The 57,671-nt window shown below is 69.0% G+C and carries 50 protein-coding genes (1 of these 50 running past the window's edge); 23 read left to right on the forward strand and 27 right to left on the reverse strand.

Features of this window, described 5'->3' with window-relative positions:
- Positions 1-146 precede the first annotated feature (146 nt).
- Positions 147-2,741, reverse strand: coding sequence for an alpha-glucan family phosphorylase (glgP, locus tag ACWGID_RS35975; RefSeq protein WP_452203817.1), 2,595 nt, complete (start codon positions 2,739-2,741; stop codon positions 147-149).
- A 202-nt stretch (positions 2,742-2,943) separates the two neighbouring features.
- Between glgP and ACWGID_RS35980 the strand changes: the two genes are divergently transcribed.
- Entirely contained in the window at positions 2,944-4,932 is a 1,989-nt protein-coding gene (locus ACWGID_RS35980) for an alpha-1,4-glucan--maltose-1-phosphate maltosyltransferase (RefSeq protein WP_452203818.1), read from the forward strand.
- A gap of 71 nt (positions 4,933-5,003) precedes the next feature.
- Here the strand turns inward: ACWGID_RS35980 and ACWGID_RS35985 are convergent, their stop codons facing one another.
- Together ACWGID_RS35985 and ACWGID_RS35990 are read right to left on the reverse strand one after the other, a co-directional pair.
- A complete protein-coding gene (locus ACWGID_RS35985) occupies positions 5,004-6,155 on the reverse strand; it encodes a threonine synthase (RefSeq protein ID WP_452203819.1) in 1,152 nt (383 codons plus the stop codon).
- A gap of 10 nt (positions 6,156-6,165) precedes the next feature.
- Positions 6,166-6,780, reverse strand: coding sequence for a winged helix-turn-helix domain-containing protein (locus ACWGID_RS35990; protein ID WP_452203820.1), 615 nt, complete (start codon positions 6,778-6,780; stop codon positions 6,166-6,168).
- A gap of 299 nt (positions 6,781-7,079) precedes the next feature.
- Between ACWGID_RS35990 and ACWGID_RS35995 the strand changes: the two genes are divergently transcribed.
- Both ACWGID_RS35995 and ACWGID_RS36000 read left to right on the forward strand, forming a co-directional pair.
- Positions 7,080-11,453, forward strand: coding sequence for a S8 family serine peptidase (locus tag ACWGID_RS35995; RefSeq protein WP_452203821.1), 4,374 nt, complete (start codon positions 7,080-7,082; stop codon positions 11,451-11,453).
- 179 nt (positions 11,454-11,632) lie between these two features.
- Positions 11,633-12,484, forward strand: a complete 852-nt coding sequence (locus ACWGID_RS36000; RefSeq protein WP_452203822.1) for a type IV toxin-antitoxin system AbiEi family antitoxin domain-containing protein — start codon at positions 11,633-11,635, stop codon at positions 12,482-12,484.
- A 43-nt stretch (positions 12,485-12,527) separates the two neighbouring features.
- On the opposite strand, the gene ACWGID_RS36005 is transcribed toward ACWGID_RS36000, so the two are convergent.
- Positions 12,528-13,145 carry a helix-turn-helix domain-containing protein gene (locus tag ACWGID_RS36005; RefSeq protein WP_452203823.1) on the reverse strand — a complete coding sequence of 206 codons (618 nt, stop codon included), beginning with the start codon at positions 13,143-13,145 and terminating at the stop codon, positions 12,528-12,530.
- A gap of 231 nt (positions 13,146-13,376) precedes the next feature.
- Between ACWGID_RS36005 and arfA the strand changes: the two genes are divergently transcribed.
- The 8 genes from arfA to ACWGID_RS36045 all read left to right on the forward strand — a co-directional run bounded on the left by arfA (position 13,377) and on the right by ACWGID_RS36045 (position 22,554).
- Complete coding sequence (gene arfA / locus ACWGID_RS36010; RefSeq protein ID WP_452203824.1) at positions 13,377-14,507, forward strand: channel-forming protein ArfA/OmpATb; 1,131 nt, start codon at positions 13,377-13,379, stop codon at positions 14,505-14,507.
- 278 nt (positions 14,508-14,785) lie between these two features.
- Complete coding sequence (locus ACWGID_RS36015; RefSeq protein WP_452203825.1) at positions 14,786-15,424, forward strand: sunset domain-containing protein; 639 nt, start codon at positions 14,786-14,788, stop codon at positions 15,422-15,424.
- Positions 15,425-15,439: 15 nt separating this feature from the next.
- Positions 15,440-15,649, forward strand: a complete 210-nt coding sequence (locus ACWGID_RS36020; RefSeq protein WP_452203826.1) for a hypothetical protein — start codon at positions 15,440-15,442, stop codon at positions 15,647-15,649.
- Between the two features lie 121 nt (positions 15,650-15,770).
- The gene (locus tag ACWGID_RS36025; RefSeq protein ID WP_452203827.1) at positions 15,771-15,992 is read left to right on the forward strand and encodes a hypothetical protein; all 222 of its coding nucleotides are present in this window, start codon (positions 15,771-15,773) and stop codon (positions 15,990-15,992) included.
- Positions 15,993-16,278: 286 nt separating this feature from the next.
- Positions 16,279-17,994, forward strand: a complete 1,716-nt coding sequence (gene treS, locus ACWGID_RS36030) for a maltose alpha-D-glucosyltransferase (RefSeq protein ID WP_452203828.1) — start codon at positions 16,279-16,281, stop codon at positions 17,992-17,994.
- A complete protein-coding gene (locus ACWGID_RS36035; protein WP_452203829.1) occupies positions 17,994-19,409 on the forward strand; it encodes a maltokinase N-terminal cap-like domain-containing protein in 1,416 nt (471 codons plus the stop codon). The genes treS and ACWGID_RS36035 overlap by 1 nt, the downstream gene beginning before the upstream one ends.
- 27 nt (positions 19,410-19,436) lie before the next feature.
- Positions 19,437-21,665 (forward strand): 1,4-alpha-glucan branching protein GlgB, encoded by a 2,229-nt coding sequence (gene glgB / locus ACWGID_RS36040; protein WP_452203830.1) that lies wholly within the window; start codon positions 19,437-19,439, stop codon positions 21,663-21,665.
- A 10-nt stretch (positions 21,666-21,675) separates the two neighbouring features.
- Positions 21,676-22,554: an NUDIX hydrolase gene (locus ACWGID_RS36045; protein WP_452203831.1), complete on the forward strand. Its 879-nt coding sequence runs from the start codon at positions 21,676-21,678 to the stop codon at positions 22,552-22,554.
- On the opposite strand, the gene ACWGID_RS36050 is transcribed toward ACWGID_RS36045, so the two are convergent.
- Together ACWGID_RS36050 and ACWGID_RS36055 are read right to left on the reverse strand one after the other, a co-directional pair.
- A complete protein-coding gene (locus tag ACWGID_RS36050) occupies positions 22,544-23,359 on the reverse strand; it encodes a phosphotransferase (RefSeq protein ID WP_452203833.1) in 816 nt (271 codons plus the stop codon). The two genes, ACWGID_RS36045 and ACWGID_RS36050, sit on opposite strands and share 11 nt — an antisense overlap.
- Positions 23,360-23,368: 9 nt before the next feature.
- Positions 23,369-23,767 (reverse strand): DUF4870 domain-containing protein, encoded by a 399-nt coding sequence (locus ACWGID_RS36055; protein WP_452203834.1) that lies wholly within the window; start codon positions 23,765-23,767, stop codon positions 23,369-23,371.
- 64 nt (positions 23,768-23,831) lie between these two features.
- On the opposite strand from ACWGID_RS36055, the gene ACWGID_RS36060 reads away from it, so the two are divergent.
- The gene (locus ACWGID_RS36060; protein WP_452203836.1) at positions 23,832-24,716 is read left to right on the forward strand and encodes an alpha/beta hydrolase; all 885 of its coding nucleotides are present in this window, start codon (positions 23,832-23,834) and stop codon (positions 24,714-24,716) included.
- Positions 24,713-25,675 carry an RNA polymerase subunit sigma-70 gene (locus ACWGID_RS36065; protein WP_452203837.1) on the forward strand — a complete coding sequence of 321 codons (963 nt, stop codon included), beginning with the start codon at positions 24,713-24,715 and terminating at the stop codon, positions 25,673-25,675. Before ACWGID_RS36060 ends, ACWGID_RS36065 begins: the two co-directional genes overlap by 4 nt.
- Here the strand turns inward: ACWGID_RS36065 and ACWGID_RS36070 are convergent.
- Positions 25,656-27,050 carry an MFS transporter gene (locus tag ACWGID_RS36070; RefSeq protein WP_452203838.1) on the reverse strand — a complete coding sequence of 465 codons (1,395 nt, stop codon included), beginning with the start codon at positions 27,048-27,050 and terminating at the stop codon, positions 25,656-25,658. The genes ACWGID_RS36065 and ACWGID_RS36070 overlap by 20 nt on opposite strands.
- A 24-nt stretch (positions 27,051-27,074) precedes the next feature.
- On the opposite strand from ACWGID_RS36070, the gene ACWGID_RS36075 reads away from it, so the two are divergent.
- On the forward strand, positions 27,075-27,491 hold the full coding sequence (locus ACWGID_RS36075; protein ID WP_452203840.1) for a MerR family transcriptional regulator: 417 nt from the start codon (positions 27,075-27,077) through the stop codon (positions 27,489-27,491).
- On the opposite strand, the gene ACWGID_RS36080 is transcribed toward ACWGID_RS36075, so the two are convergent.
- Positions 27,488-28,690, reverse strand: coding sequence for an RNA polymerase sigma factor (locus ACWGID_RS36080; protein ID WP_452203841.1), 1,203 nt, complete (start codon positions 28,688-28,690; stop codon positions 27,488-27,490). The two genes, ACWGID_RS36075 and ACWGID_RS36080, sit on opposite strands and share 4 nt — an antisense overlap.
- A 97-nt stretch (positions 28,691-28,787) precedes the next feature.
- On the reverse strand, positions 28,788-29,156 hold the full coding sequence (locus ACWGID_RS36085) for a YciI family protein (RefSeq protein ID WP_452203842.1): 369 nt from the start codon (positions 29,154-29,156) through the stop codon (positions 28,788-28,790).
- A 125-nt stretch (positions 29,157-29,281) separates the two neighbouring features.
- Between ACWGID_RS36085 and ACWGID_RS36090 the strand changes: the two genes are divergently transcribed.
- On the forward strand, positions 29,282-30,715 hold the full coding sequence (locus ACWGID_RS36090; protein WP_452203844.1) for a flavin-containing monooxygenase: 1,434 nt from the start codon (positions 29,282-29,284) through the stop codon (positions 30,713-30,715).
- 31 nt (positions 30,716-30,746) lie between these two features.
- On the opposite strand, the gene ACWGID_RS36095 is transcribed toward ACWGID_RS36090, so the two are convergent.
- Positions 30,747-31,886, reverse strand: a complete 1,140-nt coding sequence (locus ACWGID_RS36095) for a citrate/2-methylcitrate synthase (protein ID WP_452203846.1) — start codon at positions 31,884-31,886, stop codon at positions 30,747-30,749.
- A gap of 74 nt (positions 31,887-31,960) precedes the next feature.
- On the opposite strand from ACWGID_RS36095, the gene ACWGID_RS36100 reads away from it, so the two are divergent.
- The gene (locus tag ACWGID_RS36100) at positions 31,961-33,172 is read left to right on the forward strand and encodes a citrate synthase (RefSeq protein WP_452203848.1); all 1,212 of its coding nucleotides are present in this window, start codon (positions 31,961-31,963) and stop codon (positions 33,170-33,172) included.
- A 59-nt stretch (positions 33,173-33,231) separates the two neighbouring features.
- On the opposite strand, the gene ACWGID_RS36105 is transcribed toward ACWGID_RS36100, so the two are convergent.
- From ACWGID_RS36105 to ACWGID_RS36165, 13 genes are all read right to left on the reverse strand, one after another.
- Positions 33,232-34,641, reverse strand: coding sequence for a hypothetical protein (locus ACWGID_RS36105; protein ID WP_452203849.1), 1,410 nt, complete (start codon positions 34,639-34,641; stop codon positions 33,232-33,234).
- A gap of 71 nt (positions 34,642-34,712) precedes the next feature.
- Positions 34,713-35,594 carry a MurR/RpiR family transcriptional regulator gene (locus tag ACWGID_RS36110; protein WP_452203851.1) on the reverse strand — a complete coding sequence of 294 codons (882 nt, stop codon included), beginning with the start codon at positions 35,592-35,594 and terminating at the stop codon, positions 34,713-34,715.
- A 95-nt stretch (positions 35,595-35,689) separates the two neighbouring features.
- Positions 35,690-36,631, reverse strand: a complete 942-nt coding sequence (locus ACWGID_RS36115; protein ID WP_452203853.1) for a tetratricopeptide repeat protein — start codon at positions 36,629-36,631, stop codon at positions 35,690-35,692.
- A gap of 49 nt (positions 36,632-36,680) precedes the next feature.
- A complete protein-coding gene (locus ACWGID_RS36120) occupies positions 36,681-38,372 on the reverse strand; it encodes an NAD-binding protein (RefSeq protein ID WP_452203854.1) in 1,692 nt (563 codons plus the stop codon).
- Positions 38,373-38,403: 31 nt separating this feature from the next.
- Positions 38,404-40,077, reverse strand: a complete 1,674-nt coding sequence (locus tag ACWGID_RS36125) for an acyl-CoA mutase large subunit family protein (protein WP_452203855.1) — start codon at positions 40,075-40,077, stop codon at positions 38,404-38,406.
- A 71-nt stretch (positions 40,078-40,148) separates the two neighbouring features.
- Positions 40,149-41,780 carry a dipeptide ABC transporter ATP-binding protein gene (locus tag ACWGID_RS36130; protein ID WP_452203856.1) on the reverse strand — a complete coding sequence of 544 codons (1,632 nt, stop codon included), beginning with the start codon at positions 41,778-41,780 and terminating at the stop codon, positions 40,149-40,151.
- A complete protein-coding gene (locus ACWGID_RS36135; protein ID WP_452203857.1) occupies positions 41,777-42,295 on the reverse strand; it encodes a GbsR/MarR family transcriptional regulator in 519 nt (172 codons plus the stop codon). The genes ACWGID_RS36130 and ACWGID_RS36135 overlap by 4 nt, the downstream gene beginning before the upstream one ends.
- Entirely contained in the window at positions 42,295-43,740 is a 1,446-nt protein-coding gene (locus tag ACWGID_RS36140) for a serine hydrolase domain-containing protein (protein ID WP_452203858.1), read from the reverse strand. The genes ACWGID_RS36135 and ACWGID_RS36140 overlap by 1 nt, the downstream gene beginning before the upstream one ends.
- Positions 43,740-44,621: an ABC transporter permease gene (locus ACWGID_RS36145; protein ID WP_452203859.1), complete on the reverse strand. Its 882-nt coding sequence runs from the start codon at positions 44,619-44,621 to the stop codon at positions 43,740-43,742. Before ACWGID_RS36145 ends, ACWGID_RS36140 begins: the two co-directional genes overlap by 1 nt.
- Positions 44,614-45,540: an ABC transporter permease gene (locus ACWGID_RS36150; RefSeq protein ID WP_452203860.1), complete on the reverse strand. Its 927-nt coding sequence runs from the start codon at positions 45,538-45,540 to the stop codon at positions 44,614-44,616. The genes ACWGID_RS36145 and ACWGID_RS36150 overlap by 8 nt, the downstream gene beginning before the upstream one ends.
- Positions 45,540-46,913: a M14 family zinc carboxypeptidase gene (locus ACWGID_RS36155; protein WP_452203861.1), complete on the reverse strand. Its 1,374-nt coding sequence runs from the start codon at positions 46,911-46,913 to the stop codon at positions 45,540-45,542. The genes ACWGID_RS36150 and ACWGID_RS36155 overlap by 1 nt, the downstream gene beginning before the upstream one ends.
- Before the next feature lie 16 nt (positions 46,914-46,929).
- The gene (locus tag ACWGID_RS36160) at positions 46,930-48,519 is read right to left on the reverse strand and encodes a peptide ABC transporter substrate-binding protein (RefSeq protein WP_452203862.1); all 1,590 of its coding nucleotides are present in this window, start codon (positions 48,517-48,519) and stop codon (positions 46,930-46,932) included.
- Positions 48,520-48,714: 195 nt separating this feature from the next.
- Complete coding sequence (locus tag ACWGID_RS36165; protein ID WP_452203863.1) at positions 48,715-49,218, reverse strand: MarR family winged helix-turn-helix transcriptional regulator; 504 nt, start codon at positions 49,216-49,218, stop codon at positions 48,715-48,717.
- 31 nt (positions 49,219-49,249) lie between these two features.
- Between ACWGID_RS36165 and ACWGID_RS36170 the strand changes: the two genes are divergently transcribed.
- From ACWGID_RS36170 to ACWGID_RS36185, 4 genes are all read left to right on the forward strand, one after another.
- On the forward strand, positions 49,250-49,696 hold the full coding sequence (locus ACWGID_RS36170; protein ID WP_452203864.1) for a DUF4231 domain-containing protein: 447 nt from the start codon (positions 49,250-49,252) through the stop codon (positions 49,694-49,696).
- Between the two features lie 45 nt (positions 49,697-49,741).
- Complete coding sequence (locus ACWGID_RS36175; RefSeq protein WP_452203865.1) at positions 49,742-50,464, forward strand: maleylpyruvate isomerase family mycothiol-dependent enzyme; 723 nt, start codon at positions 49,742-49,744, stop codon at positions 50,462-50,464.
- Between the two features lie 85 nt (positions 50,465-50,549).
- Complete coding sequence (locus ACWGID_RS36180; protein ID WP_452203866.1) at positions 50,550-50,897, forward strand: YciI family protein; 348 nt, start codon at positions 50,550-50,552, stop codon at positions 50,895-50,897.
- A 24-nt stretch (positions 50,898-50,921) separates the two neighbouring features.
- A complete protein-coding gene (locus tag ACWGID_RS36185; protein ID WP_452203867.1) occupies positions 50,922-52,208 on the forward strand; it encodes an RNA polymerase sigma factor in 1,287 nt (428 codons plus the stop codon).
- On the opposite strand, the gene ACWGID_RS36190 is transcribed toward ACWGID_RS36185, so the two are convergent.
- From ACWGID_RS36190 to ACWGID_RS36205, 4 genes are all read right to left on the reverse strand, one after another.
- Complete coding sequence (locus tag ACWGID_RS36190) at positions 52,205-52,924, reverse strand: PH domain-containing protein (RefSeq protein WP_452203868.1); 720 nt, start codon at positions 52,922-52,924, stop codon at positions 52,205-52,207. The genes ACWGID_RS36185 and ACWGID_RS36190 overlap by 4 nt on opposite strands.
- An 87-nt stretch (positions 52,925-53,011) precedes the next feature.
- Entirely contained in the window at positions 53,012-53,170 is a 159-nt protein-coding gene (locus ACWGID_RS36195) for a hypothetical protein (RefSeq protein ID WP_165546737.1), read from the reverse strand.
- Between the two features lie 302 nt (positions 53,171-53,472).
- On the reverse strand, positions 53,473-54,429 hold the full coding sequence (gene meaB / locus ACWGID_RS36200; protein WP_452203869.1) for a methylmalonyl Co-A mutase-associated GTPase MeaB: 957 nt from the start codon (positions 54,427-54,429) through the stop codon (positions 53,473-53,475).
- The gene (locus tag ACWGID_RS36205) at positions 54,429-55,631 is read right to left on the reverse strand and encodes an acetyl-CoA C-acetyltransferase (RefSeq protein WP_452203870.1); all 1,203 of its coding nucleotides are present in this window, start codon (positions 55,629-55,631) and stop codon (positions 54,429-54,431) included. Before ACWGID_RS36205 ends, meaB begins: the two co-directional genes overlap by 1 nt.
- Before the next feature lie 148 nt (positions 55,632-55,779).
- On the opposite strand from ACWGID_RS36205, the gene mce reads away from it, so the two are divergent.
- The 3 genes from mce to ccrA form a co-directional block, all read left to right on the forward strand.
- Positions 55,780-56,199, forward strand: a complete 420-nt coding sequence (mce, locus tag ACWGID_RS36210) for a methylmalonyl-CoA epimerase (RefSeq protein ID WP_452203871.1) — start codon at positions 55,780-55,782, stop codon at positions 56,197-56,199.
- Between the two features lie 110 nt (positions 56,200-56,309).
- On the forward strand, positions 56,310-57,212 hold the full coding sequence (locus ACWGID_RS36215; protein WP_452203872.1) for an anti-sigma factor RsbA family regulatory protein: 903 nt from the start codon (positions 56,310-56,312) through the stop codon (positions 57,210-57,212).
- Positions 57,213-57,373: 161 nt separating this feature from the next.
- On the forward strand, positions 57,374-57,671 hold the beginning of the coding sequence (ccrA, locus tag ACWGID_RS36220) for a crotonyl-CoA carboxylase/reductase (RefSeq protein ID WP_452203873.1). Its footprint extends 1,034 nt past the window's final position; only the first 298 of its 1,332 coding nucleotides appear in the window; it begins with the start codon at positions 57,374-57,376; its stop codon lies beyond the right edge, outside the window.

A 57,671-nucleotide genomic window follows, 5' to 3' on the forward strand; every position in this document is an offset into this window, starting at 1 on the left:
GTGTTGGTGGATTGGGCGGGATCGGCGTGGCCGCTGAGCGTGGCGGGGTCGCCGTTCGGCGGACACCTCCTGTCGAGCTGCCGGTCGCACAAAAACACCCCCGCCTGGTGAGGCAGGCGGGGGCGTGTCTTTTCTGGGGGGGTGGCTCAGAACTCTGAGCCGGCGGGGAGGTCGGGGGAATCCGGGTCGTCGGGGTCGGACGGGCCGGCCGCGAGGCCGAGCTCGGCGACGCTGGCGAGGCCGGTGTGGTTGGGGACGACGCGGACGGTGTAACCGAACGGACCGGTGCGGTCCAGCTTCAGCTCGCCGTCGTAGCGGTGCCGGTTGCCCTCGTAGGTCTCCGCCAGCGCCAGCGACGCGCGGACCGGGTCCGTGATCTCGTCGTTGGTGTCGACGCGGCCGTGCAGGACCTCGACGCAGATGTCGGACGGCGCCAGGTCACCGAGCGCGGCGAACGCCCGGATCCCGACCGTCGTCCCCAACTGCGGGACGTCGCCGAGACCCTGGAGCTCCACGTGGTCGACCCGGATCTGCGGCCAGGCGGCGCGAACCTTCTGCTTCCACCCGGCCAGCTCGCGAGCACCTTCGTACGTCGAGTTCAGCGACCGCGACGACTGCGCCGCCGGCGCGTACAGCTGCTCGACGTAGTCCTTCACCATCCGGGTCGCGAGCACCTTCGGCCCGAGCTCCTTGATGGTGTGCCGGAGCATCTCGATCCAGCGGCCCGGGACCTCACCGTCGTAGAACCGCGGCGCGACCTGCTTCTCGATCAGGTCGTACATCGCGTGCGCCTCGAGGTCGTCACGCCGGTCGGTGTCCTCGATGCCTTCGGCCGACGGGATCGGCCAGCCGAACTCGTCGTCGTACCACTCGTCCCACCAGCCGTCGCGGATGGACAGGTTGAGCGCACCGTTCAGCGCGGCCTTCATGCCGGACGTGCCGCACGCCTCGTACGGACGCAGCGGGTTGTTCAGCCAGACGTCGCAGCCCGGGTACATCGGCTGCGCGAGCGCGATGTCGTAGTCGGGCACGAACACGATCCGGTGCCGGACCTCCGGGTCGTCGGCGAACCGGACCATCTCCTGGATGAGCTTCTTGCCACCCTCGTCGTGCGGGTGCGCCTTGCCGGCGATGACGATCTGCACCGGACGCTCCGGGTGCAGCAGCAGCGCCTTCAGCCGCTCCGGGTCGCGCAGCATCAGCGTCAGCCGCTTGTACGACGGAACGCGCCGGGCGAAGCCCATCGTCAGCACGTCCGGGTCCAGGATCGAGTCGACCCAGCCGAGCTCGGCGTCGCTGGCCCCGCGGTTCAGCCAGGACTGCCGGACCCGCGACCGGGTGTCGTCGATGAACCGCTGGCGGAGCAGCCGCTTCGTCTCCCAGATCTGCGCGTCCGTGGTCTTGTCCAGACCCTCGAACACGGAGTCGCCGTCGGCGGTGTAGTTCGCGTAGGTGAGGTCGTGGATCTCCCGCGCCACCCAGGTCGGCGCGTGCACGCCGTTGGTGATCGAGGTGATCGGGACGTCGATCGAGTCGAAGCTCGGCCACAGCCCGGCGAACATCCCGCGGCTGACCACACCGTGCAGCCTGGACACGCCGTTCGCGCGCTGCGCCAGCCGCAGACCCATGATCGCCATGTTGAACAGCGCCGGGTCGCCGCCCTCGAAGTCCTCGGCGCCGAGCTCGAGGATCCGCTCGATCGGGACCTCCGGGCCGAACACGTCCGGCGAGAAGTGCTGCTGGATCAGCTCGACCGGGAACCGGTCGATACCGGCCGGCACCGGGGTGTGCGTGGTGAACACGGTGCCACCACGGTTGACCTCGAGCGCGGTGTCGAAGTCCAGGTCCTTGTCGGTCGCCAGCTCGCGGATCCGCTCGATGCCGAGGAAGCCCGCGTGGCCCTCGTTGGTGTGGAACACCTCGGGCGCCGCGTGACCGGTGATCCGGCAGTACGTACGGACCGCGCGCACACCGCCGACGCCGAGCAGCAGCTCCTGGAGCAGACGGTGCTCGGTGGAACCGCCGTACAGCCGGTCGGTGACCTCGCGCTCGGAGGGCTCGTTCTCCTCGATGTCGGAGTCGAGCATCAGCAGCGGCACCCGGCCGACCTGGGCGACCCAGATCTGCGCGTGCAGCTGCCGGTTGCCGGGCAGCGTCAGGGTCACGGTCGCCGGTGCGTCACCATCCCGCAGCAGGCTGATCGGCAGCCCGTCCGGGTCCACCAGGGGGTAACGCTCCTGCTGCCAGCCCTCGCGGTTCAGGGACTGCGCGAAGTAGCCGTGCCGGTACAGCAGACCGACACCGATCAGCGGGACGCCGAGGTCGCTCGCGGCCTTCAGGTGGTCACCGGCGAGGATGCCGAGACCGCCGGAGTACTGCGGGAGCACATGGGTGATGCCGAATTCCGGGGAGAAGTAGGCGACCGCGTCGAGCGGCGAACCGCCCGCGGTCTGGAACCACCGGTCTTCGGTCACATAGCTGTCCAGGTCGGCTACTGCCAGTTCCAGCCGGCGCAGGAAAGCGTGGTCGTTGGCCAGCTCGTCGAGCCGGGCCGCCGGTACCTCGCCGAGCAGCTTGACCGGGTCACCGCCGGTGCTCCGCCACAGCTGCGGGTCCACGGCCTCGAAGACGTCCTGCGTCTCGGGGTGCCAGGCCCAACGGAGGTTGTTCACCAGGGTGCCCAGACCGGTCAGCGGCTCGGGCAGGACAGGGCGGACGGAGAATCGTCGTATCGCTCGCACCGGGACACCGTACCGGCCCGGGGGCCGGAGAACACCCTCGGCATGCATCGATCTTGCAACGCGAGCAAGATTTTGCAGTCCGGCATGTCACAGCGAGGTACTGGGAACCGATAACGTCAGGGCTGTAGACCTCGACCTACTCACCCGTCCGCCGGATCTGCACGTTTCGCAGATCACATCAGCCAGGGAGTTCATCCACGCCATGACTGGGCGCATCCCGATCACCGACGTCACCCCCACAGTCGACGCCGGAGCGTATCCGGCGAAGGCCGCGGTCGGCGAGACGTTCACCATCGCGGCCACGGTCTTCCGAGAAGGCCATGACGCGGTGAACGCGAACGTCGTACTGACCTCGCCGTCGGGACAGACCAGACGGATGCTGATGACGCCGGCCGGTCAGGGCTCCGACCGCTGGACCGTCGACGTGACCCTGCAGGAGCAGGGCGCGTGGACGTTCGCGGTCGAGGGCTGGAGCGACCCGTACGGGACCTGGCGGCACAACGCCGAGATCAAGGTGCCAGCCGGGCTCGACGTCGACCTGATGTTCGCCGAGGGCGCCGCGTTCTTCGATCGCGCCGCAGCCGGCGTACCGCCCGCCGTCCGCGCGGACCGTGGCACGCTGAGCGATGCCGCGCACGCGCTGGCGAACGGCGCGCTGCCGCCGGAGGCACGGCTGGCCGCGGGCATCTCGCCGCAGGTACGGTCGGCCCTCGGGCGCTACCCGGTGCGCGAGCTGATCACGTCGTCGGAGACCTACCCGGTGTGGGTCGACCGGACCCGCGCGCTGTACGGCAGCTGGTACGAGTTCTTCCCGCGCTCCGAGGGCGCGGAGTACGACGAGGAAGCCGGCGAGTGGAAGTCCGGCACGTTCCGGACCGCGGCGAACCGGCTCGAGGCCGTCGCGAAGATGGGCTTCGACATCCTCTACGTGCCGCCGATCCACCCGGTCGGCCACTCGTTCCGCAAGGGCCCGAACAACACCCTCGACCCGAAGCCGGGCGACCCGGGTTCGCCGTGGGCGATCGGCTCCGAGGACGGCGGGCACGACGCGATCCACCCCGAGCTCGGCACCTTCGAGGACTTCGAGTACTTCGTCGGCCGCGCCCGCGAGGTCGGTCTCGAGGTCGCCATCGACCTGGCGCTGCAGGCCTCGCCGGACCACCCGTGGGTGAAGGAACACCCGAAGTGGTTCTCGGTCCGCGCCGACGGCTCGATCGCGTACGCGGAGAACCCGCCGAAGAAGTACCAGGACATCTACCCGATCAACTTCGACAACGATCCCGAAGGCATCTACGCCGAGGTACTGCGGATCGTGAAGCTGTGGATCTCCAAGGGCGTCACGGTGTTCCGGGTCGACAACCCGCACACCAAGCCGGTGAACTTCTGGGAGTACCTGCTCGGCGAGATCCGCAAGACCGACCCGGACGTGGTGTTCCTGTCCGAGGCGTTCACCCGGCGGCCGATGATGCGCGAACTGGCGAAGGTCGGGTTCCACCAGTCGTACACCTACTTCACCTGGCGCAACGAGAAGTGGGAGCTCGAGGAGTACCTGCAGGAGCTCACCGAGGAGAGCGCGCACTACCTGCGGCCGAACTTCTTCGTGAACACCCCGGACATCCTCACGGCGTACCTGCAGTACGGCGGTCCGGGCGCGTTCAAGATCCGCGCGGCGATCGCCTCCACGTCCTCGCCGGCCTGGGGTGTCTACGCCGGGTACGAACTGTTCGAGCACGTTGCGCTGCGGCCCGGCTCGGAGGAGTACCTGGACACCGAGAAGTTCCAGCTCCGCCCGCGCGACTGGGCGGCCGCCGAGGCCGAGGGGCGCTCGCTGGCGCCGTACCTGACGCTGCTGAACAACGTCCGCCGCCGGCACCCGTCGCTGCAGCAGCTGCGCAACCTCACCCTGCACTCGGTCGACGACGAGGCGATCATGTGCTTCTCGAAGCGCTCGACCGCACCGGACGGCCACAGCGACACCGTGATCGTGGTCGTGAACACCGACCCGCACTCGGTCCGCGAGTCGATGGTCCACCTCGACATGGCCGCCCTCGGCATGCGCCCCGAGGACACCTTCACCGTGTACGACGAGATCAGCGGCGCGACGTGGCGCTGGGGCCAAAGCAACTACATCCGCCTCGACCCCAACGCCGAACCCGCCCACATCCTCGCCGTCCGCCGCGGCCAAGCCTGATCCGACCTGACGGTTGGGAAAGAAAACGTCACTGAGTGACCTCTTCTTTCCCAACCTCGGGGCCCAACCGCCTACAGAGGGACGGTTTCTGGGTATTTGAGGCCGGCGCCGGTGTTGAGGGCTACTACCTGGTCGTCGGGGTGGATCCAGCCGGTGGCGCGGAGGGATCGGATGGCGGCGAAGTTGGCGGCGCCTTCGGGGCAGATGTAGGTGCCTTCGAGGCGGGCCGCGGTGTGGAGTTCGGCGAGGATGTCGGCGTCGTCGACCGCGATCGCGCAGCCGCCGGTTTCCGCGAGCGCCTGGAGCACCAGGAAATCGCCGAGGGCCTTGGGGACGGTGATGCCGAAGGCAACGGTCTGTGCGTCCACCCAGGGCTCGCTCTCCGGCAGGCCCTTCTCCCACGCGCGGACGATCGGCGCGCAGCCGGTCGACTGCACCGCGACCAAACGCGGCAACGGACCCTCGATCCAGCCGAGTTCGAGCAGCTCGTTCAGCGCCTTCCAGATGCCGATGATCCCGACCCCGCCACCGGTCGGGTACACGATCACATCGGGCAGCTGCCAGTTCAGCTGCTCGGCGATCTCCAGGCCCATCGTCTTCTTGCCCTCGATCCGATAAGGCTCCTTCAGCGTCGACGCGTCGAAGTACCCCTCCTGGGTCCGCACATAAGCCGCCGCATCGCCGATCAGCCCGTCGATCAACTGCAGCCGCGCGCCGACCGCGGTCACTTCGCGCCGGCAGATCTCGGGGGCCGCGATCGGCATCGCGATCAGCGCCTCCATCCCGGCCCGCGCCGCGTACGCCGCCCACGCGGAGCCGGCGTTCCCGTTCGTCGGCATCGCGATCTTGCGGACGCCGACCTCGTACGCGCGAGACACCCCGACCGCCGCACCACGGGCCTTGAACGTCCCGGTCGGGATCAGCCCCTCGTCCTTCATGAGCAGACGGTCGACACCGAGCTCAGCGCCGTACCGCGGCATCGGCAGCAGCGGGGTCATCCCCTCCCCCAGCGTCACCACGTTGTCGGGCGACCGCACCGGCAGCAGCTCGTGATACCGCCACAGGTCCGGCGGCCGCGCGGCCAGGTCCTCCTTCTGCAGAGTCGGTACGCCGTACCTCGCGAGCAGCGGTGATCCGCACGGACACAGGCCGATGATCTGGTCGGCGTCGTGGGTGGCTCCACAACGAGGGCACTCGAGATGGCTCAGCGCAGAGAAGGTCACTCCCGAGAAACTACCCCGCGCGCAGATCGGTGATCGTCGGGCGCTGGTGATCGGTGAGCCGGAACCCGATCCCGCGAACGGCGTCGATGGTGACCGTCGTACCGAGCTCGTCGAGTTTGCGGCGCAGGCGTTTCACCACCGAGTGCACGTCGGCGGTACCGCGGATGTTCCGGTCCCGCCACACGGTGTGGTGCAGGGCGTCGTACGACCAGACGCGCAGCGGGACCGACATCAGCCGGGTGAGCAGATCGTGCTCGAGCTCGGTCAACGGGATCTCCCGGTCACGCCAGCGGGCGACCGACCGGCCCCGATCGATCGCGAGTACGTCGGCCTCGGGGTGGTCGCGGGCGCCGGCCGCCGCGACCGTGGTGGCCTCGACCGTGTCGGGCTCCGACGGATCGGGTTGCTCGGGCGCGGCCGGTGGTGGCGGGTGCGCGGGCACGAGCAGCTTGCGCAGTTCGTCGAGGCTGGAGACCAGCAGCAACGGGGCGACGTCGTCGACGAGCTCGGCCAGCTGGACGCGTTGCTCAGCCGAGGCCGCGACCGCGATCAGGAGCGGGAACGACTCACGTCCGGTGCTGGTCAGATCGACGTCCGCAGGGGCGGGGACACGGGCGGTGACCATCTGGTCACGATGTCAACATCTGCCTCGGATCGTCAACGGACTGCCAACGTTTGCCCACGTTGCCTCGATCGGCGCGACAGCTAGTCACATCTTGCTCACCAACTGTGCTTGTTACCACGTTGTTCTGACACATAGATTCCACGTCAGGCTTGCGGTGTCACATGCCGCAGCCCGGGGGGCACGCAGCGTGTCCGCGCCCTCCTGCAGCAGATGACTCGGGGGAGTCGACTCGGGGTCGTTTCAAGTGAGGGGCTGCAGAGATGTCACATCAACCACGAAGGGGACTCGCCAGATCGCTGGTGAGTGTCCTGGCGGCGGCAGCCGTCGTCGCGACCGGGATGGCCGCCGCCGGCCAGGCCCAGGCGACACCGCCCACCAAACCCGAAGCCACACCGTCACCGGCCGCCAAGATCAAGCCGGAGCTGATGTCCAAGCTCGACGGCAAGGACGCCAAGGCCGCGACGGACTACTGGGTCCGGTTCGGCACCAAGGCCGACCTGACCGCCGCGAGCAGGATCACGAACTGGAACGAGCGCGGTACGGCGGTCGCCGCCGCGCTGAAGAAGGCCGCCGCGGACAGCCAGGCGAAGATCCGTGCCGAGCTGGACGCGCAACACGTGAAGTACCAGTCGTTCTGGGGCACGAACGCGATCCGGATCGAGAGCGGATCGCTGGCGCTGGCGCAGAACCTGGCCACCCACAGCGAGGTCGAGGGCCTCTACGCGCCGGTCCAGATCGAGGTACCGAAGGTCACGCCCGGCCAGCAGGAGAAGGCGATCCAGTCGGTCGAGTGGGGCGTCGCGAACATCAAGGCGAACCAGGTCTGGTCGCAGTACGGCGACAAGGGCGAAGGCATCGTCGTCGCGAGTATCGACACCGGTGTGCAGTACGACCACCCGGCGCTGGTGCACCAGTACCGCGGGAACAACGGTGACGGCACCTTCGACCACAACTACAACTGGTTCGACGCGGCCGGCACCTCGCCGAACGCACCGTCCGACGGCAACGGCCACGGCACCCACACGATGGGCACCATGGTCGGCGACGACGGCGCGGGCAACCAGATCGGTGTCGCCCCGGGCGTGAAGTGGATCGCCGCGAACGGCTGCTGCCCGAGCGACGCCGCGCTGATCACGTCCGGCCAGTGGATGCTCGAGCCGACCGACCTCGCCGGGCAGAACCCGGACGCGAGCAAGCGGCCGAACGTCATCAACAACTCGTGGGGTTCGACGCTGCCGTCGAACGACCCGTTCATGGAGGACATCACCCTGGCCTGGACCGCGTCCGGGATCTTCGGTGCGTTCGCCAACGGCAACAGCGGCTCGGCCTGTCAGAGCTCCGGTTCGCCGGGCAGCCTGACCAGCAACTACTCGGCCGGCGCCTACGACATCAACAACAACATCGCGTCGTTCTCCGGCCGCGGTGCGGGCCAGAACGGCACCATCAAGCCGAACATCTCGGCCCCCGGTGTCAACGTCCGCTCCAGCCTGCCGGGCAACACCTACGGCGCGTTCAACGGTACGTCGATGGCGACGCCACACCTGACGGCCACCGTGGCCCTGCTGTGGTCCGCCTCGCCGACCCTCAAGGGTGACGTCGCCGCCACCCGCGCGCTGCTGAACCAGACCGCGATCGACACGCCGGACAGCCAGTGCGGCGGCACCGACGCGAACAACAACGTCTTCGGTCAGGGCCGCCTGGACGCGTTGGCGCTGGTCGGCGCCGCGCCGATCGGCGACACCGGCACGCTGTCCGGCACCGTCACCGCCGCCACCGGTGGCGCGGCGCTGGCCGGCGCGAGCGTGACGATCAAGACCGCCGGTCAGCCCGACAAGACGCTGACCACCAGCAGCAACGGCACGTTCTCGTCGGTCCTTCCGGCCGGTGACTACGACCTGACGGTCGCGTCCTTCGGGTACAAGACCGCTACGAGCACCGCGACCATCACGACCGGTCAGACCACCACCAAGAACTTCGCCCTGGAGAGCACTCCGCAGGTGAGTGTCGGTGGCACCGTCACGGACGGCTCCGGCCACGGCTGGCCGCTGTACGCGAAGGTGACGGTCGAGGGTCCGGGTGGCGTGTTCGACTACACCACCCCGAGCAACGGCCGGTACAGCCTGAAGGTGCCGTCCGGTGCGGCGTACTCGCTCAAGGTCGAGGCGAAGTACCCGGGCTACACCACCGTCAGCCAGCCGATCACGGTCGGCAGCGGCAACCTGACCAAGAACATCACCGTTCCGGCCGACTCGAACTCGTGCGCCACGGCGCCCGGCTACAAGTTCGGCTCGGACGGCGTCTACGAGACCTTCGACTCCGGTGCCGCGCCGAGCGGCTGGACCGTGGTCGACGGCAAGGGCAACGGTCAGGTCTGGAAGTTCGACGACCCGGGCAACCGGGGCAACCTGTCCGGCGGCAGCGGCAAGTTCGCGGTCGTGGACAGCGACAAGTACGGCGGTGGCGGGTCGCAGGACACGTCGCTGGTCAGCCCGGTCGTGGACCTGAGCTCGGTCACCGCTCCGGTGATCCGGTTCAACCAGGACCTGAACTACCTCAGCGGTGAGAAGGCCGACGTCGACCTGTCGATCGACGGTGGCGCCACCTGGAGCAACGTAGCCGCTCAGGCCGCCGACCTCCGCGGCGTCAAGGAGATCGCCATCCCGCAGGCGGCCGGCAAGTCCGCGGTCCAGGTGCGGTTCCACTACTACGACGCGTCGTACGAATGGTGGTGGCAGGTCGACAACGTCCTGATCGGCAGCCAGATCACCTGTGTGCCGACCGGCGGCGGCATCGTCGTCGGCAACGTCAAGGACGCCAACACCGGCGGTTTCGTGAACGGCGCGACCGTCACCCGGGACGGCAGCGGCGACAGTGCGACCACCGTGGCGACGCCCGAGGACACCGGCCTGGACGACGGCTTCTACTGGCTGTACTCGTCCGCGGACGGCAACCAGGGCTTCACCGCCAAGGCCGGCAACTACGTCAGCTCGACCGCGACCGTCGGGGTCGAGGCGGACTGGACCACGGCCGCCGACTACACGCTGAAGGCCGGTCAGCTGACCGTCACGCCGGGCAGCATCACCGGCAGCCTGAAGCTGCCGGCGGGCAAGGTCACCAAGTCGTTCACCGTCAAGAACACCGGCGGTGCCGACGTCGACGTGAAGTTCGGTGAGAAGGACAGCGGTTTCGTCCTGGAGAACGCGAACGGCTCCAAGACCACCAAGGCCGAGGTGGAGAACGGGGTCGGTGCTCCGCTGCAGCGGCTCGCCGTCAACACCTCGTTCGCCCGGATGCTGTCGGGCAAGACCGGCGCCGCGCCGGCCGTCGCGCAGCCGCAGGCGGCTCCGTGGACCGACATCGCCGACTACCCGGCCAGCGTGATGGACAACCGGGTGGTCAGCCTCGAGGGCAAGACCTACTCGATTGCCGGTGGCAACGGTAGTGCGTCGACCGGGAACAGCTACGTGTACGACCCGGCCACGCTCGCCTGGACCGCGATCGCCCCGCTGCCCGGCGCCCGCAACGCGATCACCGTGGGTGTCGTCGGCGGCAAGATCGTCGCCAGCTCCGGCTGGGGAGCCTCCGGCCCGGCGGCGGAGACCTGGGCCTACGACCCGGCCGCCAACGCCTGGTCCGCACTGGCCGCCAACCCGGCCCCGCGGGCCGCGGCCGGTCAGGCCGTGCTCGACGGCAAGCTGTACGCCGTCGGCGGCTGCACCAGCGCCAACTGCACCCCGATGAGCAACACGGTCGTCCGCTACGACCCGACGGCCAACGCGTGGGACACGCTGGCGAACTACCCGAAGTCGGTCGCGTTCGCGTCCTGCGGTGCCATCGACGGCAAGCTGTACTGCGCCGGCGGTAACGACGGCACCAACTCGCTGAAGAACGCGTACGTCTACGACCCGGGAGCCGACTCCTGGACCGCGATCGCGGACGCTCCGGCCGACCACTGGGCGGCGTCGTACGCCGTCGCGGGTGGGAAGCTGCTGGTCGTCGGCGGTGTCCAGGCCGGTGCGGTCACCAACGCCGGGTTCGCGTACGACCCGTCGGCGGAGGCCTGGTCCGCGCTGCCGAACGCCAACCTGCCGCGGTACCGCGGTGGTGCGGCGTGTGGCTTCTACAAGATCGGTGGCTCGTCCGGCAGCTTCAACGCGACCGCGGACAGTGAGGCCCTGCCGGGTCTCGAGGACTGCACCGAGTCGTCGGCCGACGTGAGCTGGCTGTCGCTCGACCAGACCGAGGTCACCCTGGCCCCGGGACAGTCGACGACCGTCAAGGTGACGCTGAACGCCAGCGTCGACCAGCCGGGTGCCTACAGCGGTGCCGTGACGATCGGCGAGAACACGCCGTACTCCGTCCCGGCCGTCGGCGTGACGATGAACGTCACTCCGCCGAACACCTGGAGCAAGCTGCTCGGCACCGTCACGGGCGTCAGCACGTCCGGCGCCTCCGCCCCGCTCCCGGGCGCGATCGTCGAGGTGGACTCGTGGGCGCAGTCCTACACGTTCATCACCGACAAGGACGGTAAGTACGCGTACTGGCTCGACCGTCGCAACAACCCGCTCACCCTGATCGCCGCGAAGGACGGCTACAAGCCCCAGACCCGCACCACCAAGCTGGTCGCCGGCACCCCCGTCACCGAAGACTTCGCCCTGAAGTCGATCAAGTAACCCCAGCCCCATCCCTCGGCCCCGGACCACCTCGGTCCGGGGCCGAGGCCTTGTGGGGAGGTTTGTGCACCTGGAACGACATGTAGAACTCCCCAGTCGCCCCGACGTTGTCCACAGGCGCGAAGTTGGCGCGAGGGAAGGGTGGCGAGGGGTGCATGTTCTGGGGTGTGGAAGGGAGCATGCGTGAAGTGCTTGAGGGACAGGAAGGAGCGTTCAGTCGGGGGCAGGCGCGGGCCTGGGGGATCTCGGATCGGTCGCTTGCCGTGCGATGCCGGGCTGGGCGGATCCAGCGGGTGTATCGGGGTGCGTACGTCGACTTCTCGGGGCCGGTGCCGTGGGAGACGCGGGTGTGGGCCGCGTGGCTCGCGTACGGGCCGGAGGCCGCGCTGGCCGGCGAGACCGCGCTCCGGCGCTACGGGATCTCTTCGGACCGAGACGACGGGGTTCGGGCTGTTGGGGTTCGGGGTGTTGGGGTTCGGGATGAGGTGGTTCGGCTGGAGGTGCCGCATGGGCGGAGGGTGCGTGGTGAGGATGGTGTTGTGATCAGCCGGGCGCGTGGTTTCGCGCAGCGGGTGGTCGAGTCGCGGGAGCCGCCGATCGTGCGGCTCGAGGTGGCGGTGTTGACGGTTGCGGGTCGGCGGGCGACTGCGGATGGTGCCGCTGCGCTGGTGCTTGACGTGTGCCGGCAGCGGCGTACGACTCCGGCGCGGCTGCTGAGTGAACTGGATCGGATGTGTCGCCTTCCGCGGCGTGGGCTTTTGGTGCAGGTACTGCGTGATGCTGCTGAGGGAGTCGAGTCGTTCCTGGAGCTCGTGTACTTGCGGAGGGTCGAGCGGGCGCACGGGCTTCCGACCGCGCGGCGTCAGGTTCGCGTGAACGGCGTACGTGGTGTTGTGTATCGCGATGCCGAGTACAACTACGACCTGATCGTCGAACTGGACGGGCGGGCCGGACACGAGGACGCTGGCCCGCCTCCCCTACCCCGTGCTCCCGCACGTGCCCGGTTGGTTTGGGGAGTGCTGTGCACCTGAATCGATCAGCAGGACTCCCCAGTCCGATCGGGCGGAGGGAGAGTTAGGCAGCCGGGAGGAGGTGGAAACCTACGCCTCGGACGGCGTGGATGGTGACGGTGGCGCCGAGGTGGGTGAGTTTTTGGCGGAGGCGTTTGACGACCGAGTGGATGTGCGAGCCGCGGCCGAGGTGCTCGTTGCCCCAGACGGCGTGGTGGAGGCGTTGGTAGGTCCAGACGCGGCCGGGTTCCGCGACCAAGCAGTGCAGGAAGTCGTGTTCCAGCGGAGTCAGTGGCATCTCGCGGTCCCTCCAGCGGACAACCCTGCGATCCACGTCCAACTGCAACTCCCCCACCGGCGCCGGCGCAGCTGCCGCGACCACGGCTGCCGAGTCTGCCGGTGCAGCAGCTGCTGACAGCGCGGCTGTCGAGACGGTGGTCGGCGAAGCTGCTGCGACCGCCTTGATCTTGGTGTGGCGGTCGATGGTTTGCGGCATGGTGACGGATGGACTCGGCGCCACGCTTACACCGGTCAGTTCCAGGAACGCGCGTGCCTGGTCGGCGCTCGACACCAGCAACAGGGCGTCGGCTTCGCCGAGCAGGCGAGCCAGGTGTACCCGTTCGGCCGTGGACGCAGCCACGCCGATGATCAATGACGAGTCGGACGACCTCTCCAGCGACATCACAGCAAGCCCCTCCCAGTCGAAACCCGCCCCGCCACAAGTACGGTTCACGGCACGAACTAAGTCAAGGGATTCCACGCGCACCCGGCTGGCACATATGCGTCCTGTCCGAGACACGACAGGAAATCCCCGACGAAGATCGCGACGCTCCCGCGCCGGGTGTGCGCCGAACCTGCGCAGCGGAGTAGTCTCCTCGCGCACGGCCACTCTGACCGCATTCACGGAGGAACAGTGCCCGGTCTGGTTCGGCGGCCGCTCGTCATCTGGTTGCTCGCTGCTCTCGCAGTCCCTGTGCTGCTGACCGCTGTGCTGGTTCCGGCCCGCGCCGGCACCACCGAGGACGATCTGCGCGACCGCACGCTCGCCGCCCTGCAGGCCCGCGGCATCGAGACCCGCTCGGTCGATTTCGACGGCCGCGACGCCAAGGTCGCGCTGCCGCCGGACGTCGATCCCGGCAAGGTCCGGGAGATTGTCGCGGGTGTCGACGGCGTCCGATCGGTCGAGATCATGAACGGCGCGTCCAGCGCGGCGACCGGCGGCACGCCTACAACACCGGCCACCACTCCGACGTCACCGCCGATCGCGCCGTCGACGGTGCCGGTCGAGGAGTCCGACGTACCGCCGTTCGAGGTCGGGCGGACGAACCAGGCGATCCGGGTGCAGGCGCCGGTGCGGAGCCAGGCGGTCAAGGAAGCCATCGCCGCCGAGGTCGACCAGGTGCGCGGCGAGGACCGTGAGTACGACGACCGCACGACGATCGATCCGGCCAACGGCATCGCCGACGCGTCGGCGGTGTCCGCGCTGCTCCGGGCGCTCGCGATCGGCACCGGTGACGCCTCGGTGCGGTACGACGGCGACACGATCACGCTGTCCGGCCAGGTGCCCGACCAGGCGACGAAGGCGACGGTCGGACGGGCCGCGGCGAAGGCCGTACCGGGCGCGGTGGTGGCGGACCAGCTCAAGCTGCCGGCGCCGGCGAAGCCTGCGGTGAGCGAGCCGTGCCGCACGTTCCCGACGCGTCTGGCCGAGTTCAGCCGGCAGTACAAGATCAACTTCCTGTCCGGTACGGCGATCGTCAACGACGCCTCGAAGCCGTCGGTGATCCGCGCCGCCGCCCTGCTGAAGTCCTGTACGACGGCGCGCGTCGAGCTCGCCGGTCACACCGACGACCTCGGTTCGCCGGCCACCAGCCTGCCGCTGTCCGAGCGCCGCGCGGCCGCGGTGAAGACCCAACTGGTCAAGCTCGGCGTCAACCCGAACCGGATCCTGGCGAACGGGTACGGCGAGTCCTTCCCGATCGCCTCCAACACCACCGGCACCGGCCGAATCGCCAACCGCCGCGTCGAGATCCGCCCCCGCTGACAACCCACCGGCCCAACCCGGTGAACCAACCGCGGCCAGTGCGTAGACGACGAACCGCCTGCTGCGTAAGGCATCGCGCGGTCCGGCGACCAGCACGCCGACGACGAACGCGACTCGCATTCCGTCGGGTTGGAGTGCGGGGACGGTGCAAGACGGAGTAGGGTCACGGACTGTCGAGATCGGTGGTCCACAGCTTTCGTAGGGGATTGCATGAGTTGGCTGATCGCACAGGTCTGGATCGTGTTGCTGGTCGCGTTCGTCCTCGGCAGCGCGGTCGCGTGGCTGGTGCACCGGCTCCGGCCGTCGGGCGGCGTCCGCTGATGGGCTGGCTGCTGCGGGACAACTGGCTGGGCGCGCTGCTCGCGTTCCTCCTCGGCGCGGCGATCACCTGGGTCCTGTTGGACCGACGTCGGCCCGCCACGTCTCTCGTCCCCGCCGCTGTGGTGGAGGAAGAGAAGAAGGAGCCCGTCCTCGTCGGCGCGGCGACCGTCGAGGAACGGCGCGCGGCGCCACCCGAACCGGTCTTCTCCCAGCCGATGGAGCCGACCCACCCACCAGAGTCGATGCACTCGATGCAGCCGACGGAACAGCAGCAGGAACAGCCGCAGTCGACGGAGCCGACGCTGTTCGACGTAGAGCCTGCTGCGACACCGCCGCGGATCCAGCCCGAGATCCCCGCCGCCGCGCCCCCCGGACGCTACGGTGAGGGGTCGGCCGACGCGGTACCGCACCAGGGTCCGCCGGACGGGTTCACCATCAAGGGCAACGCCCAGTCGATGTTGTTCCACACTCCCGACTCGCCGTACTACGGCCGGACCAAACCCGAGGTCTGGTTCCGTAGCGAGGCCGACGCCGAACGCGCCGGCTTCACGAAATACGTCCGCCGGCCGCGCAAGGCCGCCGACCCCCGCGACTGATCTCCAGGAGCCGCTGTGCGCCATCAGCTTCACATCCCGTACGTCGTCGAGGAAGACGAGAACGGCATCTGGATCGCCGAGGCGGCCCTGACGCCGGACGCGTTCCTGCACACCGACGGCCCGACCCGCGAAGCGGCGCTCGAGGATCTCCGGGACGCGGTCGTCGAAGCCGTCGCCGACTCGGGCCTGCCCGATCAACTGGTCGTCGACGTGGAGATTCCGTAGCCGTTCTGACCCCGCCGCGGACCTACGATCACGACAACAGCGTGGTAGGCGTGCAGTCCGCAAGGAGGGCCGAACAGGTGGGCGTTCCCGAACCGGTCGTCGTGACCGTCGAGGTGCCGTGATGGCGGGCGAGGATTCCGAACCCGCCGGTCCGTCGGAGCCGCTGGAACCGGATGCGATCATCCTGCCCGGCGAGCGACGCACCGGCGTCGATCCGCGGGTCGGCGTCGCGGACGCGCGCGGCGCCGTACGGAAGCGTCCGAACTCCTGGCGTGGCCGGGGCAAGGCGCGCAAACCACCGTCGGCCGAGCGTCACAACGACGGTCGCGGACCTCGCGGCTGAGCGACCTGACCCGGTCCGAAGCTGCTCGAGAACGCGGGTGCTGATCCATCCGCGAGCCCCATTTGCTTGTACTGGCAAAGGGCCGTCAGACTGTGCGGAACGCCTTGCGGAACCGTCCACCGACGGCGTCACCACAGCACCGGAATCGTCCGGATTCGTGCACTATGTCCCCTTTTAGGTACGCCGTAACGGGGTACGGGAAACACTGCACGCCTGGGCGGCTCCACACACAGCGTCGTCACGTCGTGGCGGCAAGCCGTAGTACCGCTAGGTTTGGAGACACCCGATGGAGGTGAGCGTGACCGACATGCTGCCGGAGCAGCACCACGGACTGACGAAGAGTGACCCGCTGTGGTTCAAGCGGGCCGTCTTCTACGAGGTCCTCGTGCGGTCCTTCAAGGACTCGAACGCCGACGGCATCGGCGACCTGCAGGGCCTGACCGAGAAACTCGACTATCTCGAGTGGCTCGGGGTCGACTGTCTCTGGTTACCGCCGTTCTATCCGTCGCCGCTGCGCGACGGCGGCTACGACATCTCGCACTACACCGAGGTGATGCCGGAGATCGGCACGGTCGCGGACTTCGCCCAGTTCCTGGAGCAGTCGCACGCCAGGGGCATCCGGGTGATCGTCGACTTCGTGATGAACCACACCTCGGACCAGCACCCCTGGTTCCAGGCGTCGCGGGAGGACCCCGAGGGTCCGTACGGCGACTTCTACGTGTGGTCCGACACCGACGACATGTACGCCGACGCGCGGATCATCTTCGTCGACACCGAGTCCTCGAACTGGACCTGGGATCCAGTGCGCGGACAGTACTTCTGGCACCGGTTCTACGCGAACCAGCCGGACCTGAACTTCGAGAACCCGGCCGTCGGGGACGCGATGATCGAGGCGCTGAAGTTCTGGCTCGACCTCGGCGTCGACGGTTTCCGCCTGGACGCGGTGCCGTACCTGTTCGAGACCGACGGCACGAACTGCGAGAACCTCCCCCGGACCCACGAGTTCCTGAAGCGGGTCCGCAAGGAGGTGGACGCGAACTACGAGGACCGCGTCCTGCTCTGCGAGGCGAACCAGTGGCCGGCCGACGTGGTCGAGTACTTCGGTGACCGCGACTCGGGCGGTGACGAGTGCCAGATGGCGTTCCACTTCCCGGTGATGCCGCGCATCTTCATGGGGGTACGCCGCGAGTCGCGCTTCCCGATCTCGGAGATCCTCGCGCAGACGCCGGAGATCCCGGACACCTGCCAGTGGGGCATCTTCCTGCGCAACCACGACGAGCTCACGCTCGAGATGGTCAGCGACGAGGACCGCGACTACATGTGGGGCGAGTACGCGCAGGACCCGCGGATGAAGGCGAACATCGGCATCCGCCGCCGGCTCGCACCGCTGCTGGACAACGACGTCAACAAGATGGAGTTGTTCACGGCGATGCTGCTCAGCCTGCCGGGTTCCCCGATCCTGTACTACGGCGACGAGATCGGCATGGGCGACAACATCTGGCTGGGTGATCGCGACGGCGTCCGGACGCCGATGCAGTGGTCGCCGGACCGGAACGCCTCGTTCTCCACCGCGACGCCGGGCAAGCTCAGCCTGCCGGTGATCATGGACCCGGTCTACGGCTACCAGGCGGTGAACGTCGAGGCCGAGATGGAGAACGCCTCCTCGCTGCTGCACTGGACCCGCCGGATGATCCAGACCCGCAAGCAGCACCCGTGTTTCGGCATGGGTACTTTTACGGATCTGGGGGGTTCCAACCCGAGCGTGCTGTCCTACGTGCGCGAGTTCGGCGACGACGTGGTGCTGTGCGTGAACAATTTGTCGAGGTTCCCGCAGCCGATCGAGCTGGATCTTCGGCAGTGGCAAGGAGTGGAGCCGATCGAGTTGCTCGGCGGTGTGCACTTCCCGACCATCGGGGAGTTGCCCTACCTTCTGACCCTCGGCGCCCACGGTTTCTACTGGTTCCGGCTGGCGAAGCCGGCTGACCACGAGGAGAGCATGTAGTGAGTTCGCATCTGGACCAGGTCCAGTCCTTCTGCGCGGGCCAGAGGTGGTTCGGCGAGAAGGGACACGACGTCCACGTCGAAGCGATGGCCGGATCTGTCTGGCTGTCGGACGAGGGCGCCTGGCCCGCGGTCCGGATCGGGTTCGTCTACTGTGCGGGTCCACCCGGGGCGGAGAACCCGATCCGGGTGTACCAGCTACCGCTCAGCTACCACCGTGCACCGGTCGAGAACCTCGGCCACGCGCTGGTCGGTGAGTGGGTGGAGCCGGATCTCGGCGACACCGAGGTCTGGGTGTACGACGCCCTCCACGACAAGGAGGCGACGCCGTACTGGCTGGACGGGCTCACGCACGGACGGCAGCTGGACGGGCTGGAGTTCCATCCCGTCCAGGCTCCGGATCACAACATCGTCGTACCGGAGAACGCGCAGTCGCTCGTCCTGACCGTCGAGCAGAGCAACACGTCGCTGGTGTTCGGCGACGTCGCGCTGCTGAAGGTGTTCCGCCGGCTCGAGCCCGGGAGCAACCCCGGGGTCGAGATCGAGTCGGCGCTCACCGAGGCCGGGTCCGAGCTGGTCCCGGAGGTGCTGGGGTCCGCACGCGGTCGGTGGCCGCGGGCGGGCGGCGGCACCGACTCCGGTGAGCTGGCGATGATGACGGCCTTCCAGAGCAACGCCACCGACGGCTGGTCGTTCGCGACGTCGTCGGTGCGGGACCTGTACGCCGAGGCCGATCTGCACGCCGAAGAGGTCGGCGGCGATTTCGCGCCCGAGTCGCACCGTCTCGGTGCGAGCACCGCGCAGGTGCACTCGGAGCTGGCCAAGGCGCTCGGCACCGACCTCTGGGAGCCGGCCAAGCTGGTCGAGCACGCGAACGCGATGCGCCGCCGGCTCGACACTGCGGCCGCTGCGATCCCCGAGCTCGCGCCGTACGCCGGTGGTCTGGCGCGAGCGTTCGACGCGCTGGCGGCGTACGGGCAGCCGGTGACGGTGCAACGGATCCACGGTGACTTCCACCTCGGCCAGGTGCTGCGCACGATCGACGGCTGGAAGCTGATCGACTTCGAGGGCGAGCCGGCCAAGTCGCTGATCGAGCGGCGCGCGCTGGACACCCCGGTGAAGGACATCGCCGGGATGCTGCGCTCGTTCGACTACGCGGCCCGGTCGCTGCTCGAGGATCACCGGGGCGACCAGCAGATCGCGTACCGCGCGGCCGAGTGGGCGACCCGCAACCAGCAGGCCTTCTGCGACGGGTACGCCGAGGTCGCGGGCACCGACCCGCGTCAGCAGCAGGTTCTGCTGAACGCTTTCCTGGCCGACAAGGTGATCTACGAGGTTCTCTACGAGGCCCGCAATCGCCCCACCTGGCTCCAGATCCCCCTCTCCGCCGCAGCCCACCTCGCCGAGCAGCAGTAGGCCGAGCAGTAGTAGGAGGTTTTCCTGATGGGAGAGCGTGAAGCTTTCGAGGAACCGCCGGCGTCGGCCGACCGGCCTGTGGTGACCGCGGTTCCGGTGGATCGGACCGTGCTGGAACAGCTCGTCGCCGGGACGTACCACGATCCGCATCAGGTGCTCGGCCCACACCTCGGCGACCACGGCGTCACGGTGCGCGCGCTGCGTCCGTACGCGAACAGCGTCACCGTGCTGTACGACGACCAGCGTCTCGAGCTCCGGCACGAGTACGAGGGGGTCTGGGTCGGCGTCCTGGACATCGACAAGGTCCCGGACTACCGCCTCGAGGTCACTTACACCGACGGGCCGGCCACCGAGATCGACGACCCGTACCGCTATCTCCCGTCGCTCGGCGAGGTCGACCTGCACCTGATCGGTGAGGGCCGGCACGAGGAACTGTGGACCGTCCTCGGCGCGCACGTCCGCCGCTACGACGGCCCGTCGGGTGCCATCACCGGTACGTCGTTCGCGGTCTGGGCCCCGAACGCGCAGGGCATCCGGCTGACCGCCGACTTCAACTTCTGGGACGGCCGCGCGCATCCGCTGCGTTCGCTCGGCGGCTCCGGCGTCTGGGAACTGTTCGTCCCGGGTGTCGGCCCAGGTACGCGGTACAAGTTCGACATCTGTGGCCGCGACGGCGTCTGGCGGCAGAAGGCCGACCCGATGGCCAACCTGGCCGAGACTCCCCCGGCGAACGCGTCCGTCGTCCACGAGTCGGCGTACGAGTGGGAGGACGCCGCCTGGCTGGAGCGGCGGGCCGCGACCGCGGCGTACGCCGAGCCGATGAGCGTCTACGAGGTGCACCTCGGCTCCTGGCGGAAGGGCAAGTCGTACCGCGAACTGGCCGACGAGCTCGTTGCCTATGTCAACGAGATGGGTTTCACCCATGTCGAGTTCATGCCGGTGATGGAGCACCCGTTCGGCGGTTCCTGGGGCTACCAGGTGACGTCGTACTTCGCTCCGACGTCGCGTTTCGGTGACCCGGACGACTTCCGGTTCCTGGTCGACAAGCTGCACCAGTCCGGCATCGGCGTGATCGTGGACTGGGTCCCGGCGCACTTCCCGAAGGACGCCTGGGCGCTGGCCCGCTTCGACGGGACGCCGCTCTACGAGCACCCGGACCCGCGGCGCGGCGAGCAGCCCGACTGGGGCACGCTGGTCTTCGACTTCGGCCGTCCCCAGGTGCGGAACTTCCTGGTGGCGAACGCGATCTACTGGGCCGAGGAGTTCCACATCGACGGCCTGCGGGTCGACGCGGTCGCCTCGATGCTGTACCTCGACTACTCGCGCGGCGAGGGCCAGTGGGTCCCGAACCAGTACGGCGGCCGCGAGAACCTGGAGGCCGTGTCGTTCCTGCAGGAGATGAACGCGACGCTCTACAAGCGGGTCCCGGGCGTGATCACGGTCGCCGAGGAGTCGACGTCCTGGCCGGGGGTCACCCGCGCGACGCACCTCGGCGGGCTCGGGTTCGGCTTCAAGTGGAACATGGGCTGGATGAACGACTCGCTCCACTACCTGGAGCACGAGCCGGTGCACCGGCAGTACCACCACAGCGAACTGACGTTCTCGATGATGTACGCGTACTCCGAGAACTTCGTCCTCCCGCTGTCGCACGACGAGGTCGTGCACGGCAAGGGCTCGCTGCTGCGCAAGATGCCCGGTGACCGCTGGCAGCAGCTGGCGAACCTGCGCGCGTACCTGGCGATGATGTGGGCGCACCCGGGCAAGCAGCTGTTGTTCATGGGCTGTGAGTTCGGCCAGGAGTCGGAGTGGTCGGAGAAGGGCGAGCTGGACTGGTGGCTGCTGGACCACAGTGACCACAAGGGCCTGCAGGACCTGATCCGCGACCTGAACCGGGTCTACAAGGACAACCCGGCGTTCTGGCGGACCGATCACGACGCCGAGAAGTTCAGCTGGATCGACGCCAACGACGCCGGCAACAACGTCTTCTCCTTCGTCCGGTACGGCGACGACGGCGAACCGGCCGTGGCGTGTATCGCGAACTTCTCCGCGGTGCCGCACCACGGCTACCGCCTCGGCCTCCCGTACGCCGGGCGCTGGGAGGAGGCCGTCAACACCGACGCCAACTCCTACGGCGGCTCCGGTGTGGGCAACTACGGCGCGGTGGAGGCGAACGGCCCGGAGTGGCACGGCATGTCCACCAGCGCGGAGCTGTCCGTACCACCCCTGGCAACCGTGTACCTGCGCTTCACCGGGTAGCGTTCACGGCGTGACCGCCGTACCGCCGTTGACTGATGGTGACCTGACCCTGCGACTGCTCCGCGAGGATCCACAGCTGGTCGCGTTCGACGTCGAGAACGGCGAACCGATCGGCACGATCGAGGTACGGCGGACCACGCCGGGCGTCGGCCTCGTGGTGTGGGCACTCGACGGCGGCTCGGACCTCGCGCAGCGTGCTGTCCGGTTGCTGTCCGAGTACGCGTTCGCGCAGCTCGGTCTGGAGCGGCTGCAGGTCGAGGTGGACGCGGAGCTGCACTCGTCGGCCCGGGTCGCGATCCGGTCCGGTTTCCGCCGCGAGGGCATCCTGCGGGGCGCCGCGCTGGTCGAGGGCGAGCGGCGGGACGTCGCGATCTACGGGCGCCGTGTCGACGACCCGCGTCCGGACACGGTGACCGGCTGGACCGCGTTGATGGACTCGGCGCTGCCGAAGAAGCGGGTGATCGCGCATGTCGTCGTCCGCGACACCGGCGGGCGGGTGCTGCTGTGCCAGGTCAGCTACAAGAAGGATCTGGAGCTCCCGGGCGGCGTGGTCGAGCCGGACGAGGACCCGGCGACCGGTGCGTCCCGCGAGATGCAGGAAGAACTCGGTACGGCGCTGCCCCTGCTCGGCATCCTCGCCATCGACTGGCTGCCGCGCTGGGAGGGCTGGGGCGACGCCGTCGAGATCCTGTACGACGGCGGCGTGCACGACCCGTCGCTGATCGACAGCCTGCACCCGGACGGGTTCGAGATCCGCAACGTCCAGTGGCACGCCCCGGAAGAGCTGGCCGGCCTGGTGTCGCCGCTGAACGCCCGGCGACTGCCGATGATCCTGGCCGCGCCGGACCAGCTCTACAACTTGAGCAACGGCGCGCCGATCACCTCGTGAGCTGGCTGACGCACCACGCGTAGTGCCCGTCGCCCGCGTTCTCGTCGTAGATCGTCGCGGTGACGATCGCGTACGCCTGCCGGTAGAGCCGCATCCGGTCGCGGTCGTGCCCGAGCTTCTCGAACCGGTCGACGAGCAGGTCGTCGAGGCGCCGGGCATCCGGGCCGTACATGTCGAAGAATCCGGCCGCCAGCGAGGCCTCGAACGTGCTGTCGCCTGCCGTGGAGAGGAAACCCCAGTCCAGCACCGCTGCGACCCGGGAACCGTCCATCAGCACGTTGGGCCGACAGATGTCCCCGTGTACGACGCTCAGCTCGTCGACCTGCAGTTTCTCGAGCTGTGTGGTGATGTGGTCGAGCCTGTCGTCGAAAGCGGGCACGTCACGCTCGAAGTGCGGGCGTGAGGCCGCTGCGCGACGGCGTACCAGTGCGGCAAGGCTCTGGCCCCAGGTGTCCTGCCAGAACGGCTGGCTGATCACGGGGAGCGCTTTGCTCGCCGGACCGGGGCCAACCGCTCGGAGCGCTTCGGCGACTGCGACGAACGCGTCCAGTGCGTGCTCCTCGGGCAGTCCGGCCTCGTGCAGAGGTACGCCGGTCAGTTTGTCCTCGACGCTGATCGCCAGGCCGTTCTCGCCCGTGCTGATCTCGCGGATCCGCGGCGTCCGGAACGGCAGCGGCGGCAGCTCGTCGAGGAACGCCTGCAACGGCCGCACGTCCTCCGGGCGGCGGTCGAACCAGACCTTGCGGACCGTCCCGTCGCCGAGGTCGTAGACCGCGCCTTCCATCCCCTGCCCGATGAGCTCCACCGGGCGAGGTTAGCGGACCAGCCGGAGCGTCAGGGGGTACCGGTACTCGCTGCCGTGTGAGGCGGCGACCGTCGCCAGGATGATGAACACCACCGCCGCGACCGCACCGATCACGATCAGCGGTACGACGATCAGCACCCCGAGACCGAGCGTGATCACGATCAGCACCACCGCGATCGCGGTGTAGATCAGCAGCGAGATCTGGAAGTTCAGCGACTCCACCGCGTGCCGGCGGACGAACTCCGAGCGCCCGCGGAGCACCAGCCAGATGATCAGCGGGCAGAGAAACCCCATCGCGATCCACGCCGCGACGAACACCCCGACGTGCGCGACCATCGCCCACGTGCGTTCTTCCGAGGCCGACAACGGTGGCCCGGAGTTCGGCGTACTCATACTCCAGTCAAGCACGCCGATTCCTTTTCGGGGGTTCGCCGGTCAATACCGGTGACAGAACAGCCACGGAAGGAATCTCATGGCAAGCACGGAGTCGGAAGCGGTACGACGGCACTGGGCAGCGGCGAAGGCGTCGTACGGGCAGGTCGATCGGGAACAGGCCGATCATCGCTGGGCCGAGCTGACGGCCGAGCCCTCAGATGTGGACTACTTAGCGGTACCCGGACGTTCCGCGCTCTGGATCGTGCCGCACGAGGCCGCCACGGACCGGGTGCTGCTCTGCCTGCACGGCGGCGGGTACGTCAGCGGATCGCGGTACTCGCACCGCAAGATGTTCGCTCATCTGGCCCGCGCGGCCGGCGTCCGGGCACTGCTCTTCGACTACCCGCTGGCGCCCGAGCAGATCCACCCGGTTCAGCTCGACGACGCGGTCGACACGTATCGCTGGCTGCTCGACCAAGGCATCGCGCCGGAGCACATTGTGTTCACGGGCGACTCCGCGGGCGGCGGTATGGCGATCACCACCCAGCTCCGCGCCGCCTCGGTCGGACTGCCGCTGCCGGCCGGCGCCATGCCGTTCTCGCCGTGGGTGGACTTCGAGGCGAGCGGAGCGTCGTACGACGTCAATCGGGAGAGTGACCTTTTCTTCGACCGCGACGTGGTGCGTGGACTCACGTGGATCTTCCTCGGGCCGGACGGCTCGCCGCGGGACCCGTTCGTGAACCCGCTGTACGGCGACCTGACCGGGCTCGGACCGCTGTACATCCAGGCGGGCGGGGACGAAGTACTGGTGGACGATGCGAAGGATCTCGCGGCCGCCGCGGAGAAGGCCGGTGTGGAGGTGCGGCTGGACGTGTTCCCGGAGATGCAGCACACCTTCCAGATGGCGGCGGGTCGCGCGCCGGAGGCGGACGATGCGATCCAGCGGATGGCAGTCTGGGCGCGGAAGGTTCTGGGGCTGTGACTGTTGAGGGAGTAGTGGTGGGCAGCGACTTCGCGACGTCGAGTGAACCGTTCCGCAAGGAGTTGCTCGCGCACTGCTACCGGATGCTCGCGTCGGTGCACGAGGCGGAGGACGCCGTACAGGAGACGTACCTGCGGGGGTGGCGGGCTTGGCCGGGTTTCGAGGGTCGCTCGTCGGTGCGGGTCTGGCTGTACCGGATCGCGACCAACGTCTGCCTTACCGCGCTCGAGCAACGCGGCCGGCGCGCGCTGCCGTCCGGGATCGCCGCTCCGAGCCCGGACCTGACCACTGCTCCCCCGCCTGCGCCTGAGGACATCGGCTGGATCGAACCCATGGCGGAGTCACTGGTCGCGTCCGATCCCGCGTCGATCGTGGCGGGGCGCGAGAGTCTGCGGCTGGCGCTGATCGCGGCATTGCAGTACCTGCCCGCGAAGCAGCGCGCCGTACTGATCCTGCGGGAGGTGCTCGCCTTCCCGGCGGCCGAGGTCGCGACGATGCTCGACACCTCGGTCGCGGCGGTGAAGAGCACGCTGCAGCGGGCCCGCGCTCGGCTCGACGAGACTGCGCCCGCGCAGGACGAGCTCGTCGAACCGGACGATCCCCAGGCGCGGGCTCTGCTGGCCGAGTACATCACCGGCTTCGAGAACGCCGACACCGCTGCTCTCGAACGCGCCTTGCGTGCTGACGCCGCGATCGAGATGGTCGGGACCACGACCTGGTTCAACGGTCGCGTGATGTGCCTGCAGTTGCTGGCCTCCGCGGTCGGCGACCCAGGCGATTGGACGATGATCCCGATCGTCGCCAACGGCCAGCCGGCAGTCGGTGCCTACCTCAAGGGCGATCCGTACGGCGTCGCGGTACTGACGCCGACGCCGACGGGGATCACGCACATCCACGTGTTCAGCACACCGAGCCTCGTCACCGATTTCGGCTTGCCGGTCACAGCTCCCGGACGGTGAGTCGGGCCCGGTGACTCGTGCTCACCAGGGCCAGCGCCACAACGACGAGCCCCATCGCGACGGTCGGCCACCACACCGCATGCTCGGCGCGGACGAACCGCTGTGGATCGGTCGTCGCGGTGGCGCCGACGATCGAACCGGCGACCGCGACACCGAGCGACGTACCTGTCTGGCGGCCGACCGAGGCGAGGGAGGCGGCCAGACCGGCCATCGAACCGGGCATGCCCGAGACCGCCGAGTTCGCGATTGGCGGGTTGATCGTGCCGAGGAAGACGCCGAACAACAGGAAGATCGCGAGTACGACGGCGAGTGGCGTGGCTGCACCGATGGTGAGCGAGGCGATTGCTCCGAGTGTGAGCGCCGTACCCGCGATCACGAGCGGTGTACGCGGGCCGCGCGAGCCGACGATGCGGCCGGTCAGCGGTGAGAGGACGCAGATCAGCAGGCCGACGGGCAATAGGCATAGGCCGGCGTGCAGAGCTGACAGGTGGCGGACGCTCTGTAGGTAGAGCGTGGTGACGAAGAGGAACGCTCCGAACCCGCTGTACGCGAACATCGCGATCACGACCGCCGAACTGAACGGGATACTGCGGAACAGCCGGAGCTCGAGCAACGGTTCGGAACGGCGGCGTTCGTAGGCGATCAGTGCGGCCGCTGAGACGGCGGCGATCGCGACGAGCAGGTACGGCGTGTGTTTCTCGGACTCGATGATCGCCGAGACGACACCGCCCAGAACCAGGATGACCAGGAGTTGGCCGACCGGGTCGAACCGGCGGCCGTGCGCGGCGCGGGACTCGGGGACGTACCGGCTGGTGAGCAGCACCGCGAGCGCGACGATCGGCAGGTTCACCCAGAAGATCGAGCGCCAGCCGAGGCCGTCGACCAGGGCGCCGCCGACGATCGGGCCGAGCACGAGCGACAGGCCGGCGGTGGCACCGAAGATGCCGATCGCCCGGGCTCGTTCGGCGCGGTCCGGGAACACCGTCACCACGATCGCCATCGCGACCGGGTTGAGCATCGTGCCGCCGACCGCCTGCACGGCGCGGGCGGCGATCAGCCAGCCGATACCGGGCGCCAGGCTGCACAGCAGCGAGCCGAGCCCGAAGAGGATCAGGCCGAGCCGGAACATCTTCTTCCGGCCGAACCTATCCGCGGTGGAGCCGGCCAGCAGCAGGAAGCTCGCCAGCACCAGCGTGTAGGCGTCGACCGTCCACTGCAGGCCGGCCGTCGAGGCGCCGAGACCGTCCCGGATCGCGGGCAGTGCCATGTTGACGATCGAGATGTCCATCACCGAGACGAGGATGCTGGCGCAGCAGATCGCGAGCACGACGTACCGGCGGGTCCGGGCGGGGGCCTCGAGCGCTGGAAGGGTCATGGGTACGACGCTAGGATTTAGAGCGTGCTCGAAGTCAATGAACGCGGGATCAGCATCGCCGAAGCCGCCGAACGCACCGGCGTCAGTGTCCACACCTTGCGGTACTACGAGCGCGCCGGCCTGGTCGTCACCACCGTCGACCGGACCGCCGGCGGCCGCCGCCGCTACCGGCAGCTCGACCTGGACTGGATCAAGATCTGCACCAAGTTCCGCGCCACCGGCATGCCGATCCGCACCATCCGCCGGTACGCCGAACTCGTGATCGCCGGCCGTGGCAACGAGAAGGACCGGCTGGAACTCCTCGAGACGCACCGCGCCGAGATCCTCACCAAACTCGCCGACCTCGAGGAGAGCCTCGGCCTCATCGACCACAAGATCGACGTCTACCGCGGCCGCCTGGAAGCCGGCGACGCCGACCAACTGTGGGCGCCGCGAGCCTAGATCAGGGCCTGCCGACGGCTCGCCAGGAAGCGGCGCTCTGTCTCGTTGGCGGTCAGCTCGATCGCCTGCGCGTACGCCGCGGCGGCCTCCTCGGTCCGCTCGAGTCTTGCCAGGACGTCGGCACGAGTCGCCGGCAGATACGCGTACCCGGCCAGCGCAGATTCCTTGCCCAGGGCATCCAGCTCGACCAGCACCGCCTCCAGATCGGCCCCCGGCACCAGACTGTGCGCCGCCACCCGGTTGAGCGCGACGATCGGCGTCGGCCAGCTCACCATCATCGCGTCGTACATCCGGACTACCTGGCGCCAGTCCGTCTGCTCCCACGACGGCGCGGTCACGTGCAGACCCGCAACCGCCGCCTGCAGGGCGAAGCGGCCGTGACCCCTCTGCAAGGCCGCCGTAGCCCGCGACACGCCCTCCGCCAGTAGCTGCGGATCCCACCGCGACCGGTCCTGATCTGCCAGCAACACCAGCTCGCCGTCCGCGCTGACCCGCGCATCACCGCGTGCCTCGGTCATCAGCAGCAAGCCGAGCAGCGCCTGCGGTTCCGGCTCGTCCGGCATCAACCGCACCAGCATCCGGGCCAGCTCGATCGCCCGCCCGGTCAGATCGGACCGGGTCAGTTCCGCCCCCGCCGCGACGTACCCGGCCGTGTAGACCAGGTGGACGACAGTGAGCACCACATCCATCCGGGCGGGCAGCTCGTGATCCGCCGGGATCCGGTACGGGATCCCCGCCGCGGCGATCTTCTTCTTCGCGCGGGTGATCCGCGCCGCCGCCGTCGCCTCGGGGATCAGCAGCACCGCGGCGACCTCACGCGTGGTCAGTCCGCAGATCAGCCGCAGCGTCAACGCCACCTGCGACTCCCGCGCCAGCGCGGGGTGGCAGCAGGTGAAGACCAGCCGCAACGGATCCGTCGGCTGCTCGTCCTCGCCGGGCTCCTCCACCAGCAGCGGCAGCTTCCGCCGCAGGTTCGTCTCTCGCCGCAGCCGGTCCAGCGCCAGTCGCCGCGCGACCGTCGTCAGCCAGCCCCCGGGGTTGTCCGGGATGCCCTCCGGCCAGGTGCGCAACGCCTGCACGAACGCGTCCTGCGTGCAGTCCTCCGCGAGGTCCAGGTCGCGCGTCAGCCGAACCACCGACGCCAGCACCGTCGACCAGCTCTCCCGGTGCACCCGGGCCAGCACCCGGGTCACCTCCACCGCTTCCACCCTCACCTCTCCCCCCAGACCTTCTGACCGCGCACCCGTGGGTACGCCGGTGGACGGAACACCGGCGTACCCGGGTCGCACGCCATGATCAGGCCGGCGCCGCTTCGGGCGACGTGTCCATCACCGGGCGTACCTCGACGTTGCCCGACGGGCAGATCTTCGCCAGCTCCAGCGCCTGGTCGAGGTCACGGGCCTCGATGACGTAGAAGCCACCGAGCGCCTCCCGGGTCTCGATGAACGGCCCGTCGGTGACCATCGGCTCCGCGCCCTCACGCTGCCGGACCGTGCTCGCCGTGGTGGACCGCTCGAGCGCCTCGCCGCCGAGGATCCGCGCCCCGGCCTTCTCCACCGCTGCCGCGAACTCACCGTGCAGCTTCATCGCCTGCTGCCACTCGTCCCGCGTCAGATTGTCGTACCACTCCTCGCTGTCGAACAGCAGGAACATGTACTGCGCCATTTCAGGCTCCCCTCGTGTACTGCGTGCTTCCTCGTTCTTCCTGGACATCTTGCTGACGAATGCCGCGACACGGAATCGACAACGCCGGGTGCGAATCTTCATTACTGTTGAGTACCGTGGCGGCTATGCAGCACCTCGACGTCCTGATCGTCGGCGCGGGCCTGTCCGGGATCGGTGCGGCGTACCGCCTGCAGACCCGTTGCCCCGAGCGTACGTACGCCGTGCTCGAGGCGCGCGACACGCTCGGCGGCACCTGGGACCTGTTCCGGTACCCGGGGGTCCGCTCGGACTCCGACATGTTCACGCTCGGCTTCCCGTTCCACCCGTGGCGGGCGGCGAAGGCGATCGCGGACGGTCCGTCGATCCTCGAGTACCTGCACGAGACGGCGTCGACGTACGGGATCGACAAGCACATCCGCTACGGGCAGCGCGTCGTCCGCGCCTCGTGGTCGTCGGCCGACGCGCTATGGACGGTGGAGACGGCGGAGGCGACGTACACCTGCTCGTTCTTCTACGTGTGCAGCGGGTACTACGACTACGACTCGGGCTATGTGGTCGACTTCGACGGGCAGAGCTCGTTCGAGGGGCGGATCGTGCATCCGCAGCACTGGCCGGCCGATCTGGACTACACGGGTCAGCGAGTCGTCGTGATCGGCAGCGGTGCGACCGCCGTGACACTAGTACCCGCCATGGCCGGTACGGCGGACCACGTGACGATGCTGCAGCGGTCCCCGAGCTACGTCGCCTCCCGCCCGGCCCGTGACGCGCTGTCCGACCGCCTCCGCGCCGTACTGCCGGAGAAGCTCGCGCACCGGGTGATCCGCGGCAAGAACGTGGTGCTGAGCTCGGCGATCTACAGTGCGTTCCGGCGGTGGCCGGCGCACGCGGCGTGGCTGCTGAACACCGGGGTGGCGAAGCAGCTGCCGTCGTCGATCCCGGTCGATCCGCATTTCACGCCGAAGTACAAGCCGTGGGACCAGCGGCTCTGCCTGGTGCCGGACGCCGACCTGTTCAAGGCGCTCCGGAACGGGTCGGCATCGGTGGTCACCGACGAGATCGAGCGGTTCACACCCACCGGTCTGCGGCTGCGATCCGGCCGGGAACTGGAGGCCGACCTGGTGGTGACCGCGACCGGCCTCCGCATGGTTGCGCTCGGCAACATCCAGCTGACCGTCGACGGCCGGCCGGTCGCGCCGCACGACACGTTCGTCTACCAGGGCATGATGCTCAGCGGTGTCCCCAACCTGGCCTGGTGCATCGGCTACACCAACAACTCCTGGACGCTGCGCTCCGACCTCACCTCGCAGTACGTCTGCCGCCTGCTGAACCACCTGACCGCCACCGGCACCCGGATCTGCACTCCCCAGGTCGACCCCGCCGAGTACGACGCCCCACCCCGCCCGGTCGTGGACCTCTCCTCGGGCTACATCCGCCGAGCCGCCGCCATCCTCCCCCGCCAAGGCACCCAAGGCCCCTGGCGCCTCCGCCAGAACTACCCCCGAGACCTCCTACGCCTCCGCCTGACCCCAGTCACCGACGGCGTCATGCACTTCACCTGACGCCGTCGGTCGACAACCCGCCGCCTCGGGATCAGGGGATGGGCGCCGGGGGCTGCGGGCCGACGTACGTCGCGATCGGGCGGATGATCTTCGGGTCGGTGGACTGTTCGAGGATGTTGGCGGACCAGCCGATGATGCGACTGACGGCGAAGGTCGGGGTGAACATCGGGCGCGGGATGCCGCACAGCTCCATCACCACGCCGGCGTAGAACTCCACGTTCGCGTACAGGTTGCGGCCCGGTTTGAGCTCGGCGAGTACGTCGACGATGCGTTGCTCGACTGTCGTGGCGAAGTCGACCAGGTCACCGCCGATCCCGCGGGCGATGTCGCGCAGCATCAGCGAGCGCGGGTCCTCGGTGCGGTACACCGCGTGCCCGAACCCCATGATCCGGTCGCCGGCCGAAACCTTCGCGCGCACCCAGTCGTCGATGCGGTCCGGCGTACCGATCTCGTCGAGGCTGGCGAGCGCGCGGTCCGGGGCGCCGCCGTGCAGCGGGCCGGAGAACGCACCGATCGCACCCGCCACGGCCGCGACCACGTCAGCCCCGGTGGAGGCGATGACGCGTGCGGTGAACGTCGACGCATTGAATCCGTGGTCCACGGTCGATACCAGGTAGTGCTCGATCGCGGCCGAGTGGACGGCGGACGGCTCGGCGCCGGTGACCAGGTACAGCCAGTTCTGCGCCGCCGTGAGGTCTGCGCGCGGCTGCAGCGGTTCTTGGCCTTCGCGCAGCCGGTAGAGCGCGGCGAGGATCGTCGGGGTGACCGCGCAGACCAGCATGGCGTCGGCCTTGCGGCGGGCCGGGTCGGCGTCCCAGAGCGGCGGGAGACCACGAACCGCAGCAAGCAGCGACAGCGCCGTTCGCAGACTGGCGAGCGGGTTGAACGCCGCGCCGGCGGTCGCGATCGCGGGCAGTACGGCGCGAACCTCGTCGGGCAGCACCCGCAGCGGCGCCAACTCGGCGACGAACCGGTCGCGCTCGGCGGCGCTCGGGAGGTGACCCTCGAACATCAGGTACCAGACGTCTTCGAGCGTCTTGGACTTGGCGAGATCGATCGCCGAGTACTGCCGGTAGTGGTAGAACCCCTCGTCACCCCGGACGTCGCCGAGGGTCGTCTCGGTGACGACGACGTTGCGCAGGCCCGGCGGAACATTGATTGTTGTTGACATATCTTCAGAGTTGACAGGCAATCAACTATTGTCAATATTGATCCAGTCAACATGAATCGTCCGAGGAGCGGGGAATGACGGCCGAAGGTGACGAGAATTACCTGACGACCGCCGAGGTGGCGCGCCGGCTGCAGGTGAAGCCCGAGACGATCTACGCGTACGTCAGCCGCGGCATGCTCACCAGCGTCCGCGCCCGCGGCCGACGCGGCAGCCTGTTCGCCGCGAGCGAGGTCGACCGCCTGGCCAGCCGTTCGGTCGAACACTCCGGCGTCGTCGAACGCATCGAGTCCCAACTCACCCTGCTCCAGGACGACGAGCTCTGCTACCGAGGCCACCCAGCCCGAACCCTGGCCACCACTGCCACGGTCGAGCAAGTAGCCCACCTCCTCTGGACAAACGAACAGCCAACGCCCGCCTCAGAGGAGCACCAGGCGCCAACCGTTGGACCGACCGGGGCGGGACGTAACGCGGCCTTTGTCGTTGGCCGGGAGGGTGTGATGCTGGCTCGGCGGGCTATGGAGGTGGTGCCGGACGAGGCCCGGCTGACGGATCGGTTGCGGGTGGCGGTCGCGGTGCTGGGCGCGGCGGACCCGCTGCGGTTCGATCTGTCGACGCCGTCGGTGACCGCGGCGGCCGGCACGTTGATCGAGACCCTGGTCGCGGCGCTTCCGGGACCGACAACCGCCCGTACCACCTTGGGTGGACGCCTCTGGCCGAAGCTGTCGGATCACGAGCCGCGTCCGGAACTGCTCGACGCCGCACTCATCCTGCTCGCCGACCACGGTCTCGCGGTCTCCACCGTCGCGGCCCGCGTCGCCGCGAGCGCCCGCGCCAACCTGTACGCCGTCATCTCGGCCGGGCTCGGCGCGCTCGACGGGCAGTACCACGGCGCGGCGCCGACTCTCGCGTACGAGTTCCTCGGCCGGGCGATGCAGGACCCGCTCAAGGCGCTCTCGGACCAGCTGCGATCCGGTGAGCCCGTCCCGGGGTTCGGCCACAAGATCTACCAGCAGCACGATCCGCGCGCCGAGGTACTGCTGGAGCTTCTCGGCGACCATCCCGTCGTCGACACGATCGCGGCGATCGCCGAGCGCACCCCAACGTTCCCGAACAGCGATCTCGCGATCGCGGCGATCATGCACGCGTACGACTTCCGTCCCGACGCCGGCGACGCGCTGTTCGCCCTCGCCCGCATCGTCGGCTGGACCGCCCACGCCCTCGAGGAGTACGCGGCCCCCGCCCTCCGCTTCCGCACCATGGGCGTCTACACCGGCCAGACGAACTGACCACCCACCCACCAACCACCCGCTGGTGTCGCGGCGGGTGGTTGGTTCCTGCGGCGTGATTACTTGGCGGTGAGTTTGATCAGGGTGGCTGCACCGGGTGCTAGCGAGACCTGGATCGAGCCGACGCTCTGCGGGACATACTTCTGGCGGGTCGGCTGGAAGACCCCTACCGAGCCCACCGTCGAGTCGTTCAGCGAAACGACCGCGCGTGCGCGCTCGCTGTGCGAACGGTTGGTGACGAGCAGCCAGCGGTCGCCCGACGCCGCGTCCCGCGAACGGAACGTCCCGACCACGACCGCACTGCCGGTGATGCCCGAGACCAGGTTGGTCGGTGTGAATCCGACGGCCCCGTTCGGCAACGGTGTTTCGTTGGCGTGCTCAACGGTCTCGGAAACCAGCGGCTTGAGCTCGCGACCGACCTGATGCAGCCAAGTGGTGTTGATCTGCTTCGCGGCGTAGTACCGCGAGGTCCGCTGACCGTCGACCGTGATCAGCGCCGGCCCGAAGCCCTCGCCGCGCGCGGCCTCCGGGGTCCAGTACGTGAAGTACTGGATGCCCTTCGCGCCGTACGCGAGGCTGATGTTGATCTGCCACAGCAGTTCGGCCGCGGTCGGTTCCCGATGGTTGTTGTAGGCAAGCGTCTGGATGAACACCCAGGACGGGATGTCGCCGTGCAGGGCGGCGTCCCGGACGATCGCCCAGTTGTGGAAGTAGTTCGTGTCCTCGCGCCCCTCGGACAGCAGCGGGTACCGGTCGAACGAGATCAGCGACGGTTTCACCACGTCGACGAAGTTCCGGTAGTACGCCGCGTCGTCCGACGGGAGCAAGTTGATGTACGGCAACAGCTGCGGCGCCAGCTCCCGGGAGATCGCCAACGCCTTCGCCAGCGTCGCGAACCAGCCGGCGCCCGGCTCGTCGTAGAAGTTGAAGCCGGCCAGTGACGAGTACGGCCCATATGCGTTGCGTGCGCGGGTGTACAGCTCACGCGCTTCCGCCGGCGTCACGCTGAGGAAATCTGTCGTGGTGTCGGAGATCGAGAACCAGCGGGACATGTTGCGGATCTGGATGTCGTCGGAGATCAGCATCTGCAGGCCGGCGTCCCGGGCGAGCCCGAGCTGGTACTGGAAGATGTTGCCGTCACCCGCGTAGTTGCCGGAGATGACGAAGTCGAACCCGGCGTCCTTGATCTCCGCGAACCGGTCCGCCGTACTCGCGAACGGGTGCGGCGGCCAGAACAGCCCGATCGGGAAGTCCGGTCCACCCGTCAACGGCAACTGATCAGGCAACGGTACGGCGGCACTCGCGACGGCCCCCGCGGTCGAACCGGCGACGCCAGCTGCGCCGGCGGTCTCGGCGGAGGCGGTCGTGGCGGCGGCGGTTGTAGCGGAGGCGGCGGTGAGGGCGGTGGCGCCGGCGCCGAGCAGCAAGGCGCGGCGGGACGGGCCGAGGGTTTGGTGCGGACTCTGCATGATGCTCCTTCGGAAGGCGGTCGAACGGAGTAGGCAGAAAACGTGCGCGGACAGCGTGTGACGGAAGGTGTTCAGGGCCGACGGCGGTGGTCGGCGACTGCGTCGGCGGTGGCGTCGAAGGCCTGTTCGGCCAGCGGGTAGTCGCGTTGCGCGACGCCGAGATAGAGCGCGTCGAGCACGATCATCTGGGCGTGCCGGCCGGCCAGTCCACCGGTCCGGAACGTCACGTCGCGCGCGGACGTGACCAGCACGATGTCCGCCGCCTGGGCCAGCGGCGATCGTGGATAGTTGGTGATGGCAACAGTCGTCGCGCCTTGCCGGCCCGCTCGCGCCAGCGGTTCCAGGACCTCGATCGTCTCGCCGCTGTGCGAGATCCCGACCGCGACGTCCCCGGTCCCGAGCAGCGCCGAGCTGGCCAGCGCCGTGTGGACGTCGCTCCACGTGCTGGCGCCGCGCCCGATCCGATGCAGTCGCAACCGCAGGTCCTCGGCAACGGCCGCCGATCCCGCCACGGCGTACAGGTCGATGCTGCGCGCGTCCGAGATGGCCGCGACCGCCCGGCCGAGCGCGTTCACGTCCAGCCCCGCGACGGTGTCCTCGAGCGCGCGGGTGTCGGCGCGCAACAGGGTCCGGAGTACGTCGTCCAGCGAGTCGTCCGGACCGACCTCGGACCCGGTCCCACGTTCCCAGCTCGGACTCGTCCGGCCGGTCTCAGCCGCGAGCGCGAGCCGGAGTTCGGCGTACCCGGACAAGCCGAGCGCGAGGCAGAACCGCGTGACGCTCGGCAGCGACGTCCCACACCGGGCCGCCAGCTGGCCGATCGTCGACGAGGCGACCGCCGCCGGATCCCGCAGGACTTCGGTCGCGATCCGGGCCTGCGCCGGGCTGAGTGCCGGCAGCAGGCCGTTGATGCGCGCCTCGAGACTCGGCGGCGGTGACTCGACAGCGCTCATGTGAAGAATTCTCAGAGCACTTCAAGACCAATTACAAGAATTCACACTGTCCGATTCCGGCCAGCTCGTTCAGCGAGGCGGACGGCCAAAGATGACTAGAACAGCGCCGACATCAGGCGGCGGCGGGCCTTGATCACCCGGTCGTCGTCCGCGCCGACGACGTCGAACAGCTCCAGCAGGTGCAGCCGGACGGCGTTCCGCTCGTCCCCCGCCGTCGCCTGGACCGTGCTGATCAGCCGCGCGAACGCGTCGTCCACGTGCCCACCCATCAGGTCGACGTCGGCGACCAGCAGCTGCGCCTCGACGTCCGTCGGGTTGTCGGCCGCGCGGGTCCGGACGTCGGCCGGGACGTCCTGCGTACGCTTCACCAGCTGCACCCGGGCCAGCCCGGACTTCGCCTCGGCGTCGGCCGGCGTCTCCTTCAGCAGCTCCTCGTACGCCGCGATCGCGCCGTCGAGATCGCCCGCGCCGACAGCGTTCTCGGCCGCCTCGTACCGCGGGTTCGGAGCGTCTTCCTCGACCGGCTCGGGCGCCGGACCACCGACCGGGTCGGCCCGCCCGGTGATGCCGTTGGCAACCGCCACGGTCAGCAACTGGTCGAGGTACTGCCGGACCTCCGGCTCGCCGAGGACGCCCTGGAACAGCGGCACCGGCTGACCCCGCAGGATGGCGATCACGACCGGCACCGACTGCACGCCGAACGCCTGGGCGACCTGCGGGCTGGCGTCGACGTCGATCCGCGCCAGCAGGAACTTCCCGGCGTACTCGGTCGACAGCTTGGCCAGCACCGCGCCGAGCTCGGTCGCGCCCGGCGCCCGCGGCGACCAGAGCTCGACCACGACCGGGGCCTGGATGGACCGCTCGATCACATCGGCCTGGAAGTTCGCCTCGGTGACGTCCAGCACGTACGCGCCCGCGGCGCCACCGCCCTGACCGCCACTCGGGCCACCGCCCGCTGGCGCGCCGGCCGCACCGGCCGGCTTGCGGAGGGACGACAGGTCGATCGCCCCGGGACGGGAGAAGTTGGACTGGCTCACCACTGTCCTCGCATTCCGTGCGCACTCTGTACGTTCACAGGTCCATCCTCTACGACGCTACCGAACCGCGCTGCCCCCGGGTCGCCATCAGTAGCCGGGCCAGCCCGCTGCGCGTGCCCGCGACCGCGATCCGGTCCCCCGCCTGCAGCTCCCGTTCGGGCTTGGGACTCCAGTCCCAGGCCTCCCCGACGTCCTGCCGAGCGAGCACCCGCAGCCCGCCCGGCTCGTCCAGTTCGCCGAGCCGCCGCCCACCGGCGACCGACCCGGCCTCGACCGTCACCTCGGTCAGCAGCAGAACGCGGCGACCGGCCGGAACCGTCAACTGACTGCGCCGGTTCGCCACCGCGGCGGCGACCGCCGGCGCGACCAGCATCGACACCGACCGGCTGTGGCCGAGACCCAGCCGCCGCTCGACCCGCTGCGCCAGGTCGTGATCGAACATCCGCATCGTGATCCGGGCTTCCGGGTTCAGATCCCGGACCACCATCGCCGATTCCAGGTTGGTGATGTCGCCGTCGGTGATCGCGAGCACCGACTGGCAGCGCTGCACACCGGCCGACCGCAGCGTCTCCTCGTTGCTGCTGTCCCCGATCACGACCGGGATCCGCAGCCGGTGCGCGACCTGGATGCCGGGCGCGTCCTCGTCCATGTCGACGCCGACCACCGCGACGCCGCGCTCGGTGAGGATCTCGAGCACCCGCGCGCCGACCGTCCCGAGGCCGCACACCACCACGTGGTTCCGCGGCCGGCCGCGCACCCCACCGATGATCCGCGACAGCCGCGCCCCGATCAGCGAGTCGACCACGACCGCGGTCAGCAGCGCCATCAGCACGATGCCCGTCAGTTGTACGACGACCGACGCCACCTTGACCCACGGCTCGGCGTCGGAGAACGCGTTGTCCTCGATCCCGGCCGACGTCACCGCGCCCGCCGCGAGGTAGATCGCGCGCCACCACTCGACCCCGCCGAAGAAGTGCACGACCGCGGTGCCGCCCGCGACGAGCAGCGCCATCAGCGCGGCGATCTTCCGGACCCGGCTGTCGAGAATGTCGCGCATCGCCATCAGCCAACCGGCCGGCCGTACGTCGCGACTCCGCCACACCTCCCGCACCCCGGTCCCGAGCACGATGTCGCCTTCGGGGTCGGAGCTGGACAGCGGCAGCAACTCGGGCGTCGCGGACGACGTGGTGTCCGCCAGCACGGTCAGATGTGGCTCCCGGATCAGGTCGGCCTGGCCCACGACGAGTCGCCGGCCACCGAGTTCGAGCCAGGTCAGTTCGTCGTCCTCGAGCGCGTCGGAGACGAACGCGGGCGCGGCCAGCGACGGCCCGTTGATCACCACGCAGTCGCCGAGCAGGCTGTTCATCTGCTTGCCGAGCCGCGGGTTCACCATCTGTACGACGATCCGCAGCTCCGGATCCATGTCGCGGGCGGTGAGCGCGGTGTGCACGTTGTGGACGTCGTCGGTGTCCAGCAGCACGAGCGCCCGCGCGGTGGACGGCGTACCGTCGTCGGCCGCGTCGACGCCGGCCCGGCGCAGCAGTGACTCGCTGATCACCCGGGCGCCCATCACGGTCGCGCCGAGCTCGCCGATCCGGTCGTAGTGCCGCGACGCGGGGTTGACGATCGCGGTCACCCGCTCGCCCGAGCTCACCAGCTCGGTGACCACCCGCAGCATCGTGCGGTCCGAGCCGCAGACCACGACCCGGCGCCCGTCGGGCGGGCCGATCGCGCCGGCCACGCCCGTGGACCGCTCGGGCGGTGGCGGCTGATCAGAATCGGGCGGGCTCCCGGTACTCTCCCCACTGTTCCCGAAGAACGTGACAGATTTCCCCCATCGTGGCCTCCGCACGCACCGCCTCCAGCATGGGCTCGATCAGGTTGCCAGTGCCGCTGGCCGCCTCCACCAGAGCGGACAGCGTACGACGTACCCGGTCCTCGTCGCGGAGGGACTTGCGTTCGGCCAGCACTCGGCACTGCTCGACCTCGACCTCGTGCGACACCCGGAGGATCTCCAGGTCCCCGGAGACGGTGTCGGTCAGCGTGTTCACGCCGACGATCTTTTTCTCGCCCTTCTCGAGTTTCTGCTGGTACTCGAAGGCGGCGTCGGCGATCTCGGCCATGAACCAGCCGTCCTCGATCCCGCGCAGGATGCCGCCGGTCATCGACTCGTCCGGGCTCATCTCCTTGATCCGCGCGAAGATCTCCTCGGCCTCGGCCTCGATCTTGTCGGTGAGCGCCTCGACGTACCAGGAGCCGCCGAGCGGGTCGGCGACATTGGTGACGCCGACCTCCTCCATCAGCACCGACTGGGTCCGCAACGCGATCTCGGCCGACTCCTCGGACGGCAGCGCGAGCGTCTCGTCGAGCGCGTTGGTGTGCAGCGAGTTCGTCCCACCGAGTACGGCGGCCAGCGCCTCGACAGCCGTCCGTACGACGTTGTTGTACGGCTGCTGCGCGGTCAGCGACACGCCCGCGGTCTGGGTGTGGAACCGCAGCCACTGCGCCTTGTCGGTCTTCGCCCCGTACTCGTCACGCAGCCAGCGCGCCCAGATCCGGCGGGCCGCGCGGAACTTCGCGATCTCCTCGAAGAAGTCCAGGTGGCTGTCGAAGAAGAACGACAGGCCGGGCGCGAACACGTCGACGTCGAGCCCGCGGGACAGCCCGAGCTCGACGTACCCGAAGCCGTCGGCGAGCGTGTACGCCAGCTCCTGCCCGGCCGTCGAACCGGCCTCACGGATGTGGTACCCGGAAACACTCAACGGCTTGTACGCCGGGATCGTGGTGGCGCAGTACTCCATCAGGTCGCCGATCAGGCGCAGATGCGGCTCGGGCGGGAACAGCCACTCCTTCTGCGCGATGTACTCCTTGAAGATGTCGGTCTGCAGGGTGCCGTTGAGCTTGGTGATGTCGGCGCCCTGGCGCTCGGCCGCGACCAGGTACATGCAGAAGGCGGGCACCGCCGGGCCGGAGATCGTCATCGACGTGGTGACGTCCTGCAGCGGGATGTCCTTGAACAGCCGGTCCATGTCGTCGGCGGAGTCGATCGCGACGCCGCAGTGGCCGACCTCACCGAGCGACTTGGGGTCGTCGGAGTCGCGGCCCATCAGCGTCGGCATGTCGAACGCGACCGAGAGGCCGCCGCCACCGCCGTTCAGGATCATCCGGTAGCGCTCGTTCGTCTGCTCCGCGTTCCCGAACCCGGCGAACTGCCGGATCGTCCAGGTCCGGCCGCGGTAGCCGGTCGCGTACAGCCCGCGAGTGAACGGGAACTCCCCCGGCCAGCCGATCCGCTCCATCCGCGGGTCGGCGACCCCCTCGGGTGGCCCGTAGACCGGCTCGACCTCGGTGCCCGAGAGGGTGGTGAAATCCGCCTCCCGCGTGCGCGCCGCGTCGTACCGCTGCTGCCACCGGTCACGCCCGGCCGCGATCTGCTCGGCATCCATCAGTCAGACCTCCTAGAGAACTGGTCCCTAAAATACTAGGACGTCCAACTATTTCCAATCCGCCAGAGGTATCAGCCGGCCAAACGAAGCTTCCGGCGGCGGGACTGTTCGGTCGGGTCGGGAACGGGGGCGGCCTCCAGGAGACGGATCGTGTACGGGTCCTGCGGGTCGCGGAGAACGGATTCCCGCGATCCGTGCTCGACGATGCGGCCCTGGCTGAGCACGGCCACCTGGTCGCAGAGCTGGTCGACGACCGCGAGGTCGTGACTGATGAACAGGCAGGCGAAGTCGAGGCGTTCCTGGATCGACCGGAACAGTTCCAGCACCGTCGCCTGCACGGAGACGTCGAGCGCGGAGGTCGGCTCGTCGGCGATCAGCAACGCCGGGTCCAGGGAGATCGCCCGCGCGATCGAGACCCGCTGACGCTGGCCGCCGGAGAGCTCGTGCGGATAGCGGCCGCCCCAGGCGCGCGGGAGTTCGACGCTGTCGAGAAGTTCCTCGACACGACCTCGCAGCTCGGCGCCGCGGACACCACGGTGTACGGCGAGTGGCTCGCCGATCGACTGACCGATCGTCGCGCGCGGGTTGAGCGACCCGGCCGGGTTCTGGAACACGACGCCGATCCCGGCCCGGACCTTGCGCAGGGTCGACGACGACGCGTCACCGAGCGAGACACCGGCGACCTCGATCGCGCCCGAGGTCAGCGGAGCCAGCCCCAGGACCGCCTTGCCGATGGTCGACTTGCCGGAGCCGGACTCGCCCACCACGCCGGTGATCTGGCCCGGGGTCAGCGTGAGGGACACCCCGTCGACGGCGCGGATGGTTCGGCCTCGGCGGGAGCGATACTCGACGACCAGGTCGTTCACCGCCAGCGCGGGCGCCACCTCATCCACGGCGGCCGGCGCAGCCTGGTCGCGCAGGCCGCCACGCGGCACCGCAGCCAGCAGTGCGCGGGTGTACTCCTCCTCCGGACGGTCAAACAGCTCGTGGACATCGGCCGTCTCGACGACAGCGCCCTTGCGCATCACCACGACACGGTCCGCGACGTCGGCGACGACTCCCATGTCATGGGTGATGATCATGATCGCGCCGGAGATCTTCGACCGCATCGCCAGCAGTACGTCGAGAACCTCCTGCTGGACCGTCACGTCCAGCGCGGTCGTCGGCTCGTCCGCGATCAGCAGCTCCGGGTCGCACGCCACCGCGATCGCGATCATCACCCGCTGGCACTGACCGCCGGACAACTGATGCGGGTAGTACTTGAACCGCGACTCCGGAATCTCCACCATCCGCAGCAGCTCGAGCGCGCGCTCCCGCACCTGCGCGCGAGACAGCTCCGGCTGATGCGCTCGGACCATCTCCATCAGCTGCGTCCCGATCGTGAACACCGGGTCGAGCGCACCGACGGGATCCTGAAAGATCATCGCGATCCTCCGGCCGCGCAGCGCGGTCAGCTCCGATCGCGACATCGACAACACCTCGTCGCCGCCGAACACGATGCGCCCGCCGACCGACGCGTTCGCCGGGAGCAGCCCGAGCGCCGCGAGCGCGGTGACGCTCTTCCCGGAGCCCGACTCGCCGACGACCGCGAGCACCTCCCCGGGCCGGACGCCGAAGCTCACGCTGTGCACCGCGCGCTGCGACGTACCGCCGACCGTGAAGTCGATCGTCAGGTCTTCGAAGGTCAGGACCTCGTCGCTCACGAGCCCTCCTCGGCGTCGAGTTTGTCCCGGTACTCTTCCCAGTCGGCGAGCATCTTGCGGTGGTACGACGTCAGCCACTCGAAGTAGTTCCGCGCGTTCCGTAGCCGCTTCCGCGGCCCGGGCATGTCGTCGGGCAACTCCTGCAGCATGTCCGCGAACAGCTGCTGCTGCTTGTGCAACGACCGCCGCTCGCCGGCGAGGAAACTTCCCCAGATGTCGTCGTCGACCTTGAAGTAGTGGTTCCGGTCCCCCGGTACGGCGTGCCTCGCGATGAACCCGAGGTCGATCAACCGCCGCGTCGTACTCGAGATCGATCCGGCGCTCGCCGACAGCGCCCGCGCCAGCTCCGCCGACGACACGTACGGCTTGTTGCTCACGATCAGGTAGCCGAGCACCCGCCCCTCCATCCGTGGCGAGCCGGCCAGCTCTCGGATCAACGCGAACTGCTCGACGAAGTCGACCCGGCGGGTGTCCTCCTCCCACCCCTCGTCGTCGATCGGCTTGTTGTCCGTCATCACGACCTCCCCAGCACCGCACCGGCGATCTGCTCCGACCGCCGGGCCCGGAACGCCTCGACCGGCCAGCGCGAACTCCCGCCGTACCGGACCACCGACGGCTGTCCGTCGGCGTCCCAGGTGTACTCCACCTTCTCGCCGATCGATCCGAAACCCGCCGCGGGGACGACGGCCAGCGTGTTCTCGTCGACGACCTGGAGCTCCTCGTAACTCTCGACCGGATCCGGTGCCGCCGGGAAGAACGCCACCAACCGGCCACCGAGCAGCGAGACGCTCATGACACCCATCAGGTTCGCGAAGTTCCCGCAGAACCGGGTCGCGTCGATGTCACTGGGCACCTGCGTGCCGGCCGGCGCGTTCGCCGCCAGGTTCAGCAGCTTGACCACCCCGGTCGCGAGAGTGCCGGCGGGCCCACCGATGCAGTTCGTCAGCACCGACACGACGATCTGGTCGACCGGGTCGATGAAGGTCCGGGTGATGTGGCCCGGGTACCCGCCGCTGTGCCCGACCAGCCGCCGCTCGCCGACCGTGACGATGTCCATCCCGAGCCCGTACCGCCCGATTTCCTTGCCGTGGGCATTCACCAGGCTCTCGTCGCGCTGCAGCAGCCGCTTGCTCGCGTCCGTCAGCAACTCGGTGGCACCGAAGTAGTGCGCGGCGCCGTAGACGGTCAGGTCCTCGGCCGTCGAGTAGAACCCGGTCGCCGCCGCCATCGCGCCGGTGTCGACGTGCGGGATCACCTCGCGGACGTCGTGCCCGTCGAGGAGTCCGGTGTGACCACCGGCGTACTCGTCGGCGCGCTGCGGGTCCCACTCCGCGCCGGTGTTCTTCAGCCCGAGCCGCTGCACGATCTGGGTCCCGACATACTCGCCGTACGTCGAGCCGCTCGCCGACTCGATCACCAGGCCGAGCAGCGAGTAACCGATGTTGGTGTACTTGAAGAACTCGTTCGGCTCGAACACCCGGCCGTGCGAACGGCACAGTTCGAGCAGACCTTCCCGGTCCGGGAACGGATCCATCAGCTGCCAGTAGTCCTTGTCCACACCGTCACGGATGACACCGGCCTGGTGACCGAGCAGCTCCCGCACGCTGACCGCCGCGAGTTCACTGCCCGCGAGCTCCGGGACGTAGGTCTCGATCGGGTCGTCGAGCCGGACCTTGCCCTGCTCGACCAGTTGCAGGACCGACGTCGCGGTGAACGTCTTGCTGTGCGACGCGATCCGGAACAGGTGGTCCGTGCGCAGCGGCGTACCGGCGACGTCGTCGCTGTTCCCGAGCGCGGTCGACAGGACGAGCTCGTCCCCGACCCTGATCGCCGCCTGGACTCCCGGCGTCCGCAGGTAGCGGCGCTGGTACTCCAGCCAGCTCTCGATCGCGGGAGCGGCTTGTCGGGCGGTGTCGAGATCAAAGGACAAGGCGGCGTCCGTTCTGTGGTGGGTGGTCATCAGGAGCGTCCCTTCGGGTTCACCGCGTCGCGCAGGACGTCGCCGAGGGTGATCAGGCTCAGTACCGTCGCGGCGAGGAAGATCGCCGGGTAGATCAGTGTGTGCGGTGCCTGCTGGAAACGCGACTGTGCGGTCGCCAGTTGCAGGCCCCACGAGATCGACGGCGCCCGGAGTCCGAGGCCGAGGAAGGTGAGGGTGGACTCGGCGACGATCACGCCGCCGACGGTCAGCGTCGCGACCGCGAGCACCGGGCCGATCGCGTTCGGCAGCACGTAGTGCGTGAGGATCCGCCCGGTCGGGAACCCCATCGCCTTCGCGGCCTGGACGTACTCCGCGTCGCGGGTCGCGCGGACCGTCGTACGGACCATTCGCGCCAGCGTCGGCCAGGAGAACAGCGCGAGCACGAGCGACACCGACAGCACCGACCGCTTGCCGAGGCTGTTCAGTACGACGATCGCGCCGAGCAGGAACGGGAATCCGAGGAACACGTCGGTGAGCCGCGCGAGGACCGAGTCGGCCCAGCCACCGACGTACCCGGCGACCGTCCCGACGAGGACCGCGATCCCGAGGGCGACCAGTGTGCAGAACAACCCGACCGAGAGCGATGCGCGGGCGCCGTGAACGACGCTCGCGTACACGTCGCAGCCCTGCAGGTCCTGCCCGAAGGGATGTCCCGGTGAGGACGGCCGTGCGCTCGCCGAGATGTCGCACGCGCGCGGGTCGGTGCTCGTGAACAGCTGCGGAAGCAGCGCCATCAGCACCAGTACGGCGAGGACGACGAGCGGCAGCCAGAAGAGCACACGCCGCCGGACAGTTGCCCAGACACCTCTCCGGGCCAGGACGTCCTCGTCGAGCGGCTGTGCGAGTACGGCATCAGTCATGACGGATCCTGGGATCGAGGAGCGAGTTGAGCAGGTCGACGACCACGCTGGTGAGCAGGAAGATCAGGATCAGCGCGGTCGCGATCCCGACCACGGTCGGCCCTTCGTGCACCCGGATCGACTGGAACAGCAACTGGCCGACCCCGGGCAGGTTGAAGATCCCCTCGGTCACCACGGCACCACCGAGCAGCGCGCCGAGGTCGACCGCGAGGTAGGTCAGCACCGGGATCGCCGAGTTCCGCAGGACGTGGATGCCGATCACCCGGCGGCGGGTCAGGCCCTTCGCCCAGAGCGCGCGGACGAAGTCCGAGCTCATCGTGTCGACCACGCTCCCCCGGGTCAGCCGGGCCACCGCGGCCAGCCCGTAGATCGCCAGCGTCGTTGCCGGCAGCAAGTACGCCGTCGGCCAGCCGTCGGTCACGCCCGCGATCGGGAAGATCGACAGCTTCACACCGAACACCAGCTGCGCGGTCACCGCCATCACGAAGATCGGCACCGACGCGATCAGGATCGTCAGGATCAGCACGCCGCGGTCGATCCAGGTGTTCTTCCGCAGCCCGGCGACCAGGCCGAGGCCGACACCGATCACCACCTGGATCACCCACGCGGTCAGCGCGAGCCGGATGGTCACCGGCCAGCGCGACGCCAGCCGCTCGGCCACCGGCCGGCCCCGGAAGTCGACTCCGAGGTCACCGGTCAGCAGGTGCCCGAGATAGCGCAGGTACTGCGACCACAGCGGATCGTTGAGGTGGTAGAGCTCGCGGATCCGCTCCACGACCGCGGGCGACAACGGCTGGTCGCCACCGAGACTGGAGATCGGGTCGCCGGGTAGCGCGAACACGGCGGCGTAGATCGCGAACGTGACCCCGAAGAACACCAGGACGAGCTCGATCAGTCGCCGGATCGTGAAGCGCACCATCAGGGCGCCTCCCGTCGGACCGCGGCGAGCAGGGCCAGCGTGGCGGCGTACTGGACACCGACCAGGTCCTTGATCGGGACGGTGTGCAGTTGCTCGTCGAGACTCCGCGCCTCGGTCTGCCACTCGGTGTAGATCGCGCGCAGCCGCTTCGCCAACGGGTACAGCGCGGCGGACGCGCTGCCGCGGGCGATCTCACCGTCGAGCGAGCGCACCAGCATCCCGCCGTACCGCAGGCGGAAGGAACGGTTGATGTCGCCGAGCCCGAAGACCTCGGCGACCGTCGCGCGGCGCTCCGGATCGATCTCGGCGGCGCGGCGCCGTTCGCGCTCCGGCCGCTTCAGCAGGTACGGCAGGAACGCCGCGATGCCGCGGACGAGCTGTGAGTCGACGGACAGGTACGGCCGCGCCGCCCGGAAGATCTCGTCGAGCATCTGCAGGTTGCTCTCCAGCTCGTCCGCCGCCGCGGCCAGGACCTGCTGGTACGGCGATTGCGTCGGCGTCTGGTCGTCGATCGACGGATGCGTCCAGTACGGCAGCTCGGCGACCAGGCTGACCGTTCCGTGCCGGGCGGCGTACGCCGAGGACGAGCTCCCGGAATCGTTCGGGGTCGGCAGGCCGAGCGCCTCGGCGTAGTCGTAGACCGCCGTGGACCTGATCATCTCGTAGACGGCCGGTCCGTACGGCTTGACGACCGGTGTCTCGGCCTCGCCGAGATCGAGCGGGAGGTCGAACGAGGCCGCGATCGCGTGCAGCTCGTCGACGAAGCCGGCGAGCTCCTGCGAGACGTAGTAGTAGACGCCGCCCAGCTCGGTGTTGTGCAGCGAGACGGCGATCGTCGGCTTGATCTCGTCGATGACCTGCATCAGCGCGAACGTCTCCGGCATGACGCGGTCGAAGTACGCGTCCTTATACTGGAACGGGAACGTCCACTCGACCTGCTCGTCGGGCGCCGGGCGGTAGAAGTGCGCGGTGTAGTGGACCCGGTTGAACGGGCCGTCGAACCAGCCCTCGTTCAGGCGGGTGCCGTCGGGGTCGATGTTGCCGATGATGTGCCATCGGCAGCCCGCGCGGAAGGTCGCGTCCGCGCACAGGTCCTCGGCGAGCCGGATCGCGGTCCAGAAGCCGATCGGTTCGTTCGGGTGCACACCGGCGTACACGAGGGCCTGCTCGGGACCGTCCCCGATCGAGTACATCGTGATCGGGTCGCCGAGTCGCGACGTACCGATCCGGCGCCGGGTAACGAGTTCGGGGTGCTGCTTGGTGAGGTCGTCGAGACGCTGGTTGATCTCGTCGACACCAGGGAAATGGGCCAGGTCGGGGACCCGGTGGGCCCGCTCCAGGATCTCCCGGAGCGGGCCGTTCGTCGCAGTCATCAATCGTCCACCGTCATCAGTTGTCGGCCGCCAGGGTGGTCTGCTCGAGGTTGATCGCGCCGGCGCCCTCGGCCAGGCCCGCGATCCGGTCCGAGGTCGCATAGGCGTACTTCTCGAAGAACATCGGCGGCGCCGGGAAGTCCTTCAGGATCGCCTTCTGAACGTCGACGTACCCCTGGATCGCCTTCTCGGGGTCGACCTCGGCGTCGGCCTTCGCGAGCAACTGCTCGACCTGCGGGGTGTAGTACGGGATGCAGTTCGTGCAGCCGCCGGACTTGGTGTAGAAGGAGCGCAACGTGTTCTGCTGGCTGGCGTAGAGAGCACCCCAGCGGGAGAAGTACGGGCCGCTCAGGTTCCCGCCGGTGCGCAGCTTCTGGAACTCGGGGAAGTCCGTGGTCGGCGTCGCGGTGACGTCCTTGATGCCGAGGTTCTGCCGGAGCTGGTTGGCGTAGGCGTTGTACAGGTCGTCGAGGCCCGCGCCGCCCGGGTAGCGGATCTCCATCTTGCCGCTGAAGCCGCCGGCCTCGGCCAGGAGTTGCTTCGCCTTCGTCGGGTTGAACTTGCACGGGTCACCGCAGAGGCCGACCGGCGTACCCGGTTCACCCGGTGGGGTCAGCGCGGTCGCAGGCTCCCAGATGCCGCCGTAGATGACGTTGCTGACGGCCTGGCGGTCGATGGCCATCGAGATCGCCTCGCGGACCCGGACGTCCTGGTAGCGCTTGTCCCACAGCGGCAGGCCGAGGTAGTTCATGCCGAGGCCCTGGAAGACGTACGCGCGGTCGCCGAAGTCCTTCTTGACCTGCGCCATCCGGGCCGCCGGGACGAACAGGATGTCGGTGTTCCCCGCCTGCACGTCGGTGTAGGCGGTGGTCATGTCGGTGTACGGCTTGAAGGTGATCTCGTCGACCGTGGGCTTCGGGCCCTGGTAACCGTCGTACTTCGCGACGGTCACCGGCTCGTTCTCCTGGTAGGCGTCCGTCATCTTGAACGGCCCGTTCCCGATCGGCTTCTTGCCGAACCCGTCGAGATCCTTGTACGCCGCCTCGGGCAGCGGGAAGAACCCGGTCTGCGCCTGCGAGAGCTGGGTCGGGAACTGCCCGTCGGCGGCCTTCAGCGTCACGGTGAAGGTCAGGTCGTCGACGACCTTCAGACCGGACATCTGGGTGGTCGTCGGCTTGCCCTTGGCCGGGTTCAGGGCGTCGTACCCGGCGATGTTGACCAGCTGGCCGCTGTTCTCCCACGCGTTCGGGCCGTAGGCAACGGTGTTCCAGGCCTTCACGTAACTCTCGGCGGTGACCTTCTCGCCGTTGTGGAACGTCCAGTTCGGGCGGAGCTTGATCGTCCAGTGCACGGCGTCGGTCGACTTCACCGACTCGGCGTTCAGGTAGCTCAGCTTGCCGTCCTTGTCGACGAACGTGAGCGACGAGAACAGCACCCGGTCCTGGGCGAAGGCGATCGTCTGCCGGCCCGGGTTCAGCGTCACCGGGTCGTCGACGGCGTACGAGATCGTCTTGATCCCATCGGTGGCCGAGCCTCCCGACCCACCTCCGGAACAGCCCACCAGCGCCACGGCGCCGACCAGGAGAACGGCAGCAGCACGCTTCATCAAGTCCTCCACCTGACTCGCGGCCCGCAGGGATGGGCCGGTTGCCCACCGATCCTGGACCTCGTGAGCATGCCGGTCAATAGGGAAACTTGGGAAGTTTCAGTAGGAAATGAACTTTTAGCACGGACGTAACACGTCGCCCAGGCACCAAGAGGTCAGGCGACCGGGGCCGGCGACAAAGTCAGGCGATGGTGGTCAGGAGAAGTCGCCGGCGTTGCGGCGGAGGGGTTCCAGGACGGACCAGAGCATGGCGAGCTGGTCGTCAGTGAGGCCGCGGAGGGCGAAGTCGGCGGCGACCAGGTCCGCGGTCGCGCGTTCGACCAGGTCACGGCCATCGGGGGTGATCTCGCAGAGCACCGCGCGGCCGTCGTCGGGGTGCGGCGTCCGGGTCACCAGGCCGGCCGCCTCCAGCCGGCGGACGATCGACGTCACCGATGTCGGGTGCACCTGGAGCCGCTCACCCATCTTGCCGAGCGGCAACGACCCGCGCCGCGAGAACGTGAGCAGCACCAGCGCCTCGAACCGGGCGAAGGTCAGACCGTGCTTGCGGAGGATCTCGTCGAGTTCGTTGATCACGATCTGCTGGGCGCGCATCAGCGAGGTGACGGCCCGCATCTGCTCGACCGCTCCCCAGCGCCGGCCCCATTGCCGTGACGCCTCGTCGATCGGATCGAACGGCAACGCCCTCTTCCTCGCCATGGCCGAACATTAGCCCGACACTGGTCTGACCATGTCGACACTCAGAGATTCCGACTTCCCCGCCCTCGGAACCGACAACCCCGCCGAGCAGCTGATCAGCATCCGCTTCCGTTGGTACGCCCACCAGTCCCGGAACGCCCGCGTCGCCTACCGCGCGCTGGGGACCGTCCAGCTCGCCGCGGCCCTGGTGATCGCGATCTCGGTCGCGATCAACGCCCCGACGTGGCTCGCGCCGTCGCTCGGCGGCGTGATCGCGCTCGCCGAAGGAGTCCGGACCCTGTTCGGCTTCAAGGACTCCTATCCGACCTACACCCGCACCGCCCAGGCCCTGCGCAACGAGGCCTGGCTGTACGCCCAACGCGCCGGCCGGTACGCCGCGGCGCACGAGCCCGTGAAACTCCTCGCCGAACGCGTCGTGGAGATCAGCCACACCGAGACCACCGACTGGGAGGCAGCCCTGAAGGCGCGGAACGTCTAAAACTGGCCGCTGAAAACTGTCTGTGGCGGCTGGCAAGGTTCGGGTATGGAGTATCTGGAGCATGTGCGGGCCGACGCGGCACGCCTGGCCGACGTTGCACGGACCGGGCTGGACGCCGCTGTGCCGAGCTGTCCCGGATGGACGGTCGAGTCCGTGGTGCGGCACGTCGCTCAGGTCTACGACCACAAGGTCGAGGTACTGCGCCTCGGCGCGCTCCCCGACCCCTGGCCGCCGGACTTCACCGGCCGCGACTCGACGGAGTGGTACGACGCTGCGCGGGTCGCGATCGTCGACGCGCTGGAGAAGGCCGGCACCGGTCTGGAGACGTGGACCTTCAACCCGCGCGACACCACCTCCGCGTTCTGGCACCGGCGGATGGCGCACGAGACGGCAGTGCACCGCATCGACGTGGAGCTCGCGCACGACGCGGTGACGCCGATCGACACCGAGCTCGCGCTGGACGGGATCGACGAGGTGCTCTACCCGAATCTCGGCGGCCCCTGGTGGGAGGAGGGTGACACGGCCTGTCCCATCGACGCCGCCCTGCGGCTGACCGCGTCCGGCCGGTCCTGGACCATCCACGCCGACGCGACGAGTGTCGACGTACGGCAAGGGGCGGAGGGGGACGTGGCGGCGGAGATCTTCGGTGATGCGGCGGCGCTGTATCTGTGGCTGTGGGGACGGGCCGGGGACGACGCGATCGGGACGGTGGGGGACGCGGAGGTGGTGAAGGCGTTCCGGGGGCGCGTTTCGGAGGCTACTCAGTGAGATTTCCAGAGATGTCCTCTGTAGGCCCGGCTGTTCGTTCCCTTGGTGAGAGACCACAGTGGTCTCAGGGAGAGGGAGGACTCTGATGACGCAGTACCTTGCACTGACCTACACCGCGGATGTCGACTGGTGGGCGTCCGAGCAGGCCGACGAGCTGGCCGAGTACCGGAAGTTCGGGGTGGACTTCGCCGGGCAGATCCAGGCGAGCGCTGTCCTGCACCCGACCGCGACGGCGACCGTCGTCCGGGTCGAAGGCGCCCGCGGCGGGCCGGTGATCACCACCGACGGTCCGTATGCGGAAACCAAGGAGGCCCTGACCGGGTACTACCTGATCGAGGCGGACGACCTCGAGGAGGCGGTCAAGATCGCCGCCGAGATCCCGGCCGCCTGGGGCGGCGCGGTCGAGGTCCGGCCGGTCATCGTGGCCAAGTAACCGGTGTCGGCCGAGTAAGCCCGAGTGATCCCGGTGGACCAGCGGTACGACGCGGTCGCGGAGACGATCCGGATCGAGGGCACGCGGATCCTCGCGACCCTGGTCCGGACCGTCGGCGACGTCCAGCTCGCCGAGGACGCCGTCCAGGAAGCTGCCCTGGCGGCCCTCGGCGCCTGGCCGGTGACCGGCGTACCGCCCGAACCGCGCGCCTGGCTGACCGTGACCGCGCGCCGGAAGGCGCTCGACATCATCCGCCGCGAGCAGGCTCGGGCCGGCAAGGAACAGGCCGGCTCGGACCTGATCGAGATCACCCGGCGAGAGCTCGACCCGACCAGCGGGCTGGAGCCGGACGACGTCGTCCAGGACGATCTCCTCCGGCTGATCTTCATCTGCTGCCACCCGTCGCTGGCGCCGCCGACCCGGGTCGCGCTCGCACTCCGGACCTTGTGTGGGCTCTCCCCCGCGCAGATCGCCGGCGTACTGCTCACCACCGAGGTCGCCGCGACGAAGCGGCTGGTCCGCGCGCGCCAGAAGATCTCCGCCGCCCGCATCCCGTACCGCGTGCCCGCCGAGGCCGAGCTGCCGGATCGGCTGCCCGCTGTCTGCGCGGTGATCCACAGCCTCTACACCGCGGGGCATGCGCCGTCCGAGGGCGAAGCGGCGTACGACGTCGATCTGTGTGCCGAGGCGATCCGGCTGGCGGAGCTGCTGCACACGCTGCTGCCCGATCAGGCGATGCCGACCGCCGTCCTGGCGCTGCTCCTGCTCACCGAGGCCCGTCGGCCCGCGCGTGTCGACGTCACCGGTGACGTGGTGACCCTCGATCTGCAGGACCGTTCGCTGTGGGATCAGGACCTGATCGCGCGCGGCGTCGTACTCCTCAACGACTCGCTGGAGCGGTCTGCTCGGCAGGCCGATGCTTACCAACTGCAGGCAGCGATCGCAGCCGAGCATGCCCGCGTGCCGAGTTATGCGGCGACCGACTGGCGCGAGATCGTCCGGCTGTACGACCTGCTGGTCGAGGTCTCCCCCAGTCCCGCCGCGCAGCTGGCACGCGCCGTCGCGATCGCCGAGACCGGAGAGGTGACCGACGCGCTCGAGCTGCTCGACACGATCCCGAGCAGCTCACGCTGGCACGCCATCCGCGCCGAACTCCTGGCCCGCCGGCACGCGTACGCCGAAGCCGTCGACGAACTGGACCAGGCCTTGGCCACCGCTCCCCCGACCCACCCGGAACGATCCCACCGGGAACACCGCCGCGACCACTTCACCCAACAAGCCGCGGCCAGGTCTCCACGGGCTGGAGATTAGGTCTCGTCGGTCCAGTTGCCGCGTTCGCTGTTGAAGATGGACTTCGCGCCGGCCGCGCCCGTCGGGCCCGGGCGGGACTGTGGCGCCGGCGCCGAGGCCGCGGCCGGAGCCGTGGTGACCTCCTGCGCCGAGTCCATCCCGATCGGGCCGGTGCCGTCGTCGTCGGAGTCCTCGTCACCCTGCAGTACGTCGACACTCGCGGACGCCCGGAGGCCGGTCCGCTGGATGACGCGCTGGATGGTGAGGTCCCGGTCGTCGGGCCGGCTGACCCACTTGATCTCCCGGAAGCCCTGGTCCTGCGCGGCCGACTCGAAGACGAAGTGGCCGTAGCCGAGCATCCGCCCGATGATCGGTTTCTGCAGGGTGATGTCGAGGACCCGGGCGATCGGGGTGGTCGCGACGGTCTGCGAGAAGACGCCGCGGATCCGCATGACGCGCATGTTCGTGACCACGAAGCGGTCTCGATGCTGGGTGAGGAACTGCCAGAACGCGTGCGCCAGCAGCACCAGCACGATCGCCAGCAGCACGGGCTGCCCACCGATCGACGTGGCCGCCATCGTCAGCAGCAGGGCTGCCGCCAGCACCACTTCGAGCATCGGCACCGTGAACACCACCCAGTGGTGCCGGACCTCGTCGATGACGACTTCGCCCTCGTCCGAGATCAGATGCCGCCGGACCTTCGGGTCGAAGATCCGGAACAGGCCTATGCCGGCCATCCACTCACTCCCCTGTCACGCTGTTGTGTGACCCCGTAAACCAAGTGTCCCGCACGATCACTCGCGACGGGACACCCGAACGGCAGATCAGCTGAACAGCGCGGTCAGGAAGGTGATGACACTCCCGAACGCATCACCCACGGCAGAAAACGCACCGCCCACCGCGCCTGCGGCATTGGCCGGCTGAGTGAACAGGTAGAAGCCGGCAAAGGCGATGAGCGACCAGATCAACAGCTTCTTCGGCATGTCGCCACTCCTTGTTTCTAACTAACCACTCGGTCGACTGCGGTTGAGTGTTTATATCACGGACGGTCACTAATTGTCACTGACTGAACACAGCCCACCGCACAATGCTCACCAGGTACAAGATCCATTCTGTAACGGATCCGGGGGCACGGCAGCGACCGGCGCGCCGCCCTGAGACGGAGAACGCCGTGTGCCACGGAAATCCTCCGGCCTTTGCCCGAAATCGGAACAACTTCCGATGAACGGAAAGCAAAGACACGATGTGACACTGCGTGGTCGATTGTTTCACGGAGAGACAATCGTCACAACGCGGCGATCAACTCGTCCGCCGCAGAATACGGGTCGGTGCCGCCGTCCGCGACCTTGGCGGCCAGCACGTCCAGCCGGGCGTCACCGTGCAGGTGCGCGAACCGGGCCCGCAGCGCGGTCGTCGCGATCGCCTCGATCTCGTCCCGCGCGCGACTCCGCCGGCGCTCGGTGAGGACGCCGTTCCCGCGCATCCACTCCAGCCGGTCCTCGATCGCCTGCACCACCTCGGCGACCCCTTCGTTGCGGGACGCAACCGTCTTCAGGATCGGCGGCGTCCACGCGCCCTCGGTGCGATCCGCCAGCGCGAGCATCGACCGGAGGTCCCGGGTGACCGACTGGACGCCGTCCCGGTCCGCCTTGTTCACCACGTAGATGTCGCCGACCTCCAGGATTCCGGCCTTGGCCGCCTGGATGCCGTCGCCCATCCCGGGCGCGAGCAGCACCAGCGTCGTGTCCGCCATCCCGGCGATCTCGACCTCGGACTGCCCGACGCCGACGGTCTCGACCAGCACCACGTCGAACCCGGCCGCGTCCAGCACCCGCAGCGCCTGCGGCGTCGACCAGGACAGCCCACCGAGATGCCCGCGGGACGCCATCGACCGGATGAACACGCCCCGGTCGGTCGCATGATCCTGCATCCGCACCCGGTCCCCGAGCAGCGCACCACCGGAGAACGGCGACGACGGATCCACCGCGAGGACGCCGACCCGCTGGCCGGTCTCGCGGTACGCCGACACCAGCGCGGACGTCGACGTGGATTTCCCGACCCCCGGGGAACCGGTGATTCCCACGATGTGCGCGTTCCCGGCGTACGGCGCCAGCTCGGCCATCACCTCGCGCAGCAGCGGGGACTCGTCCTCCACGAGCGAGATCAGCCGGGCGACGGCCCGGGAGTCACCCTCCCGGGCCCGTTCGACCAGCTCACCGACCGGCGGAGTGCGTCGTGGCATCAGCTCTTCGAGACCCTGACGATCAGAGCGTCGCCCTGACCGCCACCGCCGCACAGCGCCGCCGCGCCGACGCCACCGCCACGGCGGCCGAGCTCGAGCGCCAGGTGCAGCACGAGCCGCGCGCCGGACATGCCGATCGGGTGGCCGACCGCGATCGCGCCGCCGTTCACGTTCACCTTGTCGTCGCCGACGCCGAGCTCGCGCGCGGACGCGATCCCGACCGCGGCGAACGCCTCGTTGATCTCGATCAGGTCGAGGTCGCCGGGCGCGATGCCTTCCTTCGCGCAGGCCTTGGCGATCGCGTTGGCCGGCTGGCTCTGCAGCGTCGAGTCCGGGCCGGCGACCGAGCCGTGCGCGCCGATCTCGGCGATCCAGCTGAGCCCGAGCTCCTCGGCCTTCGCCTGGCTCATCACGACGACCGCGCACCCACCGTCGGAGATCTGCGACGCGGATCCGGCCGTGATCGTGCCGTCCTTGCCGAACGCCGGGCGCAGCTTGGCAAGCGCGTCGACCGACGTGTCTCCACGAACGCCTTCGTCACTGTCGACCACCAGCGGGTCGCCCTTGCGCTGCGGCACCTCGACCGGCACCACCTCGTCGGCGAACAGGCCGTTCTTCCAGGCCTCCGCGGCGCGCTGGTGCGAACGAGCGCTGAACTCGTCCTGCTCCGCGCGGCTCAGCTTCAGGCCGGTGTTGTTCGCCTGATCGGTGAGGGCACCCATCGCCTGGTCGGTGAACGCGTCCCACAGGCCGTCGTACGCCATCGAGTCGACGAGCGTGGTGTCGCCGTACTTGAAGCCCTCGCGGGACTTCGGCAGCAGGTGCGGCGCGTTCGTCATCGACTCCATGCCGCCGGCCACCACGACGTCGTACTCACCGGCGCGGATCAGCTGGTCGGCGAGCGCGATCGCGTTCAGCCCGGACAGGCAGACCTTGTTGATGGTGATCGCCGGGACGTCCATCGGAATGCCGCCCTTGACCGCGGCCTGGCGGGCGGTGATCTGACCGCCGCCGGCCTGCAGTACCTGGCCCATGATCACGTACTCGACCTGGTCCGGCGTGACGCCGGCCTTCTCCAGTGCGCCCTTGATCGCGAACCCGCCGAGTTCGGCGCCGGTGAAGCCCTTGAGGCCACCCAGCAACCGCCCGATCGGGGTCCGTGCACCGGCGACGATGACGCTTCGGTTCCGCGTGTCAGACATGCTGTCACGATACCTGCGGAGGCACTGGTACGCCGCTGCTCGAACGCGTCAGACGGGTCACACGGATCGCGCTCCCGACCATCCGCGAGCCATGTCATGTGGGCCACTTTTGATGGCCTGCCGGAGCACTCTGCGCCAGGCTGGCGCCATGGATCAGCTGTTCGACGCCATCGACCATGTCGGGATCGCGGTCGCCGACTTCGACGAGGCCGTCCGGTACTACGCGGACGTGTTCGGCATGACCGTGGCGCACGAGGAGATCAACGCCGAACAGGGGGTCCGCGAGGCGATGCTCTCGGTCGGCGACTCGGGTTCGTCGATCCAGTTGCTGGCGCCGCTGTCGGACGCGTCGCCGATCGCGAAGTTCCTCGACCAGCGCGGTCCCGGCATCCAGCAGCTCGCGTACCGGGTCACCGACCTCGACGCGGTCTGCGCGATCCTGCGCGACCGCGGCGCCCGCCTCCTGTACGACGAGCCGAAGCGCGGCACCGCCAACTCCCGCGTCAACTTCATCCACCCGAAGTCGGCCGGCGGCGTCCTGGTCGAACTCGTCGAACCCGCCGCGTGATCCACCGTGTGTCCAGCGTGTGATCCGCCCAGCGTCACGGGGTGCGGACGAGGGGTGACGGCGCGCAAAGACAGTGCCCTCGGAGGGGTTCGGCGGACTACCCTGTTCGGGTGCTGAAGGACAGCGCCACCGACTCCTTTCACGGTGCGCCGGCCGGGTTCCGGCACGAGGGGTTCGTCCATTCCGGGGACGACGACTTCGTGCGGCGCGCGGCCGCGTTCGTTCACGAGGGGCTGGCGGCTGGGGACGAGGTCGTGGCCGTGCTGCCGCCCGAGCGGATCGCGGTACTGCGTGACGCCCTCGCACCGGACCGCGACAGCATCCTGTTCGCCGACATGACCGTTGCCGGTGGCAACCCGGCGCGGCTGATCCCGTTCTGGCGCGAGCTCCTCGACAAGCATTCCGGCCGCCGCGTCCGCGGACTCGCCGAGGCCGCGTACCCGGGCCGCGGCGACGCGGCGTACGACGAGGTGCTGCTGCACGACGCACTGTGCGACATCGCCTTCGCGCGGGACTCGTCGTTCCGGCTGCTCTGTGCGTACGACGCCGCGGCCGGGATCGATCCGACCGCGATGCATTCGGGCGCGGAAGCCCTTGCGGAGAAGGCGTTCCGGACCGCGCTGCACGACGTACCGGATCGGGCCGAGCGGTGGGAGTTCGGGCCGGCCGAGCTCGGGGAGGTGCGGCAGTGGGTGAGCGGGCATGCCGCGTCGCACGGCGTCTCCCGGGACCGGCTCGAGGACCTTTCGCTGGCGCTGCACGAGATCTGCACGAACAGCATCCGGTTCGGCGGCGGCCGCGGCACGTTGGCGGTGTGGATCGCGGACGGCGCGCTGCTCTGCGACGTGACCGACAGCGGGCGGATCGACAACCTGCTGGTCGGGCGGGTGCTGCCACCGCTCGACGGGATCGGCGGGCGGGGTGTCTGGCTGGCGAACCAGCTCTGCGATCTCGTCCAGCTGCGATCGGGTGACGACTTCACGCAGGTACGGCTGCACACCCGCCTTCGGTAGTCGGACGGCAGTAAGACCGAGTAAGACCACTGACAACGGTGGACTGCAAAAGTGACGGTCGTCTCAACTGGGTCGGGCTGTGTCACAAGGCACAGCCACGGGCGCATACTCAGCGGTAAGTTCCGCTCACTCGATTGACCGCCGCTGCAGGAGGTACTCCCGTGAAGCAGATCCTTGAGGCGATCCTCTCCGGCGACAGCGCCGCTGTCGGAGAACTCGACGTACCGGACCACTACCGCGGGATCACCGTGCACGCCGACGAGGCGACCATGTTCGAGGGACTGGACGCCAAGGAGAAGGATCCGCGCAAGAGTCTGCACCTCGACGACGTACCGACGCCCGAGCTCGGGCCGGGTGAGGCACTGGTCGCCGTGATGGCGAGCGCGATCAACTACAACACCGTCTGGACGTCGATCTTCGAGCCGGTGTCGACGTTCTCGTTCCTGAAGCGGTACGGGA

This window comes from Kribbella sp. NPDC054772 (genome assembly GCF_053611945.1).

Coding starts and splice junctions, on each gene's coding strand:
- ACWGID_RS36090 (WP_452203844.1), top strand. CDS start 29,282: ATGCAGCACCTCGACGTCCTGATCGTCGGCGCGGGCCTGTCCGGGATC.
- ACWGID_RS36085 (WP_452203842.1), bottom strand. CDS start 29,156: ATGGCGCAGTACATGTTCCTGCTGTTCGACAGCGAGGAGTGGTACGAC.
- meaB (WP_452203869.1), bottom strand. CDS start 54,429: ATGCCACGACGCACTCCGCCGGTCGGTGAGCTGGTCGAACGGGCCCGG.
- ACWGID_RS36170 (WP_452203864.1), top strand. CDS start 49,250: ATGTCGACACTCAGAGATTCCGACTTCCCCGCCCTCGGAACCGACAAC.
- ACWGID_RS36105 (WP_452203849.1), bottom strand. CDS start 34,641: ATGCAGAGTCCGCACCAAACCCTCGGCCCGTCCCGCCGCGCCTTGCTG.
- glgB (WP_452203830.1), top strand. CDS start 19,437: ATGGGAGAGCGTGAAGCTTTCGAGGAACCGCCGGCGTCGGCCGACCGG.
- ACWGID_RS36195 (WP_165546737.1), bottom strand. CDS start 53,170: ATGCCGAAGAAGCTGTTGATCTGGTCGCTCATCGCCTTTGCCGGCTTC.
- ACWGID_RS35980 (WP_452203818.1), top strand. CDS start 2,944: ATGACTGGGCGCATCCCGATCACCGACGTCACCCCCACAGTCGACGCC.
- ACWGID_RS36205 (WP_452203870.1), bottom strand. CDS start 55,631: ATGTCTGACACGCGGAACCGAAGCGTCATCGTCGCCGGTGCACGGACC.
- ACWGID_RS36190 (WP_452203868.1), bottom strand. CDS start 52,924: ATGGCCGGCATAGGCCTGTTCCGGATCTTCGACCCGAAGGTCCGGCGG.
- ACWGID_RS36110 (WP_452203851.1), bottom strand. CDS start 35,594: ATGAGCGCTGTCGAGTCACCGCCGCCGAGTCTCGAGGCGCGCATCAAC.
- mce (WP_452203871.1), top strand. CDS start 55,780: ATGGATCAGCTGTTCGACGCCATCGACCATGTCGGGATCGCGGTCGCC.
- ACWGID_RS36000 (WP_452203822.1), top strand. CDS start 11,633: ATGCGTGAAGTGCTTGAGGGACAGGAAGGAGCGTTCAGTCGGGGGCAG.
- ACWGID_RS36180 (WP_452203866.1), top strand. CDS start 50,550: ATGACGCAGTACCTTGCACTGACCTACACCGCGGATGTCGACTGGTGG.
- ACWGID_RS36135 (WP_452203857.1), bottom strand. CDS start 42,295: ATGACGGACAACAAGCCGATCGACGACGAGGGGTGGGAGGAGGACACC.
- ACWGID_RS35990 (WP_452203820.1), bottom strand. CDS start 6,780: ATGGTCACCGCCCGTGTCCCCGCCCCTGCGGACGTCGATCTGACCAGC.
- ACWGID_RS36060 (WP_452203836.1), top strand. CDS start 23,832: ATGGCAAGCACGGAGTCGGAAGCGGTACGACGGCACTGGGCAGCGGCG.
- ACWGID_RS36125 (WP_452203855.1), bottom strand. CDS start 40,077: ATGGATGCCGAGCAGATCGCGGCCGGGCGTGACCGGTGGCAGCAGCGG.
- ACWGID_RS36160 (WP_452203862.1), bottom strand. CDS start 48,519: ATGAAGCGTGCTGCTGCCGTTCTCCTGGTCGGCGCCGTGGCGCTGGTG.
- ACWGID_RS36150 (WP_452203860.1), bottom strand. CDS start 45,540: ATGGTGCGCTTCACGATCCGGCGACTGATCGAGCTCGTCCTGGTGTTC.
- ACWGID_RS36140 (WP_452203858.1), bottom strand. CDS start 43,740: ATGACCACCCACCACAGAACGGACGCCGCCTTGTCCTTTGATCTCGAC.
- ACWGID_RS36005 (WP_452203823.1), bottom strand. CDS start 13,145: ATGTCGCTGGAGAGGTCGTCCGACTCGTCATTGATCATCGGCGTGGCT.
- ACWGID_RS36100 (WP_452203848.1), top strand. CDS start 31,961: ATGACGGCCGAAGGTGACGAGAATTACCTGACGACCGCCGAGGTGGCG.
- treS (WP_452203828.1), top strand. CDS start 16,279: ATGGAGGTGAGCGTGACCGACATGCTGCCGGAGCAGCACCACGGACTG.
- ACWGID_RS36175 (WP_452203865.1), top strand. CDS start 49,742: ATGGAGTATCTGGAGCATGTGCGGGCCGACGCGGCACGCCTGGCCGAC.
- ACWGID_RS36095 (WP_452203846.1), bottom strand. CDS start 31,886: ATGTCAACAACAATCAATGTTCCGCCGGGCCTGCGCAACGTCGTCGTC.
- ACWGID_RS36145 (WP_452203859.1), bottom strand. CDS start 44,621: ATGACTGATGCCGTACTCGCACAGCCGCTCGACGAGGACGTCCTGGCC.
- ACWGID_RS36025 (WP_452203827.1), top strand. CDS start 15,771: ATGGCGGGCGAGGATTCCGAACCCGCCGGTCCGTCGGAGCCGCTGGAA.
- ACWGID_RS36155 (WP_452203861.1), bottom strand. CDS start 46,913: ATGACTGCGACGAACGGCCCGCTCCGGGAGATCCTGGAGCGGGCCCAC.
- ACWGID_RS36070 (WP_452203838.1), bottom strand. CDS start 27,050: ATGACCCTTCCAGCGCTCGAGGCCCCCGCCCGGACCCGCCGGTACGTC.
- ACWGID_RS36165 (WP_452203863.1), bottom strand. CDS start 49,218: ATGGCGAGGAAGAGGGCGTTGCCGTTCGATCCGATCGACGAGGCGTCA.